This window comes from Limnoraphis robusta CS-951, from assembly GCF_000972705.2.
Genome location: NZ_LATL02000355.1, coordinates 1 through 57,671, shown reverse-complemented (window position 1 = coordinate 57,671; position 57,671 = coordinate 1). Strand labels below are relative to the sequence as shown.

General features: G+C 41.8%; 41 protein-coding genes (1 of these 41 running past the window's edge). 8 read left to right on the top strand and 33 right to left on the bottom strand.

Going from position 1 to position 57,671, the window contains the following annotated elements; all coding sequences use genetic code 11:
• Nucleotides 1-361: the beginning of an RAMP superfamily CRISPR-associated protein gene (locus tag WN50_RS30075; protein ID WP_046278784.1), read on the bottom strand. Its footprint begins 1,226 nt before the window's first position; only the first 361 of its 1,587 coding nucleotides appear in the window; its start codon is at nt 359-361; the stop codon falls past the left edge of the window.
• Between the two features lie 666 nt (nt 362-1,027).
• On the opposite strand from WN50_RS30075, the gene WN50_RS30065 reads away from it, so the two are divergent.
• The 3 genes from WN50_RS30065 to WN50_RS30055 all read left to right on the top strand — a co-directional run bounded on the left by WN50_RS30065 (nt 1,028) and on the right by WN50_RS30055 (nt 15,323).
• Nucleotides 1,028-4,234, top strand: coding sequence for a helicase-related protein (locus WN50_RS30065; protein WP_046278785.1), 3,207 nt, complete (start codon nt 1,028-1,030; stop codon nt 4,232-4,234).
• 234 nt (nt 4,235-4,468) lie between these two features.
• Nucleotides 4,469-9,313, top strand: a complete 4,845-nt coding sequence (locus WN50_RS38005) for a hypothetical protein (RefSeq protein ID WP_425354858.1) — start codon at nt 4,469-4,471, stop codon at nt 9,311-9,313.
• Between the two features lie 298 nt (nt 9,314-9,611).
• On the top strand, nt 9,612-15,323 hold the full coding sequence (locus tag WN50_RS30055) for a DEAD/DEAH box helicase (RefSeq protein ID WP_046278786.1): 5,712 nt from the start codon (nt 9,612-9,614) through the stop codon (nt 15,321-15,323).
• Nucleotides 15,324-15,535: 212 nt separating this feature from the next.
• Here the strand turns inward: WN50_RS30055 and WN50_RS30050 are convergent, their stop codons facing one another.
• From WN50_RS30050 to WN50_RS30020, 8 genes are all read right to left on the bottom strand, one after another.
• On the bottom strand, nt 15,536-15,997 hold the full coding sequence (locus tag WN50_RS30050) for a hypothetical protein (protein ID WP_046278787.1): 462 nt from the start codon (nt 15,995-15,997) through the stop codon (nt 15,536-15,538).
• 232 nt (nt 15,998-16,229) lie between these two features.
• The gene (locus tag WN50_RS30045) at nt 16,230-17,129 is read right to left on the bottom strand and encodes a TniQ family protein (RefSeq protein ID WP_046278788.1); all 900 of its coding nucleotides are present in this window, start codon (nt 17,127-17,129) and stop codon (nt 16,230-16,232) included.
• Between the two features lie 4 nt (nt 17,130-17,133).
• Nucleotides 17,134-18,843: an ATP-binding protein gene (locus WN50_RS30040; protein ID WP_046278789.1), complete on the bottom strand. Its 1,710-nt coding sequence runs from the start codon at nt 18,841-18,843 to the stop codon at nt 17,134-17,136.
• A complete protein-coding gene (locus tag WN50_RS35590; RefSeq protein WP_200906387.1) occupies nt 18,833-20,197 on the bottom strand; it encodes a Mu transposase C-terminal domain-containing protein in 1,365 nt (454 codons plus the stop codon). The genes WN50_RS30040 and WN50_RS35590 overlap by 11 nt, the downstream gene beginning before the upstream one ends.
• Nucleotides 20,198-20,256: 59 nt before the next feature.
• Nucleotides 20,257-21,063: a hypothetical protein gene (locus tag WN50_RS35585; protein ID WP_200906386.1), complete on the bottom strand. Its 807-nt coding sequence runs from the start codon at nt 21,061-21,063 to the stop codon at nt 20,257-20,259.
• Nucleotides 21,053-21,895 carry a heteromeric transposase endonuclease subunit TnsA gene (locus WN50_RS30030; RefSeq protein ID WP_046278790.1) on the bottom strand — a complete coding sequence of 281 codons (843 nt, stop codon included), beginning with the start codon at nt 21,893-21,895 and terminating at the stop codon, nt 21,053-21,055. Before WN50_RS30030 ends, WN50_RS35585 begins: the two co-directional genes overlap by 11 nt.
• 226 nt (nt 21,896-22,121) lie before the next feature.
• Nucleotides 22,122-24,329: a CRISPR-associated helicase Cas3' gene (gene cas3, locus WN50_RS30025; protein WP_072075665.1), complete on the bottom strand. Its 2,208-nt coding sequence runs from the start codon at nt 24,327-24,329 to the stop codon at nt 22,122-22,124.
• 11 nt (nt 24,330-24,340) lie between these two features.
• On the bottom strand, nt 24,341-24,802 hold the full coding sequence (locus WN50_RS30020) for a DEAD/DEAH box helicase family protein (RefSeq protein ID WP_082172610.1): 462 nt from the start codon (nt 24,800-24,802) through the stop codon (nt 24,341-24,343).
• 30 nt (nt 24,803-24,832) lie between these two features.
• Here WN50_RS30020 and WN50_RS30015 point away from each other — a divergent pair, with 30 nt between their 5' ends.
• Complete coding sequence (locus WN50_RS30015; RefSeq protein WP_235441189.1) at nt 24,833-25,462, top strand: Uma2 family endonuclease; 630 nt, start codon at nt 24,833-24,835, stop codon at nt 25,460-25,462.
• 121 nt (nt 25,463-25,583) lie between these two features.
• Here the strand turns inward: WN50_RS30015 and WN50_RS30010 are convergent, their stop codons facing one another.
• The 11 genes from WN50_RS30010 to WN50_RS29960 all read right to left on the bottom strand — a co-directional run bounded on the left by WN50_RS30010 (nt 25,584) and on the right by WN50_RS29960 (nt 36,284).
• Nucleotides 25,584-26,582, bottom strand: coding sequence for a DUF6293 family protein (locus WN50_RS30010; protein WP_046278791.1), 999 nt, complete (start codon nt 26,580-26,582; stop codon nt 25,584-25,586).
• Nucleotides 26,583-26,609: 27 nt separating this feature from the next.
• Nucleotides 26,610-27,377 (bottom strand): CRISPR system precrRNA processing endoribonuclease RAMP protein Cas6, encoded by a 768-nt coding sequence (gene cas6, locus WN50_RS30005; protein ID WP_046278792.1) that lies wholly within the window; start codon nt 27,375-27,377, stop codon nt 26,610-26,612.
• A gap of 5 nt (nt 27,378-27,382) precedes the next feature.
• Complete coding sequence (gene csm5, locus WN50_RS30000; RefSeq protein ID WP_046278793.1) at nt 27,383-28,780, bottom strand: type III-A CRISPR-associated RAMP protein Csm5; 1,398 nt, start codon at nt 28,778-28,780, stop codon at nt 27,383-27,385.
• 5 nt (nt 28,781-28,785) lie between these two features.
• Entirely contained in the window at nt 28,786-29,910 is a 1,125-nt protein-coding gene (gene csm4, locus WN50_RS29995) for a type III-A CRISPR-associated RAMP protein Csm4 (protein ID WP_235441188.1), read from the bottom strand.
• The gene (gene csm3, locus WN50_RS29990) at nt 29,894-30,934 is read right to left on the bottom strand and encodes a type III-A CRISPR-associated RAMP protein Csm3 (protein ID WP_046278794.1); all 1,041 of its coding nucleotides are present in this window, start codon (nt 30,932-30,934) and stop codon (nt 29,894-29,896) included. The genes csm4 and csm3 overlap by 17 nt, the downstream gene beginning before the upstream one ends.
• Before the next feature lie 2 nt (nt 30,935-30,936).
• On the bottom strand, nt 30,937-31,776 hold the full coding sequence (csm2, locus tag WN50_RS36745) for a type III-A CRISPR-associated protein Csm2 (protein ID WP_235441187.1): 840 nt from the start codon (nt 31,774-31,776) through the stop codon (nt 30,937-30,939).
• Between the two features lie 125 nt (nt 31,777-31,901).
• Nucleotides 31,902-32,384 (bottom strand): Uma2 family endonuclease, encoded by a 483-nt coding sequence (locus WN50_RS29980; RefSeq protein ID WP_342586795.1) that lies wholly within the window; start codon nt 32,382-32,384, stop codon nt 31,902-31,904.
• Between the two features lie 49 nt (nt 32,385-32,433).
• Nucleotides 32,434-32,988 carry a Uma2 family endonuclease gene (locus tag WN50_RS29975; RefSeq protein ID WP_046278797.1) on the bottom strand — a complete coding sequence of 185 codons (555 nt, stop codon included), beginning with the start codon at nt 32,986-32,988 and terminating at the stop codon, nt 32,434-32,436.
• Between the two features lie 10 nt (nt 32,989-32,998).
• Complete coding sequence (cas10, locus tag WN50_RS29970; protein ID WP_046278798.1) at nt 32,999-35,281, bottom strand: type III-A CRISPR-associated protein Cas10/Csm1; 2,283 nt, start codon at nt 35,279-35,281, stop codon at nt 32,999-33,001.
• 52 nt (nt 35,282-35,333) lie between these two features.
• A complete protein-coding gene (locus WN50_RS29965; protein WP_046278799.1) occupies nt 35,334-35,915 on the bottom strand; it encodes a hypothetical protein in 582 nt (193 codons plus the stop codon).
• 63 nt (nt 35,916-35,978) lie between these two features.
• Nucleotides 35,979-36,284 carry a CRISPR-associated protein Csx3 gene (locus WN50_RS29960; protein WP_046278800.1) on the bottom strand — a complete coding sequence of 102 codons (306 nt, stop codon included), beginning with the start codon at nt 36,282-36,284 and terminating at the stop codon, nt 35,979-35,981.
• A gap of 151 nt (nt 36,285-36,435) precedes the next feature.
• Here WN50_RS29960 and WN50_RS29955 point away from each other — a divergent pair, with 151 nt between their 5' ends.
• The gene (locus WN50_RS29955) at nt 36,436-37,788 is read left to right on the top strand and encodes a TIGR03985 family CRISPR-associated protein (RefSeq protein ID WP_046278801.1); all 1,353 of its coding nucleotides are present in this window, start codon (nt 36,436-36,438) and stop codon (nt 37,786-37,788) included.
• Nucleotides 37,788-38,354, top strand: coding sequence for an HD domain-containing protein (locus WN50_RS29950; RefSeq protein ID WP_046278802.1), 567 nt, complete (start codon nt 37,788-37,790; stop codon nt 38,352-38,354). Before WN50_RS29955 ends, WN50_RS29950 begins: the two co-directional genes overlap by 1 nt.
• 71 nt (nt 38,355-38,425) lie before the next feature.
• Here the strand turns inward: WN50_RS29950 and amt are convergent, their stop codons facing one another.
• From amt to WN50_RS31240, 4 genes are all read right to left on the bottom strand, one after another.
• A complete protein-coding gene (amt, locus tag WN50_RS29945) occupies nt 38,426-41,071 on the bottom strand; it encodes an ammonium transporter (protein WP_046278803.1) in 2,646 nt (881 codons plus the stop codon).
• 222 nt (nt 41,072-41,293) lie between these two features.
• A complete protein-coding gene (locus WN50_RS31245; protein ID WP_160315461.1) occupies nt 41,294-43,336 on the bottom strand; it encodes an ATP-binding protein in 2,043 nt (680 codons plus the stop codon).
• 41 nt (nt 43,337-43,377) lie between these two features.
• Nucleotides 43,378-44,706 (bottom strand): hybrid sensor histidine kinase/response regulator, encoded by a 1,329-nt coding sequence (locus tag WN50_RS29935; protein WP_046278804.1) that lies wholly within the window; start codon nt 44,704-44,706, stop codon nt 43,378-43,380.
• Nucleotides 44,707-45,031: 325 nt separating this feature from the next.
• Complete coding sequence (locus WN50_RS31240) at nt 45,032-47,941, bottom strand: ATP-binding protein (protein WP_053221627.1); 2,910 nt, start codon at nt 47,939-47,941, stop codon at nt 45,032-45,034.
• A gap of 760 nt (nt 47,942-48,701) precedes the next feature.
• Here WN50_RS31240 and WN50_RS34985 point away from each other — a divergent pair.
• Nucleotides 48,702-48,842: a hypothetical protein gene (locus tag WN50_RS34985; protein ID WP_160315460.1), complete on the top strand. Its 141-nt coding sequence runs from the start codon at nt 48,702-48,704 to the stop codon at nt 48,840-48,842.
• A 68-nt stretch (nt 48,843-48,910) separates the two neighbouring features.
• On the opposite strand, the gene hypB is transcribed toward WN50_RS34985, so the two are convergent.
• From hypB to hypF, 9 genes are all read right to left on the bottom strand, one after another.
• Entirely contained in the window at nt 48,911-49,819 is a 909-nt protein-coding gene (gene hypB, locus WN50_RS29920) for a hydrogenase nickel incorporation protein HypB (protein WP_046278805.1), read from the bottom strand.
• Nucleotides 49,810-50,154, bottom strand: a complete 345-nt coding sequence (hypA, locus tag WN50_RS29915) for a hydrogenase maturation nickel metallochaperone HypA (protein ID WP_046278806.1) — start codon at nt 50,152-50,154, stop codon at nt 49,810-49,812. Before hypA ends, hypB begins: the two co-directional genes overlap by 10 nt.
• Nucleotides 50,155-50,186: 32 nt before the next feature.
• Entirely contained in the window at nt 50,187-51,293 is a 1,107-nt protein-coding gene (gene hypE, locus WN50_RS29910; protein ID WP_046278807.1) for a hydrogenase expression/formation protein HypE, read from the bottom strand.
• A gap of 5 nt (nt 51,294-51,298) precedes the next feature.
• Complete coding sequence (locus WN50_RS29905) at nt 51,299-51,955, bottom strand: Uma2 family endonuclease (protein WP_046278808.1); 657 nt, start codon at nt 51,953-51,955, stop codon at nt 51,299-51,301.
• Between the two features lie 88 nt (nt 51,956-52,043).
• On the bottom strand, nt 52,044-52,259 hold the full coding sequence (locus WN50_RS29900) for a 2-hydroxymuconate tautomerase (protein ID WP_046278809.1): 216 nt from the start codon (nt 52,257-52,259) through the stop codon (nt 52,044-52,046).
• Between the two features lie 44 nt (nt 52,260-52,303).
• Complete coding sequence (hypD, locus tag WN50_RS29895; RefSeq protein ID WP_046278810.1) at nt 52,304-53,461, bottom strand: hydrogenase formation protein HypD; 1,158 nt, start codon at nt 53,459-53,461, stop codon at nt 52,304-52,306.
• A 35-nt stretch (nt 53,462-53,496) separates the two neighbouring features.
• On the bottom strand, nt 53,497-53,985 hold the full coding sequence (locus WN50_RS29890) for a hypothetical protein (RefSeq protein WP_046278811.1): 489 nt from the start codon (nt 53,983-53,985) through the stop codon (nt 53,497-53,499).
• A 38-nt stretch (nt 53,986-54,023) separates the two neighbouring features.
• Entirely contained in the window at nt 54,024-54,269 is a 246-nt protein-coding gene (locus WN50_RS29885; protein ID WP_046278812.1) for a HypC/HybG/HupF family hydrogenase formation chaperone, read from the bottom strand.
• An 18-nt stretch (nt 54,270-54,287) separates the two neighbouring features.
• Entirely contained in the window at nt 54,288-56,654 is a 2,367-nt protein-coding gene (gene hypF / locus WN50_RS29880) for a carbamoyltransferase HypF (RefSeq protein ID WP_046278813.1), read from the bottom strand.
• A 138-nt stretch (nt 56,655-56,792) separates the two neighbouring features.
• Between hypF and WN50_RS29875 the strand changes: the two genes are divergently transcribed.
• Nucleotides 56,793-57,632, top strand: a complete 840-nt coding sequence (locus WN50_RS29875; RefSeq protein WP_046278814.1) for an Rpn family recombination-promoting nuclease/putative transposase — start codon at nt 56,793-56,795, stop codon at nt 57,630-57,632.
• Nucleotides 57,633-57,671 lie beyond the last annotated feature (39 nt).

Genomic DNA, 57,671 nt, shown 5'->3' with positions numbered 1-57,671 from the left:
ATTGTTGTTCCGAGGCTTCGAGGTTGGGTAAATTGGTTTTAATCCACTTCAAAAATGCACCCCGTATACTCGAACCTGGAATATAGGGAACGCCGCCAACTTGTGCGGGTAAAATTCCCCCTTCTGAAAATATATAACCCCCGACTTGAATCGGACTGAGAACTTCTAATTTATCAACTCGAACGGTGTATTGCTTCCCGTTGCGTGGCTCTACGGTTCCATTCCAAGCGTTAATAATTTCTTTATTACTGTTTGGTTTTTGAACAATATCTTCTGTTTTGGGAGTCCAACCTTTTTCTTCTTCGGGCTTGTCACAATTAACGGTGTACCATTTTGGCATATCTTCAGGTAAAGGCAACATAATAGTCTTAGGATTGGGTGTGATTTAGATTCGATTCGATTAATTTCGTGAAAATTTTCCTTAATTTATAGTGTACACCAGCCAAAGTTTAAACGCCATCACAAACCATAAATCAAAAGTTATTTTACTTGAAAAATTCGATAATTTTACGTTGGGTTGTCTGTTAGTGTCGGGTGTCAGGTGTTCAAGATTATCGATGATATATTGAGATGAGCCGCAGCTTAATCTAATAAAAGGAGGCAATCGTTACTACATCAAAAAAAACTGATATGTTTGGATATTTTTTTAACAACAAAAGTTCTATAAAAATCGCCTATTTAAGTCAGAAATAGGAGAAAATAGAGATGTTAGGTGTTGGGTGTCAGGTATTAGATGTTAGGTGTTGGGTGTTATGTTCGATCAAACCCGAAAGGTGTCAGGTGTCAGGTGTTAGACGTTGGGTGTTATGTTCGATGAAACCTGAAACCCGAAAGGTGTTGGGTGTCAGGTGTCAGGTGTCAGGTGTTAGACGTTGGGTGTTATGTTCGATGAAACCTGAAACCCGAAACCCGAAACCCGAAACCTGAAACCCGAAACCCGAAACCTGAAACCTGAAACCTGAAACCCGAAACCCGAAACCCGAAACCCAAAACCCGAAACCTTCAAGATCCATCCGAGGACTGCGCCGTGACTGAACTATTACCGGGAACAGAAGTGATCGCCCGTGGTTTGAAATGGGAAGTTGTGACTTCTCAACCGCTAGGACAACAAACCCTTTATCGCCTGCGCTGTTTGGAAGGGGTCATACGCGGAGAGGAACTTGATATTTTGGTTCCCTTTGAAACTATTCGGGCGCTGCGGCGAGAACTCAACCCCGCCAAAGCCTCTCCCCTGGCAAATTGGCTGGTTTATCATCAAGCCTTTCTCCTCGAACAAGCTTTGGGTCAACGGGCTTTGCAGGCGGTGCAACCGGGGCGACTGCGACTCGAACCCTATCAACTGGTTCCGGTTTTACGCGCCCTTCGCATGAGTCGGGTGCGACTGCTGTTGGCTGATGGGGTGGGTTTGGGAAAAACCATTCAGGCGGGACTGGTGTTAACGGAGTTGATGGCGCGGCGGATGGCGCACCGGATTTTAATCGTATCTCCCGCCGGCCCCCTGCTGGAACAGTGGAAGCTGGAAATGTCCGAACGGTTTAGCTTGCGGTTTGACGTGGTGAACCGTTCCCACTTGCAGGAAATACGTCGCAGTAACGAACTGGGGGCGAACCCCTTTGATTATATCCCCCTCGGTTTGGTTTCCATTGACTTCCTCAAACAGGAACGCATTCTCGACCTTTTGGAACGGGCCAGCTATGATGTGATTATCCTCGATGAAGCCCATCACTGCATGGACTTGGGAAACATTGGCGATCGCGAAGACTCTCAACGCCGTCGGCTGGCGGAAGTTTTGGCTCGACGCTGCGATACGTTTTTGATGTTAACCGCCACCCCCCACGATGGGAACGATCGCTCTTTTGCGTCTTTGTGCGAACTGCTTGACCCCTCTTTGGTGGATGGACGGGGAAGCTTGCGGGGCGATCGCTACAAACGCCACGTGATCCGACGCCTGAAACGCCACATTGTCGATCCCGTCACTAAAGAACTCCAGTTCAAAGAACGGATCGTCAAACCGCAGCCGGTCGCCGCCGATCCGCAACACTATCCCCAGTTTGAAGCCTTGCAGAGGGGACTCCTCGAACTTCTCGCCCCCCAACTGAAACGCGCCTTTCGAGCCAAACGCTACAGCGATGTTTTGGCGTTTATCGCCCTACTCAAGCGCAGCGTTTCCAGCGTCGAAGCCTGTAAAGCGACGTTGGGGGTTGTTGCCGATCGCTTTCAACAGATTCTCACCCAAAGTTCAGAAAGTCAAGAAAGTCGCCGCCAGCGTTTAAAAACCCTCAAAGATTATCAGCGAAAACTCGAACGTTTTGGCACGGTTAGCGTTGAAGAAGAAGAAGAACAAGCGTTGCTCGAAGCCGAAGAAATTGCCCAACAACTCGCCGAATTGCAGCGAGAAATACGCTCAACTTCTCCGACGGTGAGCCGCATTTCCAACCTAGTCGAATCTTTGGATGAATTGGTCAGTTTAGCCGAAGCTGCCCTTTCTCAAGATCCAAAACTCGACCAATTAATTCGAGAAATTCAAACCATTCGCACCCAAGAACCCGATGCCAATATTCTCATTTACACCGAATATATCGACTCCCAAAAAGCCGCCATTAAAGCCTTAGAAAAGGCAAAAATCGGCACGGTTATCGCCATGAGTGGCCAGGATAGCAACGAAATTCGCAGTCAAATGACCTCCCGTTTTTGCCGCGAAGCCAATTTGGTTTTAATCAGTACCGATACCGCCGCCGAAGGGTTAAACCTACAACAAAAGTGCCACCATTTGATTCATCTGGAACTGCCTTTTAACCCGAACCGTTTGGAACAGCGCAACGGTAGAATTGACCGCTTTGGGCAGAAATTTAACCCCGAAGTTCGCTATCTTTACCTGCAAGGTACCTTTGAAGAACGGATTTTACTGCGGTTAATTGCCAAGTACGAACGGCAGCGATCGCGCCTGACATTTGTACCCAATACTTTGGGCGTGACCACCAGCAGCGATGTCACCACCGAAAAACTGCTCAAAGGCTTAATTGATGAAGATGAAAAACGCTCAACTTCCCAACAATTGCCCCTATTTTCCCTCGTTAACGAAGGGGGAGGAATAGACTTGACCGACATCGATGAAAATCAAGGAAGCGATATCGCCACCCGAGAACTTTTGGAAGAAATTGATAAAAGTTTGAAAGGGTTTGAACAAGCCGCCAAAACTAACGCTTGGTTGGCTGATGTGGGGATGAACGCCGAAAGCCAACTGTTAGCTGATGCGGAAACCCTACGCGCCGAAGGTTCAAAAGCCAGTGGGGTAGATTTGCTAAACTTTGTTTGCGATGCGGTGCAGTTAGACGGCGGAGACGTGAACGCCGAAAAAGACCAATTGTTTGAGATCAAACTTCCCCCCGCTTGGCATTCGGGGACCGAAGATCTGCCGGGATACGATCGCGAAAGCCGCACGGTTCGCCTCACCACCAACCTCGATATCACCCGCGATCGCCAAGATCGCCCCGTCGGTTATTTGGGGCGGGCGCATCCCCTGGTTAGACGGGCAATTGATCGGGTTCGCAACCTGTCCTTTGGCGGAACCGCAGAACAAGATCCGCGAGTCAGTGCGGTTCTCGCCGATGTCGATCAACCCACCCTTTTGCTAACCTACGTCGGGCGAATTTTATCCGATAGCGGACGAGAATTTGAACGGGTTGTCGCCGTTGAGTTTCCCCAAACCGGAAAACCGAAATTTTTGCCCAAAGCCGAACAGTGGTTAAAGTTCGCTGATCGCCAAAATGCCATCAAAACCGCCAAAGTCTGGGAAAACCACTTTCACGCATTGTGGGAAGCGGGACTCGAAGGGGGTAAACGGGCAGTTGAGTCGGGCTTTCAACCCCTGGCGGAAACCTTTGTTGGGGAATTTCAAGCCAACTTGGAAGAAGAACAATCGCGTTTGAAAGAGTGGCTGGATCTGCGACATCAGGAAATTCTCCCCCTGGAGGCGATCGCCAGTCAACAGTTGGGCTTATTTGATGCCGTTCCAGTTTCCGAACCTCCCAGTTGGACAACCCTTGACGACCCCCTGGAAAAACTCGCGGCTTTTAGCGTCGATCCGAGTCAACCGCCAAAACTGCGAAGCGAAGCCGATGGAGTGCTGCGACTTTATCACAAGCGACAACAGGACTTAGAAAACCGACTTCATTTGCATCCGCTCGAAATTGTTCCCATCGGTGTATTAATGCTCGTTCCCCGGTCGAAATAATCTGTTACGCATCTAAATTACACGAGCGGCCAATTCCAGACACCCGAAACCCAACACCCAACAACCAACACCCAACACCCGACACCCGACACCCGACACCCAACAACCAACACCCGACACCCGACACCCGACACCCGACACCGATCTTTACAATGCAGTTTAAATTCACAACAGTTTAATCATGGCTTTAGAAATGATCTTTACAATGCAGTTTAAATTCACAACAGTTTAATCATGGCTTTAGAAATTTTAGAACACAATTCCTTTACCGGGCCGGCTTTCCCCGAACCCTTTGTTAAGTTTGAACTCGAAAAACAACTCGCCAAGAAAAAACTCCTCGCCAAAACCACCGGAACCGAAGGCAAAACCCTACAGCAGTCTTGGGAGGTTTACCGCCGCAAACTGCGAGAACTTTCCACAATGGGCGGCGCCGTTCGCGTTTTTAACCACGTTGTTGAACCCCTGATCGAACGCTTGGGATACGCCACCGCAGAAAATGCCGATCAGGTTCAAACCCGCGAAGGTTTGGAGTCGGGGGGTTATTTGCTAAAAACCGCAGACGGTTCATCGAAACTGCGAGTCTGGACGACGGCTTTTGAAGAAGATCTCGACGCACCCGCCAAACGGGGGTTGGCTTACCGTTTTTCCCATCTGCGCGTCGCCCAACGGGTGCTGCTGACTTCCGGCGAACGGGTTGGACTCCTCACCAACGGCGTTGAACTGCGGGTGTTAATTTCCGATCCCGCCCGTCCCGACTCCCAACTGATCGTCCCCATCGACACTCACTGGAAGCGATCGCGATCGGTACCCGACAGTTACCGCCTGGTTTTGGCTTTGAGTTCGCCCGAGGGAATTGTAGCGGTTCCCGAGTTGGTCGAAAAAGCCAGACTGCAACAGGCTCAAGTTACCAAAGATTTGAGGATTCAAGCAAGACGGGCGGTAAGGCTGTTTATTCAAGAAATTTTAGATCGCCATCAGGTGTCGGGTGTCGGGTTTCGGGTGTCGGGTGCTGGGGATGGGGATGAGGTGTCGGGTATTTTAGCAGGGGAAGATGTCAGTGGAATTGAGGGAAGTCAAGACTTATCGGGATCTCAGGGTTTGGAATCAGGCGATGGATCTGGTGGTGGAGTGCTACCAACTGACTCGGAAGTTTCCGCAGACAGAGACTTACGGACTCAGCAGCCAGATCCAAAGGGCGGCGGTATCAATTCCGGCGAATATCGCCGAGGGGAAGGGCAGATATCATCTCAAAGAATACATTCAACATCTATACATCGCCAACGGCTCGCTGATGGAGTTGGAAACTCATCTAATGATAGCCGGGAGACTGGCTTATCTGAACCATCAGGAACTCGAAGCAATGCTGAAATTGACCTCGGAAGTGGGTTCCAAGCTGAATCGTTTGATCAAAACCTTGAAGCAAAAACAACACCCGACACCCGACACCTGAAACCCGATACCCAACACCTACCCCCGGACGCCCTCGCCAAACAACTCTGGCGAGAAGGGTTAATTGTGGTTTATCGGCTGTTGTTTGTTCTCAAGCTGGAAACCAGCGATGACCCCGCCAGGGCTTTTAGTTTTGCTTCTACCAGTCTTTGGCGCAATTCTTTTTCGCCGACAACGGCTTTGGCGAAGTATGTCCGTCGGGTTCTCGATGAGGGGATGGAAACGGGCGAATTTCTCGAACAGGGCTTAAAGCTGATGTTTCGGATGTTTGCTGAGGGGTTGGAATGTACCGAACTCCATGTTAAACCCTTGGGCGGGGCGCTGTTTGGGCCGAATACCACGCCGATTTTATCATCCTTGAGTTGGGGTGAACGGGCGGTTGCTCATTTGTTGGATCAGTTGCTTTGGACGGCCAAACGGCGGGGGGCGATCGCCAGAGAACGGGTTCACTACGGATCGCTGGATGTGGAAGACTTGGGACGGGTTTATGAGGCGCTGCTAGAACTTGAACCGGGTATCGCCACAGAACCCATGTGTCGGCTGCAACGCGACAAATTACAAGTGGTGGTTCCTCTCGCCCAGGGGGAAAAATACCGCCCGGTTGTGCAGTCGGAAACCGACGGCGACATTGACATCGAAGACGATAACGAAGAAGAAACCCCCAAACGCAGTAAAAAAACCAAGGTTCAATGGATCGAGGAAATTAAGCCCGGACAGTTTTATTTGCGGGTCGGGTTGGGGCGCAAGTCGAGCGGTTCCTATTATACCCCCCATTCTTTCGTGCGGTTTTTGGTGCGGGAAACTTTGGGCGCGAAAGTCGATGAATGCAGCCCCAAAGACGACCCCAACCCCCCCGCTATTCTCAAGCTAAAGGTTCTCGATCCGGCGATGGGTAGCGGACATTTTTTGGTTGAAGCCTGTCGGTTTCTCGGCGATCGACTGTACGAGGCTTGTCGGCTGTGCGATGAGAAAATATTAGCCGCAGAACAAGCTTCTGAACCGGTCGATCCGGCGACACCCAACTCCGACCCCAACGCGATCGCGGATGTTTACCGTCAGCGCATTCTCGCCCTTCCCGACCCGGAAAAGAAACTCCTCAACTATCTTCCCAGTTCCGCCCCGGAAGGTCAAGAGTCAGGCTATTCTCAACAAGAAGCCCAAGCGCTTTGTCGCCGCATGGTGGCGGTTCACTGTCTCTATGGTGTCGATAAAAACCCCCTGGCGGTGGAGTTGGCGAAGTTGTCGCTGTGGTTGGAGTCTCACGCGGAGGGTTTACCGCTAACGTTTTTGGATCACCGTCTGCTGTTGGGGGATTCTCTGACGGGGCCATTTTTTCACCATTTACTCACCTATCCGGGTACCCAACAGGAGATCGATCCGTTGCTGTTTCGGGGGATTCGAGAACGGTTTACCGAGGCGATGGCGCAGGCTTTAACTCATGTTAAATCCCTAGAAGCTACGGTGGGATTTAATTTATCCGAGTTGAAGGCAAAAGAGGCGGCAAAAGATAAGTTAGATCGGGCGTTGGCTCCGTTTAAAATTATAGCGGCCGCTTGGTCGGGCGGGGTTATGTTGGGAAATTGCGATGATATTGCTTACGCCAATTTGGTTAAATTTTTTGCGGAAAATGGCGAGTTACCCGAAGATTTCAGCGCCCTTGAAACTTCCGATCCGGTATCGTTGCGACAGGCGATCGCGAAGGGTTTGGGTGTTGGGGATGAGGTGTCGGGTGTCGGGTGTCGGGTGTCGGGTGTTGGGGATGAGGTTTCGGGTGTCGGGTTTCCGGTTTCGGGTGATTTATCGGCTTTTTTAACCGATACTTCTATTCCTGCTTTTTCCTACGATTTAATGTTTGCTGAGGTGTTTTATCCGACCGGAAATTTAAACGAGGTTTACGGTTTTGATGTTGTTTTAGGTAATCCACCTTGGGATGCTGTTCGACCCAAAGCTAAAGAATTTTTTGCATCTTATGATTTTGGGATTTTAGATGCACCAACTAAACCAGAAAGAATTGCGATTGAAGAACGGATAAAAGCAGATGCAAAGATTTCCAAACTTCACGAAGATTATGAGGCAGAATTTAAAGAACAGCATCAAATTCACGATATTTTATATCAATATCAAGTCGTCCGTGTTAACGGTTCAAAAACGGGAGGCGATCCAGATGCAGCCAAGTTATTTGCAGAGCGAAATACACAACTTTTACATCAATCTGGTATAACAGGTGTCGTCATTCCATCAGGATTTCACGCTAATGAAGGAGCGACGGGAATTAGACGGCTTTACTTTGAAAATATGGCTTGTCAGTGCTGTTATTCTTTTGAAAACCGCAGAAAGTTATTTGAAATTCATGCAAGTTTCAAATTTGCAACTGTTATTGCTCAAAAAGGAAAGCAAACCACAGAATTTCCCTGTGCTTTTTATCTCCATGATGATGAATGGCTGTTTGAGGAAAAAGAACAGCGTCCACCTTTAAACTACACCCTTGATTTTATTCAAAAAACCGGGGGTGATTATCTCAGTTTGTTAGAATTGCAGTCTGAAAAAGATTTAGAAGTTGCTAAAGTTTGTTTTGCCAATGGTGAACCCTTTGGAACGGTTTGCGATCGCTTAAAGATTAAATTAGGTCGTGAACTTCATATGACTGATGATGCTTGGCGGTTTACAAACACTGATGAGATTTTACCCAACGGTGAAGATCCTAGAGATCCGGATATTGCCAAACAATTGTTAGAGCGAGGTTATCTCGTTCTACATGAAGGAAAAACATTTTGGCTTTATAATGATAGATGGGAAAGTAGACCAAAACATTTGGTTTCACTGGAGTCTATAAAAGATCGTCCTCAATGGTTACAGTCTCAAAAATTTTATAGATTAATTTTTAGAAAAGTAGCAAGCTCTACTAATGAACGAACTTTAATTTCTTGTTTGCTACCTTCTTTGTGGTTATCAAGTGATAGCACATTTGCCGAACAGTCTTCAGACCAAAGAAACATAAATTTAGCACTAAATTTATCGGCTATTTGTTCCAGTTTTACTACGGATTTTTGTGTGCGTCAGCTTGTAACTTCTAATGTTAATCTTTTCATCCTCAACCGTATTCCGATACCCGACACCCGACACCCAACACCCGACACCTTCCTCGCCCATTCTGCCCTTCGTTTAACTTGTAATCATTCGGGTTATGAACCATTGTGGCGTGAACAGTTGGGGGATGTATGGCGAGAAAATAATAGTTTAGAAGGCGAAAACTCAACGGTTAAATTTCCGGTATTAGCCAGTGATGATGAACGTTGGAAAGTTCGGGCTGCTATTGACGCCGTTATCGCCCAAGCGTACCACCTCAACCGAGAACAATATTGTCATGTTCTTTCGACATTTAGCCACAAAAGTTATCCGAAAGCACGCCAATTGTGTTTGGAAATGTTCGATGAATTAGAAAGTATTGGACTGGAAGCGTTTACGCAAAAATATGACCCCTATCACGATATTCCGTTAAATGAAAACCTCCCCAAACCCGTGATTAGTTTACCCATTCCCGAAACCAATTCGGCGACAACAGATGACGGTTTTCAACTGACTTCCCCACCCGTTAAAGAGAAGTCAACCAAACGAAGGCGAAAGAAATAGTAAGCTGTTGTGGATTTAAACTGCAGGTGTTGGGTTTCGGGTGTCGGGTGTTGGGTGTCGGGTGTTGGGCGTTGGGTGTTGGGTAATTTAGATGTGTAACAGCTTATTGGTTTGTAAATTGTTGTTTCGGTTTATCCAATATGAAAGATAAAAAGCAATGCAACCCAGGATTAATCCCCCTAAATCCCCCTTCAAAAGGGGGACTTTCAACCGTGTTATTCTTTATTCCCCCCTTTCAAAGCGGTAGGGGATTCAACTATTTAATTTTTTCATCTCATAGAGTTTAAGAGGTCAAATTATGCTGGTTCTAAAACTTCAGGAAATTCTCGATAAAGGTGAAGATGCGATTGTTGCAGCGAGTACATTTTTGGCTCAAAAAATGGCAACTCTTGACTGTGCAGACGTGGATGAAGTTGCAACGGAAACGCTGAATTTATTGTTTGCTAAAATTCCCCAAAATTGGCAATTTGTTGAGTTTGCAGAGATTATTAATATAGATACTCTCAGCGCTCAATTTTCTCAGCAGTTGGTTCAGTTTGTACAGCAGCGAGTTGAACAAAACTCCGTTTCTCCCAACACCCAAAACCCAACACCCGACACCCAACACCCGACACCCGAAACCCAACACCCGACACCCGAAACCCCCCTTCATCCGATTAAAATTTTAGATCATGTTATTGCTGAATATCGGGATTATTTATTGACGGAATTTCGGGCGAAAGATCCGGATTTAAAACAGTCCCTAGAGGATGCAATTGATCGACCTTTATTTTTATCCCAAGAACCATTTTATCAGGTTCATCGTCCGTTTAAACCCGGCGAACCTTGGCGAAATTTACCGATTGATCTCCGACTCGCCGAGGTGATGGAAAAGCGTTCTAACAGCCAGTTAGCCTATTTGCATCAGTCGGATGCGATCGCCCATTTGTTGGGAGAAAATGCTTCGCCGTTGGTGGTGACAACCGGAACCGGAAGCGGAAAAACTGAGACGTTTTTACTTCCCGTTATTCAGAATGCGATCGAAGATAGTGTCGCTTTTAAAAAATCGGGATTAACTGCAATTTTAGTTTATCCGATGAACGCCCTCTCAAACGATCAACTGTTGCGAATTAACACTTATTTACAGGATTCCGGTTGGGCGGGTGCGGTTTCCGTGGCAAAATATGATCGGGGAACTACCCAAGAAGAACGGTATCAACTGCGAGAAAATCCCCCTCAAATTTTGTTGACGAACTACATGATGTTAGAGTATTTGTTGGTTCGTCCGGCGGATCGAGAACGGATATTTGCCAATCATCGCTGTCGGTTTTTGGTGTTGGATGAAGTTCACAGCTATCGGGGAAGCTTGGGGAGCAATATCGCGCTGTTGGTGCGGCGTTTGCAAGCCCATTTAAAACGAGCCACACAGGATTATTATCTGGAAAATCGGCAGGGACTCGATAACTTTCGGGCGCGTCGCTATCCAGTATTAATTCCGGTGGGAACTTCGGCAACCATTAAAAGTGTAGCGGAAAAAAATGGCAATTCAGATGAAGAAACCCTCACGTCTCTCCAACAGCGAGACAGGGCGGTACAGGAATTTTTTGCGAAAATATCCGGCGCTCCTTCCGAAAATATTCGGGTGATCGGGGAAGAATTAGAAGAAATTGTCACCCCTTCCGAGGCGGTTTATTCATCCCAACCCGTCGCGAGCGCCGATCTCGACATCCAAAACTCCGAAGCCGTCACCCGTGCCATTTGTCAGCTATCGGAACAACCCTTAACAACTCCCCTCGATGAAGCGGTTCAACGGACTCGATTGCTGTGGGATTTAAACCGTTGGTTAATTCGTTCTCCGATGTCTCTGACTCAAATTGTAGAGAAAGTCAAAACCGAAGTCAAACCCCGCCAAAACTGTTCCCCCGAGTCGCTGCAAAAAGAGATCGAAACCGCCCTACTCGCCGGTGCCGCCTTACCGGAAGGAACACCGGGAGCGTTGAGAATACGGGCGCATCGCTTCATTCGGGGCGGATGGCATTTTTATCGCTGTATCAACCCCAACTGCGGGAAACTCTACCCGATGGGAGAAGAACGCTGTCGCTGCGGCTATTCTACGGCGCCGCTGTACCTGTGTCGCAACTGCGGGGCGCACTATCTGCGGTTTGTGGGAAAATCCCCCGTCGATCCGGGAGCCGAACCCCTGCGCCCCAGTGGAGAGCCTTCAGAAGAACACGAGTGGATGCTGTACGAAGCGAGTCGGTTTGAGAGCTTGATCGGGGTTGAAGAGGAAGAAGATAGCCCCTCCGTTGAAGAAAATAGCCCCCCCAAAACCCGCAAGCGTAAATCCTCAAAAACCGGAAAACAAACCGAACAAATGCGTCGGCGTCCGGTTTGTTCGGGTTCCTTCGATCCCAAAAGCTTGGCGTTCAGTTTTGAAGAAAACCTCTATCCGGTGAAAATTACCCTGGCCCCCGCCCGGACTCGCTGTTTGTGTTGCGGGGGAACGGCGGGAAGTCGCAACGTTGTTACTCCGGTGGCGTTGGGAACCTCGGCGGCGGTGAAAGTGTTGAGCGAAGGGTTGATGGAGTCGTTGGCGGCGGTTCGCTCCACACAGCCCGGACAGGCGGGGAAAGAGAGGCTGTTGGTGTTTAGCGATAGCCGTCAGGATGCGGCCCATCAAGCCCGTTTTATTCATTTTGCCAGCCGTTATGACCGGATGAGACGGCGACTGATCGAGTTGCTCAAAGAGGAGGGAACGTTAAAATTACAGAGGGCCGTGGAGTTGTTGAGCGATCGCGCCCTGCAAGTTCGGGATAATCCCAATCTACCGGAACATAACCAGCGCCGCATTTCCTCCGAAGACCGCCAAAAAATTCAAGCCTGGGAAGAAGCGCCGTTATTGGATGAAATTGCGATCAATGCCGGCTACCGAGGAACGCTGATTAATTTGGGGTTGGTGAGGGTTGCCTACCACGAATTGGAGGATTATGTTCGAGAACAGGGGGCAAGTTTGGCGCAAAGTTTGGGCGTCGAATTAAACCAGCTTTATTATCTCTGCACCTGCATTTTGAATGAAATCCGAATTCGGGGCTGCGTTTCCCGCGAACTGCTGCGCTATCATCCCGACAGTGTTCGCATTCCCGAATATTTAAAAAAGGCAAATTGGGAGCGGCGAGTTCGATCGCCTCAAGGGTTTGCGCTGTCGGCGACGGGCGAACCAGTAGGGTATATTGATGCGGCAGAAATTCCCTATGGGATCAAACATTTGAACTGTTGGCGAAAACCAAAATCCGGCGGTCGGGGGCCGAGTTTGGAGCGGATTTTAAAATATTTGGTCGAACGGTTTAACGGCTCGCCAAAGGTGGAAATGAGCCACATGATCGAATTGTTGGAATTTTTGCGGGCCGGCGCCTATTTGGTCGCGGCAGATGTTTATGGTTATCGGGAAAGCCGACAACTGTTGCAGGTGAATGCCGATGAAATTTTATTCGAGCTTTTAACCTCTTCCCAACGGTTACGCTGTCAGGTTTGTGGAACTCCCGCCGCCGGATTTTCGGTAAATTTTCCCTGCTGTCAGTGTCACGGTTCTTTGGTCGAGTGGAGCGATGCCGAGGTCAATCAAAACCGCACGGTTAAACGGATTCAGGCTAGTGATATTATTTCGCTCAATGCCAGGGAACATACCGCCCAAGTTCCCAACGATGAACGGGTGATTATTGAGGAATTGTTTAAGGGGGATTTGAGCCAGTCTACGGTGAATTTGTTGGCTTGTTCGCCCACTTTGGAAATGGGTATTGATGTGGGGGGGTTGGATGCGGTTATCTTGCGAAACGTTCCCCCCCGCCCGGATAACTACGCTCAACGGGGAGGACGGGCCGGACGCCGGACCCGGGTGGGATTGGTGATCAGTTACGCTCGCAGCACCCCCCACGACCAGTATTTTTATGACAAACCCGCAGAGATGATTTCTGGGGAAGTTCCCGCCCCGGCGTTGGCTTTGGGAAATCGGGATGTGATTTTTCGCCATCTGCACGCGATCGCATTTGGGGCGGCTGAACCCGGACTGGCGGGAAAAATGCTCGATTATGTTTCTCCCCAGGGCGAAATTAAACAGGAAGACGTTGATGCTTTAATTGCCGGGGTGAGGGTGCAGTTCGAGGCGGCGATCGCTTTGGCGAAGGAAGCTTGGCAGGATGGGATCTTAGCAAAAGCGGAGTTGGACGAGTCTCAGTTGCGGGCGTCGTTAGAGAAATTGCCCGACCGCATTCAAGATGTGATTAATCGTACCGCCCGACAGGTGATCGAACTGCGACAGGCACTTGATGTTTATCATCAAAATCTTCAGGGAAGGGGGGCGGCGATCCATTCTGAGAAATTAATTGCTCAGATTTTGGGACTCCCGGGCGATCGCAATCAAAAGGCGACGGAAGCCGACGATCGTTCGGGGGGATATCCGTTGCGACGGTTTGCCGAGTTTGGTATTCTTCCCGGATACGAATTTCCGACTCAACCTGCGGCGTTGCGGTTGCTGGAAGACAAACACGAAGCCGACCCCATTACTACGGCTCGTCGGGTAGGGATTAATCAGTTTCGCCCCGACGCTCAAGTTTATGCTCGCACCCGTCGCTGGAAAGTGATTGGACTGGATCGGTCTTCTCCCTGGAATCCCCAACCCGATCAACCGGGTTGGCTGTACGGAGTGTGTCGGACTTGTGGGTTGCGCCACGCTGCCGATGAACCTTTTTGTCCCCGATGCCGTTGCGATCGACCAAAACAAAGCCTACCGGCGGCGGAGTTTGCCGGATTTTTGGCACGGGCTGATGAAAGTCCGATCCTTGATGAAGAAGAACGTTATGCGGCCCGCAATTTAATTCAGGTTTATCCCCAATGGAACGGACAGGTGATCGGTCGTTGGCGGGTTGGAGACGGCTGGATGTTGCGCCTGAGTCGAGAGGAAGAAGTGCGATGGTTGAATGAAGGGTTTCCCCCTTCGGAGAAAGAACTGGAAGCCGAAATTTCTCCACTGCACAGCCAAGCTAAGGGGTATTTGCTTTGTGGTTCTTGCGGAAAGTTGCTCAATATTCCCGAAACTAAAGCAACTCGTTCGGGAGGACGTCGGAGAACTCGCAGCGCCTCCGAGGGAGAACGAGATATTTATGGTCACGCCCAACAGTGTCCCCAACGGGGAACTCCGCCCCGCCCGATCGCGTTGGTGACAGCCGAAAAAGCCGAGGTTTTGCGGTTGATCGTTTCGGTGCCTCGCGAGACGAGCGATGAGAAGCTGCTAGCTTGGGGTTTATCGTTGGGATATGCTTTGAAGGCGGGGATGCAGCACTGTTATATGTTGGATGATTCGGAGGTTGTTTTTGAGTTTGAAGGGTCGTGGACGGTTGAGGAGGATGGCCGGCGCTACCGTGTGGCAACTCTGACGTTTATTGACCCGAGTTTGGGGGGAAGCGGTTATCTGCGCCGAATTGCCACAGAATGGCATCGAGTCGCCGCCCGCGCCCTGGAACATTTGGATCATCCCGATTGTCAAACGGCTTGTTATCGCTGTTTAAAAACTTATCAAAATCAGCGTTACCACGATTTATTAAACTGGACTCTAATTGCGCCGGTTTTGGAAGCTTTACAGAAGAATATTCCCGAAGAACAGCCCCTTAAATTGGGCGATTTGGATGCTGTTAAGCCCTGGTTGGATGCTTACGCGGAGGGGGTGAATTCTCCTTTAGAATTAAAGTTTCTTCGATTATTTGAGCGGTACGGGTTTTTTCCTCAAAAGCAGGTTCCAGTCGCCCCCAATATGGGGGAACAGCCGATTTCAATCGCCGATTTTGCGGTATCCGAGAAGAAGTTGGCGATTTATATCGATGGTGCGGCGTTTCACCGGGGAGCGGCTTTGAGACGCGATCGCCATATTCGAGACAGTTTGCGGCGCAGTTCTTCTCCTTGGCAAGTTGTAGAGCTAAAAGCGGCCGATCTTAAGCGAGGAGAGGAGTTGGTTGAATCATTAAAGACCCTGATTCAATAGCCGGATTAATTTTAGGAGAAACTGTTGCTAAATCGAAAAGGGGATGGGAAATCTTTGGGTGTCCGGTGTCCGGTGTCGGGCGTTCAATGAAACTTTAAGCCCGTCCCTTTTTGCAGCTTTACTTTTCCAAGTTCATCTAATTTAGATGCTTAATAATTTTCCGAAATCAAAAGTTTTTATAACGACTCCCTGCTGCTTTTTTTCAGATAAAACTATTGCTGACTTAACTGCTTTTTGATACTTACATACAACTCCTTCGTTGTTCTTGACCAAAGATTACCAAAATCGCCTCCCATCAGCTTCCAACAAATCAAAGGTTGAAAAGGAGCATTCACATCGTTCCATTCGGGTTGATTTCTTTTGGCGATCGCATCATTAAAAAATGATACCATCTCGTCAATTTGCTGACTCGTAATCGGTTGACCATTCGCCAAGGCTTCCGATAAAACCCAGGTCTTGCGGCCACCGTTATCGTAGTAAAGTTTTAGCCCTTCTTGAGCTTCTTGGGACACCTCAGACGGTGCGATCACTTCATACTCAGGTGCGCTGGACTCTGACCGTGATACCATTGCTTGGACTGTCAACTCCATGTCAACCAATTCGATGTAAATCTTGGAACAGGCAGCTTGAAACTGAGAATATGGGTTTTCTAACGTTTCGGTAGTCGAGTCCATAGCCGTATTTAGAGGTACTTTTGACATTTTACCATTGTTGTGAATGGCAAGAAACAGTGGGGACACTCTCCTTGTATCCATTGAGCAGGAATTGAAAAGGGGGTTCCACAGTTGGTACACTTCGATAATAAACGCAGTTGATGGCGATCGCTTCCCACTTTGTCCACAAAGCTATTCAGATACACCTTACTTACAAGCTTCAATGTAATCTATACACCTTTCAAACCCATCATCAAGAGTATTTCTCAATCTCTATCATTGCTAAAACCAACCAATGAGCAACCCGATCAACTTCCTGTAACCAATCACATCCCAACAAACATCCAAGTACATACTCGCCCAAATTGTCCATCATCTCAGGATGAATTGTCCTTAGCAGTCCTTCACCATAACAATTTAACATTGCCTCAGCTAACTTTTCCTCCTCCAACCATCCTCTGTTAGTGAGTCTTTGCTGATACCAATCTCTCAACTGTTTTAACCCTTTAAAATTTCCTTGGTCTTTCATCTTTTCCTCAATGACCTGACCAAACGCCCATAATCCTTGCAAAATATCTTCACTATAACTCGTCCCATCCCCCACACAATTTTTCTCATCTGCTGCAACAAACTCCTTCCCCATTTCCTTAGCTAATACGTTACTATTTTGCAATCCCAACCGATGGCTCAAACAAACCTTCACTCCCGAAACTTGATGAGATCGATGCCAGTACGTCTCCCCATACTGTTGTAAATCATCTTCTAGACATTGGGGACAAAATTGTAAGTAATCGGAATAATAAAGCGTTAATTTAGGGATTCTGGCGACTTGGGCAACGGATTTACTTTCCTTGCCCTCCATCAATTGTTGTAATCGCCTTACTTCACGGTTCGTCAAAAAAGCTCGATAGTAAGGGAAAAGCGTATATTTTTCCAAGATCTGATTGGTTGTTAAACTAGACCCAAACGGGAACTGATTAACCAAAGTTGCCAAATTATTGGGTAATCCTAAATAATACTGCTTCGTTCCTGCTGTTTGGAACAAATCAAGCTGTGTCTGTCTAAAATTCCGATTTCCAATTCGGACATGATAGCGACAGATCACGCTATAAAAAAGTTCATCTGGATAGGGCATTGGGAAAAAATGCAGCATGAACTCACTTGACTATACAGAAATCTTGTTCGGGATTATCCTTAACAATATTGGCTGCAACCAAACCTGGATAAACGGGGATTTCATTTTGTTTGGCATCTTCAAGAATTTTTCTCATATCTTTTTCCTTATAATTCGGGTTGAGTTTACCTTTTGACTTAACTATTCTAGAGACATTATCTTTAAATTGCTCACCTTTTAATTCGATTTTATAAGCTTGACGTACAAGCTCATTAATATTCATTTCCTGTGGATTTTCATTGACGACACGCTCCGCCAACATCTTCGCTTGAGTCGGTTCCACCTCCAAGTCTAGCAATTGGGCAATCACTTCTTTTAGAAGGGGCGACATTGCACCTGAACGTTTTTGATTACGTTTAATGCGTCGCATTTCAGCCAAATCGTCAAAATTAACGTCATTCAAGCATTTTCCTCTGTAGTCAGAAATATCAACAGGAGCAATATCTCTGTACTTCTTCATCTGGTTAATATTTCCTGAGCGGATTGCATCTAGCATCGGTTTGACTAAGTATAACCCTTCTGCCGCCACTTGATGAATTAAATCAACTGTAATAACTTCATCTCCACCCGAAGAAATCGCTCGCCATTGCACCATTTTGTAGAGTTTAATCAGAATATCAATGATTCCCTGTGTTTCCTCATATAGTGCATCGCCGATTTCTTCGGTGTAGGGAATCTCTGTTTTTGTCCACTGATATTCCCACATTCCTTCCACAAAAAATTGCCAATTTTCGTCATTTTCCATCCGTTTCCAGCGAACTGCACCTTCGCCTGTTCCTCGCCTTGCATTCCGGAAATTACCTGTTAAAATTGGTTCGGCTTCATTCGTTCCCACTCTAATGACGGGAATTCCAATAATATTGTCCATTTTTACTAAAAAATTGAGAAGATCATCCCGTCCCCTCCTTGAATTTGCCAGATTTTGCATCTCATCAATGACCAATAAACCCAAATGATGGGTATGGGCTATCTGTGCCACTTGAGCTAACATATAATCCTCAGAATTGCCCCGAGAACCGAATTTTTTGAAGTAATTTGTGCCAAGAAGTCTATCTATACCGAGAAAAATATCCGTACATAAGCCTTTGAGCGAACCTGCGTGGGGACAATCTACTTTGAGCCAAACAACTTGAGTAACACTATATTGAGAATGAATAATGACTTGAGGATATAAATCAAGAATATTTGCTAAATTGGTTGACTTTCCCAATCCAGACTCTCCAATAATCGTTAAACCGGAGGCAGTAGTGGGAGCAGTTGTTACGGTAACATAATTTTCTAAATTGTGACCGTCTTTAGCTTGAATTGACCCATAAATTTCCCGCGAACGTCGAACATATTCGGGTTGCAAGGGATTTCTAGAGATATAACCACTCATTAATAAAACATTGATGGTTTGATGTAAATCAACGGTTTTAGAAAGGGGATCAAAATACCTTGATAATCGCTCAATACAGTGAAAACGGTCTTGCGCTTCTAATTTTCTTTCCTCGGAATCGTAAATGGGGTATTTTGCCGCTAAATCTATAAATTCCTCCTGAGATAAAATCGGTGGTAGCGTTTCAATCATCGGATTGTTATTGTATTCCACCTGTTTAAACCGACGATATTTAGCGATAGAGGCTCGCGTGCCATTCGGAATATCTATCCACTCGTAATAACTATATTTGTTAGTAAAGTCTTTATTTTCCACCTTGGCGTTCCTTGCGTTTTCGGGCGAGTAAATCTAAATGGCTTGGTTGAAATGATTTGGGAGAATTAGACGGGTTAGATTCTGGCGTGGTATCGCTCGTTTCTTTAGAGGGTGATGGCTTCTCCTCTTTGGCAAGTTCAAAAGCCTCTACTTCTCTCCGTTGTGCCTTTTCCTGCGCTCTGTGTTCTCGAATTCCGGAGGTTTTCTGTAAGTTACTCTGGCTTTTATCTTGGTGTTTCTCCGTTTGTTGTTCAGCACGGCGGGTAATACTCTCTATTTTTGCCATTAAATCAACTTCATTTTGTAGTTGTTGTCCTTCCCGTTTCTTTCTTTGTAATTCTTCGTAAGCCAACAAATACTCTACATCATAGATTGTTCTATTAGCATATCGTTCATCGGGGTCTTGTAAATAGCATTTTTCAAAGTCTCGACCATCGGGAGAAGGTAAATAAATAATATCCATTCGTCTGGGATCATAAGAGATTTGTAGTGATTTTTCTGAGGGTGATAACATTTGACTTCTGGCTTTTTCAAACCACATCTCCTTAATCGCTTTTTCGCAGGTGTAGTGCATGGATTTAAAGCGAATACCCCTTTCCGTAATTATAGCTTTTCCTGTGGGCATTAAATTCAATTTAATAAGATCTTCATTAATCGTTCTCAACCGACCCGAACGATTGATAATTCCCCACTTCCATAACTCTATAGGAATGGGAGCAACATCGTCGGCAATCATGTCCTTATCGCGATTATAAGTTTTTAACTCATGGCTATTATGATAAAGGATAATTTCAAGAATTACCTCTGTAAATTGATCGAGATCTAGACGACTATCTAAACGGTAGTCTCTTGCTCCTCTCTGCCTAAAATCTTTATCGATAAAGCCGGGTAAAAAGGGTTTAACTCGATCATGAATAACTCGAAAATGTCTTTCAACTAAACCTTTCCAGTCGGCTCTATAAGGGGCTGCATTTTCAATGCGAATCTGTAAGTTAGGAATCATAGTTTCAACAGTCATTCCAGCTAATTCTCCTCGATCTCCTAAAATACATTCTGGAATGTGATGACAAGGCCATTGTTCTTCAGTAATTGTAATGCCGAATTCTTGACAAAAAGCCACTTTATCAGTGACGGAATTAGCTAAAGCCATCATCGCACCCAACCAGGACGGGCCTTCTAATCCAATATAAACCCCTACTATCATGCGACTAAATACATCAATAATTACATAAATGACGGGTCGTCCAATAATCCAGTCACGCTGATATTTAGACACTAAATAAACATCGGCAACGGTGGCATCAATCTGATAGCGAAATCCGGGACCAGTAGTTTCGGCTTGAGATGTTCCCAAGATTGCCCGATTTTCTAAGGCATAGCGTTTAGCTCCTCGTCGGGTGGTAATTGTCTTCTCTAAATTGCTGTTTTCAGTTTCATACCAGTAGCGAAATTGAGTGAAAGTTGGATTGTCTCTGGCGGAATTAAAATGGATGATTTAACATTGTTTTCGTCATATTGATATTCTTCCGCATAATAGTCTTTAATCATCAACTTGTATGCTGTCTTTAGAGAACTTTGCTGTTTATTAAAATAAAATTTATTGAGGGCGATTCTAAAAATTTTTCGGTCTTGCTCGGTAATATTAATTCCTTCCCCAATTTCTGGATGATGTTTATATTTTTTGGGTCTTCCCCTTTTTTTCTCCCCCGATGATCTTCGTTTTCCTTTTCCCCCCGAATTGGCATAATTTGGTAATAAAGCGTTTTTGACTTTGCCTCCCTGCCAAAATCTCCGCAAATGTTTATAAACCACTTTCTCAGCCAGTTGATCACCCCCATGATGAAGTTGATATTGGGCGATCGCCTGTTTGATGAGCTTGCCCCGATGATGCCGATAATATATATCGGGTTCTTGGACTACTAATGATGAAATAATTTCCCACGCATTGTCTCGAAGTTCTTTCTCCCTTGCAGATAAACTGTCTTCTTGAATCGCTCTTGCCCAAGGATCGACCTCCAGTTTGGATGCTTCTTGATGTCTTAAGGCTTCTTTCAAATCGTTGATGGAACGACTATGGGGAAATCCTTTGGTTGCATAAATATCAACAACGAAGGCAATTATATAGCCTTCATCAATCCAAACAACCCGCTCAATTAGCGAGTCGAGCGTGTGTTCAGATGACCATTGTATAATATCGTTGACAAAAATTTCATTCTTCATAGCGATCTTCCAGAATTTTTAGAATAGCAGTGGTGGATAAATTGCTTGATATTGTTGAATTAAACAGATCTACGATAATCTCTTTTCTGGCAACCAAATGTTTGAACAAATACAGTGCAATTCCCGGATCTAAATTCATTTCCCGATCTAAATCGGTGGTTATCTTTGTAATCGGAGTATTTTCTGCTGCCGCGCGACTCAGTTGGTCTTTTAATATATTTGCGATGCGACGGAGTTCTACAAGATCCGCATTGCCAGTTGGTTCTAAATGATAATTCGGGTGAATCCATTCCACATTACTTGCGAAAATTCTCGATATGCCTTTTTCGGTGATTATTCCCCAGTCAATATTTAAAGCCTCATAGTATCGCCTTTCAAGCTCCAATTTTGCTACTGTCTGTTTTTTCTCTAAATCCTTTGTGGATTTAACGGTTCTCGCTACTTGAACGGGTTTTCCATCCCGTTCAATGGTTATCATGAAGTCTGTGGTTAGAATGTAGGGAATGTGATGTTGGGAATCTTCTGGATACTTAAAATTCATTTCATCGGCAATCTTCAATGCCAAATCCAGATTCGCCAGTGGGTATTGCTCTCTAATATCGATTACAATGTCAGACCACTCGAATAAAAAAAATGTTCGCTTCTCCTGATCTGAGAGTAAGTGATGTATTCGACCTGTTTTCCACCCGGGAATTCTGTGGGAACGACCCTCAGAAGGAAAGTCTTGAACCTTGATCCAGGGGACATAGTTTTTTCCTTCCCCTTGACCACGACCAACATCCAGATATCGTTCATACTTGGCTTGGGTCCATTCTCGCTTACTTCTAGCCATGATAAACGGCTGGTTACACTTTTACTATCCAAGATTATCACAGCGCACGCCAATTTACCGACTTTGTTATCAATTTACCGACTTTATTATTAATTTACCAACTTTATTATTAATTTACCAACTTTATTATCTTATTACAGTTTTTTGAAATTTTGGCTGTATCCTTGCGGTTGAATTGATGACTCTATTCTACATCCCTATGGAAACAGGGTCTTCCAAGCCTGATTTACTGCACCGATCGCTGATCACACAAGCGCAGCGCCCGGACAACAAGGGTGTATAGTTGTTGATATTCCGTCTCATCGCTACTAAATATATCCAACTTTAGTTCATTGAGGTCATAACAAGTTTGACTGAGGTTCGTGGGGTTGAGGGGTAGGGTATTCGGGAGAAACCGCCCCAACTGACGCCAACTTTCTGCGATCGCATTTTTGGCTTGAGGATGAAGTTCAATTCTGTTTTTTCGAGTTAAATTAGACGTTTTCCAACCCTGTGTCCAAGCCGAATGATGACGCCCCGTAGCCATTAAAATCACCCAGAAAATATTCTTCATTTGTTCCTCATCCGCCTCAAAATAATCCTCTAAAATCGGAATTAAACATCCCTCTAAAATCTCCTGAGATAAATAGGCACTTTCTATCGCATGGGGAGGTCGTTTTTGATATTTTTCATAACTTTTTAAAGCAGCTTTTTGTTCAGGAATTCTCGGATCATAATCCGTATGGGCGATTAAAAACTGTTTATGATTTTTACCTTTAAACTGCTGATAAGCGAGAGTTTGCCAACCTCTCATCACGTCTTGCCATTTTTGCTGAAGTTTTCCTAAATCATGGGTTAAAATTGCTAATAAAACTAAGATTTCAAATAAAGCCTCACTGTGTTCTGTAGAAGCATTTGGAAAAATCCGACTTTGAATAAACTTTCCACCAGGTTTTAAAAGTTCATTTCTAACACTCGAAAATTCAACCTCTGTTAATGTTCCATTCTTCAATATTTCGGTTTTAAACGGTTTTCGCCAACAAGTCCACATACAACCCAAATGACCCACATAAGTATCCATTTTATATCGATATTCACTTTTCAAAACTTGTCGCTTTTTTTGAGATTGATTCAATTCACTATCTGAGGGTTCTAACTCCAAGCATTCAATATATTTCCCGATCACCAAACCAATATTGCGATCATAATAAGCATATTTATAATTGAGTAAAATTCTGGCGCTCGTTCTCAAAACCGAAATTGAACCAATGGGAGAATGTGAATCTTGAGTGTAGGTTTCTTCTTTCCCTTTTTGGGGAGGTTCTACCCGATGAAACGCACAACCCCAAAGACGATAGGCTTCTTCTTGAGTTTCTTTAAACACTTTGCACAACGTTCCAATGGGAATTGAAAAGGCTTCTAACTGACTCACATCAACGGTATTTTCTTCAGCATCTTCACCTGCAAAAATAGGCTGTTCTTTCGATAAAAATACACTGCGACTATCAATAAAACGAATCAGTTCGGATGCAACAGAATGATCACCTCTAAAAATAGCGGCTTCCCAACTGCGTTCAAATTCATCTTTTTGATTTTGTCGCCGTTCAGCTTGTTGAATATTTTCGGCTGTGTGAATTTGATTAATCCAATCTTCTTCGATTCTAAAATTTATGTTTTTATCTTGTTGTTCAGAGTAAGTGTGATTGATTAAAACTTCCCAGGTTTGTTCGCAGAGTTCATCAGGATAAGGTGGATATTTCCATTTTTTCCGTTCAGTAGAATTTTCGACAGCTTCAGCATCCCATTCATCTTCATCGAGTTGAGTTTGAATGGTTTGATAAATATAAACTTCCCCTTGTTCACCCGCAAATCTAGCACATCTTCCCACCCGTTGCAACAGTGAATTCATCGGAGAAAGTTGACTGTGCATGACTTCACAGGTAATATTAATTCCCGCTTCAATCACTTGAGTTGAGATTAAAATATGACAATAACTATCATCCTCCCAATTTTGAGAAAAAACATCTTGAAGCTGTCGTTCTTTCGATGCGCGATCGCTTGCTAAAAAACGAGAATGCAATAGTGTAATTTGAAATTGATTATTTTCGTTGAAATCTTCTAAATCCTTAAACAGTCCCTGGGCTTGAGATACCGTATTACAAATAATAATTACCCGTTTACGGTTATGTTTTTTAATATCATTGCAAATCACATCCGCCGTTAAGGGTTCAGAAACAGCTTTAAAAGTTCGACGGCGATGATTTTCAATTTGTGCTAAATCTTTATTTTCAACCAGAACAATTTCAGTTTTTGTGGCTTTGATTTCCTGCTGAATTTGAGTCGCTAGTTCATCGGTTAGCGTCGCTGTCATCAACAAAAAAGGAGAAATTCCTTGAACTTCTTGTAGCACCTTTATTGCTGTAGTAAAGGCGCGATCTGCGTCGAGTAAATGCAGTTCATCAAAAACTAAATAGGATGCAAAATAGAACCCGCATTCACATTGGCTGAACCTCTCCCAACTGAAAAGGGAATATTCAGAAAACTACTCAACATTTGGTCAATGGTACAGAATATAATATCCCCTTCAAATCTCGGATCTTCTGGGTTTTCTCCAGTTTGGAGTGTAACGGTTAAAGGACGAGTATCTGGATATTGTTTTGACCAATTATTAACTAACTTTTCCACCCGCAACCGCAAACTGTTCGCTAAGGTTCGTAAAGGAACAACATAAATTAATTTGTTCGGAAAATCGAGGTTAAACGTTTTAGAAAATAGAAAAGGTGCGATGGCGGTTTCTGTTTTCCCCGAACCCGTTGGGGCGCGAAGAATCACATTTTCACCGTTGAGAATTTTAGCAATTGTTTCTTGTTGAAACTGACGGGGACAGAATTCTGTTAAATTTTTAAATTCTTCAGCTATATTAAGCATAATTAGAATAGAGTCAGCGAGAGTTAATAAATGATGATGGAAACGAAACAACGGGCAGATCGAGTGTTACTACATAATATTACCTGGCAACAGTTTGAAAGCTTGTTAGAGTGTTTAGGAGAGCGGCGTTCAAGTCGGATTGCTTATGATGCGGGAACATTGGAAATTCTGACTCCATTACCAGAACACGAATATTTCAAACAATCTATCAGTATTGCAATTGAAGATATTGCTGAAGTTTTAGACTATGACTATGAAAGTTATGGCTCAACAACTTGGCGAAGGGAGGTAGAACTTGCAGGCTTAGAACCTGACAATTGTTTCTATTTTCAAAATGAATCTTTAGTGCGTGGGAAATTACAGTTTGACCTCAATCAAGACCCACCTCCTGACTTAGCACTAGAGATTTATCTTACCAGTAAATCGCTGAATCGCTTCCCCATTTATGCTCGTTTGGGGGTTCCTGAAATTTGGTGTTATGAACGGGGAAAACTGTGGATTTATCAACTAGAATCGGGGCAATATAATGAAGTTGAACAAAGTTCAATATTTCCCATGTTATCTATTCGTCAACTCCCTGAATTAATAGAATCCTATCGGTTACAAGGTCGCCGTGCGCTACGTCGGGCTGTCCGTCAGTGGGTACGAGAGCAAGTTTAAAAGATGCGATTTCCTCTCGTTTGATTGGTTTTCTCCTTGCGATCGCTCCTGGGTAGGGAGGGGTTACTCGTTCACATATTCCATTCCTAAAAAATTGTTTTTTTTCTCTATTAACCAACAACTAATTCAATTTAATTTTCTGCACTGTAAGCCACTTGTCCTGGTTTTCAAGTTTTTCAATAGTCAACCTTTCTCGATCTGCCTTTTCAAGTACATCTTTCATCACTTTTTCATACTCTTGGATTAACTCCCATTGAGAACCGACTTTACAAATTTCATTTTTTACTGAAATTAAACCCTGTTTCCATAAAGATTTTAAGTATTTGTCTTTAAAGTCTTGACTAGAAATATTTTGGCATAAATACCAATAATCGTTATGACTAGACAGTTGTTTATATATATCCTCAGATTGTAGAAATTCTTGTTGACTCAAAATATCTAAAACAGCACGAGTTAAATCGCTCATAGTCAGAGGCATTGGTGGCAAATCAACCCAATAACTATCCTTATTGGTGTATCGCACGCATTTTTCAGCATTTTCATTAGCTGCTTGAACATAGTAAAGACGAGCTACCTCACCTGATAAATTAGCAGCTAGTTCTAACGCAAAGTTAATAACATTATTGCCTCCTGTTAAATTCATCCATATTTCCTTTCCTTGTTCTCCAGTTCCTTTAGCGAGAGAAGCTACCACTTGTGCAACCCGATTGAAAGTTGTTCTAAAATCTCGTCGGTCAACTTCACACCAAAAAATATTACCACTCCTCCTACCCCCACTAATTTTAGACCACTCTTCTTTCAAGAGAGACTCTAAAACTTTTTTCATGGGTTCGTTTTTCTCTTGTTTAGTAGTATTTTCACGTCCTGGATGATTTTTAACATACTTTTCAGCATAAAAATCTTTCTTTATTCCCTCAATAACTTCTGGTGTGGCAAAAAGAACTATAGCTTGAATATCACCAACTTTATCTCCCTGTTCTCTTTGTTCCTCTTCTCCAGAACGACTAAAGAAATACTGACCTTCATCTTCCCAGTTGTTGTAAAGTTCTGCCATATAAGAAATTGGGCCTGTGACTGCTCCCGGTGAAAGACCTAAACCCATCAGATGATAAACTCCCATAAGTACCTCTTAGTCTCTAACTAATTACTATTTACTCCAAACCAATTCTGTCTGCCCCATTCCTAATCGAGTTTTCATTCCCGTGCCTGAAAATTTAGTATAGCAAATTAAAAGGTTTGCTACATTAGCAAGTAAAGGTTCAGTATTTCTTAAGATTTGTAAATTGACATTTCCTATAAAACCATTTACATATCCATGTGGTAGATTAAATAACTGACTTTGAATTTTATGAGATTTGAGAGCGATCGCATCACTTAGGTAACTTAACAACTCATCACCACCCAGATATACAGGTGCAAAATAATTCCATCGCTCTAGCCAACTACGAAACATTAAAAATGGTATAGGTAAAGGTAAATAAGTGCGTTGTTGAGCAAAAGTAGTAGGTGTGAGAAACCTTAACTTAAATTGGTTCATCGGTTCTGGCTCCATTGCTACTAGAGTTTGATAGAGATTTTCATAGCTGCTAACTTCATCTTCGCGGTTGACTATATTAAACTTAGCACCAAATAGTTCAATATATGAATCAATATCAAGGGTATAAATTGCCTTGGCTGATCTTTCTTGCAATCCACAAAGGGATAACTTGTAAAACTCGTCTGAACTAAACGTAAAACACTCTTTAGAAACAGAGCATAAACCTAAGATTCCTGAAAATGTTACGGAGGTAATTTTAGTTTCACCCATCGGCAAGTTCATTCGCCTGTGTAAATCTTTTACCAATTCCAAGCCGTAAGCTTTTGGTAAAGTTGCTGGTTCTGAAAGTGTTAATGTCCAAGTAGAACGAATAAGCATAGAAATTAAATAATTGTAAGATTAACCCATCCTAAAGGTTGTTTAATTGGATTTCTTTTATTTGGTATTGATACAGTACGCCGAGATTTAGGAGATTCAAAACTACTGGTTAGCCGACCAGAAGCGTTACGAATTTTTGCTCTAGTTGCTTCTTGAAAAAGTAAGTCTATTGTTGTCCCTGTCATTCCACTTCCCCATCCTAGTCTAAGATTGTAAGGACAAGAATTGGCATAAAACTGACGAACAGAACTGAAATTCAGGTTCGGGCTATCTGTAATACTATTCCAGTATTTTTGTTCGTGTTCCCATTGAGCCTGTACGAATTCTTGACATATTTCTAAAATTCCCTGTACTGTTTTGAGTTGAGAAGGTAGCTGCATTCCTTGTTCATGCTGAAACTGATCAAGCATTGCTGTATCAATACAGATATATATCTCAGCTTTTAAATTCCAAATCATTTCCAAGTAGTTAAGAGCTTTTTGTGTAGCAATTCGCTGACCGTTATTTTCGTGAAAACTAGAGGTTAATACTTCCGCCACCACAGGTAAGTTTTCCTCAACTTCATCGTCAATTAACAGGGGTACAGAATCACTTACTTTGATAGCTCTCATAAAGTCAGTGTTTGCCGTATTGGGTGTTCCAAAAGATTGTTTGTGAGATTGTAGTTTCAGTTTAAAATTGGAAAATAAATAACTATTCAAAGATAGTTGAGCTTCTGTTAAATTTTCATCATCCATATATTTTTTCTTCTTCCCTATTTGAAGAGAAGACATATCAGTTGCTAATTTTTGTTCTATCTCACTCCGTTGTGAAGGTACTTCGTGTTTCAATAAGTAATAAGCTATAGCAGTCCTAATTGCTCCTTTGATTGATGAACCTGGAATATAAATTTCGCCAAATCCATTCCGAATCATCGGTGCTATATCCCTAGTTATTAAACGATTTACCCACTTATCGCTAATAGCTGTATCAGGAATTATATTCTCATTATCTAGCCATTTTTTTCCTAAAGCTTGAGCATAGAGTTTTTTAAGTTCAGATAAAATTTTACCTATTTGCTTGAACTGATCGGCTGGTCGAGTTTCAATTACACGGATGTAATCTTGAGATAGTTGCTCGAACTGTTTTAAGAATTCTGACCTGGCTTCTTGCAGTTTTCTAGCTTTCTGGAGAGCTTTAGGTTTTTGTAAATTTCCAGGATTGTGTAAAGCTTCAACTAAAGCTGTTTGATCGGGAAAATAGATATTACCATTCTCTTGAATATACTCAAAAAGATTCAAGGTACCTGTTTCTCCTACACCGATATGCAGAAGAGGACTTGTTAGCTGAATACGTTTGTATTCATAGTTATTTTTTTTGTAATTATCCAGTTTATCAAGAGGATATTTATCAAATTCGTTCATGGTAGTTACTCCGGTTGATTAATAGGTAAACTAACACAAATACCACTGCGATAAATGGAATGATTACTTCTAAAATCATTGGGCGTAATATCAGCTACTTCTCCTAGAGGAGGAATAGGAAAAACCGAACTTTCTGCAAACATCCACAGAGACTTTCGGCGCAGTTGGCGACCTGAGAATGGAGAAGAAATCCAACCACTTCGCCTCAAAAGTTCATACCTAGCTGCATCTCCAAGCAATCCATTAGAAAAACCTCGGTTAGGATCTTGCCAGTATAAACTAATTAAACAGTAATGCGGATTCTCTAAATTAAGTGGGTTCAAAATTTCTTGCCATATATCATCTAAACCAGACCAATCTGGCTTAAATCGTCCCGCACCGCTAGATCGCTCTCCGCCAATTCCCTCTTCTCCCAAAAGGTCTAAAGCTATTGTAAGATTTTCTCGAATAGTCTCATCAAAACCTCCTGGAAAGTTAACTAAGAAGTATAATCCTGTGTGGTATTGGGCTTCTGGTTCCCAATTAAATTTAACAAAACCAGTGTGATAAAGACTCGTTGCTCTGGTAATTCGATCTATTGCCACTTTGGGAACTAAAGCAATCTTAAAATTTTCACTATATTCAAAAGTTCCCGCTTTATACAGTTCTGTTCTTTTATCAATTTCATCTTTAGTCCTTGCTTCAGCTATTTCTGTCAATTCATCAAGGTCATTAGTTATGCCTTCCTCAGTTTGATACCAGCGATGCCAGACTTCTAAAGGCAAATATTTAAGTGATTCGTAAACCTTTTTAATGTTCCAGTCATCGTCTTGGGGATATCCCTTGGGAAATACTAGAGGACGTGGCAGGTAATCAGTATATTCATCGTCCTGGTAACGATAAATAAATGTGGAACTGATGCGAAAAGCTGATTGAGGATTTTGTTCATACTTATTAAGTATTTGACCGACTTCATTCTTACCAAATAATTTCGCATAAGCACTCATCCAAGCACTAAAAAGGGTGTCAGAACGTACCCTTTCGCTTGTAGATTCTAAGCCAATTCCTAACTCACCAAAGTGGGCAAGGTTTCGACCAAAGTTCAATCTAACTAATTGCCAACACATAATCTTATTATCGGCTGCTTCCAAGTAATTGTTGCTGGAATTGTTGAGCGTTGTTTTCAAACAACTTTAAAAAGTCTCTCGTATTGTTTGGATTCGCTAATTCTTTGATAAAATCTTTACCACCTCCACGAATCTTGGCATAATCGTGATAGCAAAGTTTGAATTCTTGAAATTCAACTTTGCCGTAACCCCGCGAACCACTACCACCCAACGCATCGTCTTCTAAGATAGCAAGAGCGATTGCTAAATTCTCTAAATCTTTTATTACTATCTGCTGCTCCTCAACTGAGAGACCATTACTTGCTGAAGTTGGATTCTTAGCTTCTTCTTTTGGTTCAATGCTATAAACGATTTCCATCTCAAATTTTGCACCCTTGGGTACTCGCTCGAATTGTCTGGGAGTTGCTGCTGATGTAATTCTGTCTAGTCCGTTCTCCCACTTCCGTTCAGTCATAAATAAACCAGTATTAATCTTTTTAAGTTCTTGCTCTGATTTTTCTTGTAAGTGGGAATCACGAACAATCAAGCGAGCAGGTGCATTTCTACCCTTGACTTTGACATATTCTTCACCTTTCTCATCCTCTCGACCTTGGTAATCATTTATCTTTAAGATTTTCTTAGTTTCTGAGTTAGATGGAGTTATTCCATCAGCATCAGCCTCCGTCCGTTTCACCCAAGTGTCTTTACCTGTTGACCCAAACAAGCGACTAAGTTCACAAGTAGCAGCACCTTCATAGAAAATCAATAATCCTTTAGCTTGTGTATAACCATTAAGCAAATCGTCACTTTCATAACGCCAAGTATCATTGGACTCTCGGTTAACGGGTTTATTCAAAAATCGCTCTAAAATAGATCGCAATTTACCTTTGAGAGAAGACCCAGGAATATAGGGGTGTTCGGTAATAGGGTCACGAATAACCAGTTTATCAATTCCCCCAATATCTAGTTTTCCTTCTCCACCCCCAATGAGAAGTCCTGTTTTTACCTCAATTGTACTTTTAATGTACAGTTTACCCAGCAAGCGTTTCTGTAAAATTGTCCCTGACATAACTACTCTCCTCCTGCGTATTTGTGATAGGCAATAATAGATTCAACCATTTGGAAAAAGCGCTCAAAATCTTCTGAATCTTGAACTTTATCTATAGCAGCATCCATAACCTCTTTTAAAGGTTTAACAGCATTCTGTCTGGCAGACGCATAAGCAATTTTTTGCTTGAGTAGCACCAACTCAGCATCAATTTTTGGACAATCAGAAATCAAGATTGCTGCATCTTCTCCTTTATCCTTTTCTCCTTTATCCTTGATCTCTAAATTAAGTTTAATTTTTATATTGTTTACAGCATCCAAAAACTTACGAATTTGATTAGTTTTTAAACCACCTTCTTTCAAGAATTGCCCAAAGGCTTCCATGTCTTTGACTAAATTGCGAATCGGATAAGATTTTAGTGTTCTTTGTTTTTCCGGATCTGTGATAGTTATTACTATTTTTCTGGTTAGATTAGCCATTGTATCAATTAAGATAGTTAAAGTATCGAAATCTTTTGGATCTAGCACTTTTCCAATAGCTGCATCTAAAACTTTATTAAGATTTTTGACTGCTTCATGCTCACTAGCATAGGATTGGAGCTTTCTTAACAAAGATGGTAGCTTTGGTTGAATTTTTGACCATTGTTTCTCCCTCTTGAGGTAGTTAGTTTCTTTTAGTAAGTCACTAACATAAGTTGTTTTTAATCCATGTTCCCACAAAAGTTGTCCTAAATTTTGTGCGTCTCTAAAATCTTCAAACTCTTTGAGAGTTCCAGGTTGTCCTGTGCGATCGCACAAGTTTTGGATCTTAGTGACAAGTTTATTAGTATTAACACGAAGTTTTTCGAGTTTGATTTCAGTCATAGTTTTATTTGTCGGTGAGTGCTTATCTCAATGGCGATCGCTTTCAATTAAGCTTGTAAAACTTGTTCAACAGTTAACGCTAATTCTGGAAAGATATGAGAAACAATTATATCATCTCCTCTAAATTATACCTGTTCATAAAATCCCTCCTCTAAGGTAAGAATAGTTACTTTTTGTTCGGTCGGATCAACAATCCAATATTCGGGAATTCCCACCACGCTATATTCGGAACGTTTATAGCGATAATCTCTTGTTTTCGATTCTGGACTAACGATTTCTACTGCTAATAATGCGGCGGTTTCAATTACGGCTGATACCTCAAGCTTTTCTAAAATTTGATCGCGAGTCATCACGCATAAATCAGGAATCCTAGAACGATTTAAAGCTGTTCGTATCCCGACTGTTTGCAAAGCTACCCAGGGTAAACTAAGCCGACTAATTTCAGCAACAAATATATTATTCAAAAAATAAATAATCAGAGCATGGCGACCTGTTGCTGGGTTCATTAAAATTAATTCTCCGTCTTCTAATTCATAACAGTTATCTGTACCATCATCATAGGTGAGATATTCTTCAAAGGTAAGTTTTGTTTGGGTTGTTTGAATCATGGTTTTGTTTGCAGTTTAGTTATTTGATTGTCATCACGATCGCTTTCAGTCAAGCTTGTAAAACTTGTTCAACAGTTAACGCTAATTCTGGAAATATCTGAGAAACAATTCTATCATTTCCTCTATATTCTATCTGTTCATACAATCCCTGTACTAAATTTAATATTACTACTTTTTGTTCGGTCGGATCGACAATCCAATATTCAGGAATTTCCGCCACGCTATATTCAGAACGTTTATAGCGATAATCCCTAGTTCGGGATTCTGGACTGACAATTTCTACCGCTATTATTGCTGATTCCATAACAGCAGATACATCCAAATCAGTGATTTCTTCTCGGTCGATGACACAAATATCTGGAATTCGAGAACGATTTAAAGATGTTCTTACTCCAATTCCTGATAACGTTATCCAAGGTTGACTAAGCTGATTAATTTGTCCTTCAAAGATATTGGTCAAAAAGTGAATAATAAACCCATGACGAAATGTTGCTGGATTCACGATAATTAATTCTCCGTCTTCCAATTCATAACGGTTATCAGTACCATCGTCATAGTTAAGATACTCCTCAAAGGTAAGTTTCTGTTTGGTTGTTGTATTCATGGTTTTAACCTTAATTTTGTTGACGGTTTAATAACTCTATCCAAGTAGCGATCGCTTGAAAATAGGGAGCATTATAGGGACTCTTTAAGGATTTGCGAAAGCCCTCATCATCCAGCACTTTTTTCGGCAGTCTTGCTAAAGTATAAGCCACTTTTGGTAAGTGCAAATAATATCGAATATCTTGAATTTGACCGGAATATTGTTCATTGTTGCGTTTATCCTCAATTTCCTTAATCATTTGTTTTTGAAGTTGTGCAGTTGCGAGTAAGTTTCTCACAAAACTCCGCGAGTAGCTTTCATCTATATTATAAAGCTTTTTCACAAACGGTAAGATTCCTAATAAATGAGGTTTACTCTCGCTGTTGAGATAATCTCTAACCTTTTGATCAACCACATCTAAATTTTCAATTCCTAACCATTCATGCCATTTAAACACCTCCCCAAATAATCCTAAACTATCTCGACCATTTCCTTTTGCTTTATCCTCAGCTTCTCCTGATTCATTAGCCGCTTGATACAATGGAAATTTATAGTCAGCAAGGCTAATTCCTCCCGATAAAGTGATATCTGGATTGTAACCTGTATAGGCTCGAAATGCTTGATAAACATCGAAGCCAAAGTCTACAACTTCATTCCAAGTCCCACTTACAAATAAGTCATCTCCTCCTGCATAAATAAAGAGTAAATTTGGGCGATCGCCTTCATCTAAATTTTTTGCTCTTTTGGGTAAATTGGCACAGCGTTCCTTAGCCAAGCTATTCAGATAAACTTTAAAGAAATAGGTCATTAGGCGAGAAAGTCCCGCAATTCTTGGTAAATTTTGAACTGTCTTTTCCTCAAGACCTTGAGCAAATATTTTACCTAAGTTGTCTACGTCCATACGAAGATAACCAACTCGCTTAATTCCTTTGGCTTTTTCTGCAAACTCACCTGCACGCATAGTTTGGTCAAGTTCTTCTTCTTTTAAACTCTTTTGTGCATAATCACCTAAAAACCAAGGTGAAACTTTGCAGAAGTGGCGAAACTGATAATGTTCAATTGTCCAATCATTAACTAATAAAGTTGTATCTGGATTATTAATGATTGTTTTCCATTGATTGAAAATATGATAATAAACTGTTTCCGTGTTAAATTCAAAGGTAATAGGTTCAGGATATTCCCCTTTAATTTTCTCCTCTTTAGACCGAATTATTGCTTCAACTTTTAACAGCTTACCTCCCAACTTAAACATTTCTCGGCAAATGGGACAAGCATCAACAGTATCAGGCTCTTGAGGATTCAAAGGTTCTAAATCGGTTGTATCATCTCGATGACATACACGACATTTTTGCTCGTAACTTGTCTTACAACCAAGTAAATCACCAATCCGATCAATAAACTTTCTTGACTTTTGCTGATTAATTTCTTTGATGGCTTTATTCCAACTTTCAGCAAATTCACTGGTCGCCACTTGTTCAACCGGGAAAAAATGGCAAGCTAGAGCTAAAAATATTTTTCCTTGAAATTTTTTATAAAGCCATTCATTAAACTTATTCCTAACTTCTTTAATTGTATTTTCAGTTTTTTCTGCTGGAGCTAATATATATAAATTTCCTCCTCCAGCATATATAACACTCGTTCGAGGTAACTTTAATTTATCTAAAAGCTGCTGTACAATTTCCTCAGAAACTAATTCTAAATAGAAACTTCTAGCTCTAAGAGACTTTAGCGCACCATCAGAAGAAATCGTGTAAATAAATTTCTGAATTCCTGACAAATCACCCGCAACTAAGCAAATGTTTTCGGATTCAAGATTGGGAGCGATTGACGCGGTAGCGTCACTGGCGGAGCCAATCGCACAAGCAACCGCAGCCGTTGATCGCGCCATGTCAATTAACGCAATATCTGACTCACCAAAGCTCAAACATGACCCATATTTTTCGACAAATAAAGTCAGCAGAGACAAGTTATTCCAGTCTTCCGGTTGTAGGTTTTCTAAAGCTGTTTTTAGATCTTCTTTATAGTGAGCTAGATTGGGTTTTTCTTCTACTGGATAGGGAATAGAAGGGTCAGAATCTTTGATTTCACCGACCGGACAATAATATTCTTTAGTTTGACCTTGTGCAAGTTTGACAAAATCGAACAATAAACGCAAACAGCCGGGTTCATTATCTGTCCATGAAAGAATTATTTTCGCTCTTGTAACTACTGAATCTTCTTGGACAGTCGGAAACTGATCGGTTAAACCTACCCATTTAGCTAAAACTAATACAGCCTCTTGCATCACTTGTAAAGCAATATCTTGAGATTTCATTACCGATTTTCCTAAAACAATAAACGATTAAAACGAGAGCGAGTCTCTATCTCTAAACCTCTTGACTCAACCTGACTAATACCTCTGCTAACTTCTGAACCATTGGACGGGTAGAAACATCTTCCCCCCGTTTTAAGCCGTGAATACTTCCTTTTAAAATAGGGATTTCGGTTTCTAATTTATCCTCAACTCCCTCTAAATCACTCTGTAAAATTGCAATCGTTTTTAGCTTCAACTCACTGCAAAATTGCTCCCATTCTGGTACAAGATTGACATCTCTCGACAGAATAACGGCGTGAGTGGCGTATTGCATTATTAATCGATTTTTATCATCAATCCTTCCACCGACATCAATTAAGTTGAAGGATAATGATGTATTCTGCACGTCATTTGCTACTTTTTGAGCAAATTTCCAAGTAAATTTAGATTTGTAATTTTTCTTGAGCTTTTCTGCTAAAACTGGATCTCGTCTAACGGTTTCTGCATACCATGAACCTTCTCCATCAGGACAGGCTGTAATAAAGAATGGATAAGGGGCTTGACCTTTTCGGTGTAATCCCTGAATCACCTGTTTTAACCCCTCTCGCAAACAAGATTTTCCCGAATGAGATGGCCCGCACAAAACAACTTTCATTGATTTGTTCTTAATACTATTCGAGAGTGTAGTACCCTATATTACTTTTTGTCAACTCTTTTCTTAATCGACACAATCTCCCAATTTATAGTTAGGATTATGAGTAATGGAAATGACGTATTTTCCCATCTTGGGGTCGAACACCCCAACTGCACCGAATAAATGACTAACTTTGTGGGCCAACACAAAAGCGACAGGCATACTACAAGGGCCATTTACCCTCAGTAACTCCCCGCCAATGAGTTCCCCAGTCTTAGACATTTCCTCCAAACGCGCAGCCGCATCCCGCACAATTTGGTCATTTTGCGCCGGATCAGCGAACCCGACTTGTAAAACCCCATCAACCATCTGAATGTTGTACGTTGTCATCTAATCTCTCCTGTGACTGTTGTGACTGTTTTTATCTTACCCCCCGTTGGAAGACGGTCTTTCCAAAATCTGAGAAAATCCGAACTCGAAATCGGAAGTTCGGTCTTCCGGTACGTGATAAGCTCAAATTACATCAAGTTGGAATTGTTGAATGTTGCAGTTTGAAGCCAGCCCCCAACCCGAACTTTTACAGTGGTTAGCCAGAGGTTCTCTCAAACAAAACTTATTAAGAGCCATTCGTTTGTGGGTGTGGCTGCACAGTTTGTATGGCAACAAACAGCACCGTTTGCTACTCGATGAACCCTTTACCTTTGCCGACTGGCGTAATGCCTTTTTTAGTGCAACTCATCCCAGAGGTGAAACCGTACCTCCCTTACATGATCCTAACTGTGCTTGTGCGAAAACCGTTGCAGAATGGATATTAGATCCTGACTGGAAAGTACAGGAATTCCAATGGCGAAAAACCCTGCAACAACATGATGAAATTTCGAGCAATGAGTTAGATGAATTGTTGCAGCAGCGACTCTTTGGGGTGACTCGCCGTTCCCTGCAAACCGATTTGCATATTTTAGCAGAATTGGGATGGCTAAAACGACAGGATACCAAGTATTATCGAGTGCAAGAATTTCCAACTTTACCTGGGAGTGAAACCTCTAATTTCTATCAACCCCAAGCGCTTCCGGTTCTCAACCCCGACCTAGAATTAATTGCTCAAAATCTCTCTCAACCCCTCAACGGTGTGCATCGATTTTTTATGGAAGTCGTGTATATTGTTTCTCCAGAAAAACAGGAACGAGTTGAAGATTGGCAGGAACAGCTAAAACTCCTTTGGCAAGAGAATCCTGTGCCACCCGTGCGATTAATTTATGACAGTTCGCGGGTCAAAAAAACGGTTCGCTGTATTGTGTATCCGGTGTGTATTTATTATGCCCAACGAGCGGTTTATTTATGTGCTTTTGGACAAACACCAAATGGCAAAGGTCAATGGTACAATTACCGTTTGGATAAAATTATCGAGATTGAGGATTTATCTTGGAATGATTTAGATTTGCCTCATTTTTTGTGGGAATCTTATCAGAAAGGGAATCTACCAACTCCAGATGATATTCAAATGGAAATGGATGGAGTGGCTTGGGGTTTTGATTTTTACTTAGAACGTCGAGTGATGCTGTTGCGGTTCGACCGCCAGTTTAGTGATTATTATATTGAGGGAACATTTCGCCATCAAACCTTTCAACCGATTTCCTATCAAGACGCGGAAAAATTAATTATTGAACAAGCCGGAACGGAGAAGCAACAATTACTCAAAATTCTTCATTCTCGTTCAAAAACCGATGCTTATTATCGAGTAAATTATCGGGAGGGAGATACAAATGTTGAATTGCGTTTGCGGTCTTGGCGGCCGAGAGTTGAAGTTATTTTTCCCTTGAAACTTCGTCAAAAAATCGCTCAAGAAGTCAGACAAGAAGCTCAACTGTATTCTGAAAATTGGAGTCAAGAATGATGAAATCAGCAAAATTAACCGAACGTTTTGAACAGGCTTTGGTTTACGCTCATCGCTTACATATCAATCAAACTCGCAAAGTCGGAAATATTCCTTATATTGCTCATTTATTGAGTGTTACGGCTTTGGTTTTAGAAGCGGGAGGAAATGAAGATGAGGCGATTTCGGCTTTGCTTCACGATAGTATTGAAGATCAGGGCGGTGCAAAAACTCGCGAAGAAATTCGTCAACAGTTTGGGGAGTCTGTTGTCAATATTGTTGATGGATGTACGGAGTCAGAAACGGTTCCCAAACCCCCTTGGAAAGAACGAAAGTTACGCTATTTAGCACAAATTGAAACGGCGAGTTCTTCGGTGCAGTTGGTGTCATTGGCGGATAAGTTACATAATGGACGTTCGCTATTAGTTGAGTGTGATAAATTGGGGGATGAAATTTGGAAAATTTTTCCTGTTGGAAAAGCAGAAACGCTGTGGTTTTATGACTCCTTGCTGCAAATTTATAAAAAGACTCCCTATCTTCAATTGGTGCAGGAGTTTCGCCAAGTTGTTAACAGTTTGCGGTTCTGATCAGCAATGACCAAACTCCAGTTGGGTATAGAATGACTGCAACCTTTGAAAACTAGAAAGTCAAGTGAATGTTAATTTCTGGGATGGTATTTAGAAGATTCAAGTTTCCGGGCAATGGAGAGAATTAAACGGGGAATTCTAATAATAAATTCAGTGCCTTGATGGGGTTCTGAAGAACACCAAATTTTTCCTTTGTGTTTTTCTACAACAATTTTATAACTAATTGATAACCCTAAACCTGTACCTTTACCAACGGGTTTTGTCGTAAAGAAAGGATCGAAGAGTTTGGATTTTACTTCTTCTGTGATTCCTGGCCCGTTGTCAGCGATGCGAATTTCAACCCATTGAGGATCAACTAATAGCGTTTTAATTCTGATTTGATACTGTTTAGATTTCATGCCTTTTGAAAGTTGCTGAAGATTATATTCTTCGAGGGCATCAATTGCATTACTGATAATATTCATAAACACTTGATTGAGTTGACTCGGGTAACATTCTATCAGGGGAAGTTTTCCAAAGTCTTTGATAACTTCAATTTCCAGATGGTCAGCGTTGGGTTTAAGACGATTTTGTAAAATTAACAGGGTACTTTCTATTCCCTCATGGAGATCAACTGCTTTAATATCGGCTTCATCTAAACGCGAAAAATTTCTCAGGCTACGCACAATATCACGAATTCGTTCAGCACCAACACGCATGGAGTCTAAGAGTTGTAGATAATCAGATTTAAGAAATTCAACATCAATTTCATCCGCATAGTCAGCTATTTCTGGTTTGGGTTGAGGATAATGCTGTTGGTAAAGTTCGAGAAGTTGCAGTATATCTCGAGTATAATCTAAAGCGGGTTGAATATTACCATAAATAAAACTAACAGGGTTATTAATTTCGTGGGCAACACCTGCCACCATCTGCCCCAAACTTGACATTTTTTCGGCTTGAATTAGGTGTGTTTGTGCTTGTTGGAGTTCTGTTAATGCCTCTTCAAGTTGTTGATTTTTTTGCTTGAGTCTGCTTTTTGATTGGCGTAATGCAGCTTCTGCCTCTTTGCGTTTACTAATATCTTGAAAAGTTGCGGTATAAAAAGAAAGCTGACCAGATTTGGCTTGTGTAACCGTTGCTTCGAGAGCAAATTGTGAACCATCTACTCGACATCCAATTAACTCATAATGTCCTGTCTTTAATAATTCTTTTAATAGCATTTCTTGAGCATAAATTTCATCATCCTGCCATTCCCAAAGTTGATGAATTGACATCCCGATCAACTCTTCCATTGAATAGCCAAACATGATCGCGGCTGACGGGTTAGCGGTGGTAATTTCTAAGTTGGAACCGCTAAAAGTAACGATCCCATTCATTGCCGTTTTGACAATAGCTTCGGTGCGGGTTACGGCCTCTTCTAAAGCATCCATCACCGCATTGTAACGTTCAGCAATTAAACCGACTTCGGTAAACGGTTCGACAGGTGCGCGTAAACTTAAATCATAGGTTTGAGCTTGTTTTTCCATGACTTGAAATAAGTCATAGATCTCTGTTTTTGCGCGATGCTCTGAAATATTGAGACCGATTTTTTCTTCGGATAAAGAAACCCGTAGGGGGAAAACCCGATTCACCGAAAATAGCAGCAAATAAGCCATACCAAATCCCCATCCAAACCCCACAAAAATCCCTAATAACTGCACACCGAGTTGGGCGTATCGTTCCAAGCCTGTCCCCAATAATTCGGGCTGACCAAACAACCCCACGGCCAACGTTCCCCAAACTCCGCCTCCGCCATGTACCGCTACCGCTCCGACAGCATCATCAATTCGCCAATGTTCTAGGAGAATATCCGTTAACATCATCACCGCCGCCCCAGTGGCACCGATGATCACAGCGATGGGAGTTGTGACGGCATGACAGGAAGCCGTAATTGCCACCAGTCCGGCGAGAGTCCCGTTAATCAGGGTTTCGACTTCAGGGGCTTTGCGTTTGCCCCAACTGAGTGCGCCCGCCGAAATCATTCCTCCGGCCCCGGCTAGGGTGGTATTGACCATAATATGGGGAACTTGGTGATTGAAAGCGAGGGTGCTACCGCCGTTAAAGCCGAGCCACCCAAACCACAACAGCATGGCGCCCAAAACGGAAAATTGCAGGTTGGAACTGTGAATTTTTTGGGGAGGTTTTGTTTTCGGAAAGCGACCGGAACGAGGCCCCATGACGAGTAAGGCGGCTAAGGAGACCCAGGCGCCGATGCTATGAACGACGGTTGAACCTGCAAAATCCACAAAGCCGAGATAGCCTAAACGACCTGCCAAGATGCCGTCCTGCGCTCCATTCCAGACTAAATGACCAAAAATCGGGTAAATTAAACCGGAAACGAGGATGACGAGGATGAGGTATGCACTGAATTTCATGCGTTCGGCGACGGCTCCAGAAACAATGGTTACGGAGGTACCGCAGAACATGACTTGAAAAAGGAAAAAAGCGGCGAGGTTTGCTGTGTTTAGGTTGACCCAAAAATGGCTCGTTCCAAACCAACCTAGATGAGAGGAACCAAACATTAATCCGTAACCGATGCCCCAAAATAAAATAGCAGAAACCGCAAAATCTGCGAAGTTTTTTGCAGCAACGTTAATACTGTTTTTAGAACGGGTGAGGCCGCATTCTAAACACATAAATCCAGCTTGCATCAGGAAGACTAAGCAGGAACATAGCAGTAACCAGAGTGTATCAATCATTACTAAGTGTTTGAAGTCATGGGGGTTTCCGTCCTGGATGCTCGTTAGGGGTTTTCTAGCAAAGGCTACAATGATCCGTAGTGTTTCGGATTTGTATAGATTCGCTGTCCTAAGCTTGGCATGAGGAATTATTCTCCGTCAAGTCTCATTTTTTTTAAAAAAAACTACACATTTATTATTCTTTAGTTGAGTGAACGTTGACGGAGAACAGGGGATTGATTTTTAAAGAGACTGAACTGGAATTTCAATGATAAATTCTGTTCCTTTTCCGGGCTGAGAATGACATTCTAGTTTTCCGCTATGTTTTTTCACAATAATTTGATAACTGATCGCCAGTCCGAGTCCGGTGCCTTTACCAACGGGTTTGGTGGTGAAAAATGGATCAAAAATTTTAGTCTGAATCGCCTCACTGATGCCGGAGCCGTTATCGCTAATGTGAATGGCAACCCAATTATTATTTTTAACTTTTGTGTGGATTTTAATCAGGTAAGGGGAGTGAGTTTGAGTCGGTAGATTACCATCAGGATGATCGGATAAAGCATCAATTGCATTGTTCAGAATGTTCATAAAAACTTGGTTTATCTGACTCGGATAGCAATAGACTAATGGTAAGTTTTCATAGGTTTTAATCAGTTGAATTTCAGGATGTTCAGATGTCTTTTTCAAGCGGTTTTTGAGGATCATTAATGTACTGTCAATTCCGCTATGAATATCTACAAGTTTGAGTTCGGATTCGTCGAGGCGCGAAAAAGTTCGTAGTGACTGTACAATTTCTCGAATTCGATTGCTTCCAACTTGCATGGAGTTTAATAATTTATTTAAATCTTTTTTAAGAAAATCAAGTTCAATCTCTTCTATTTTTTGAAGGATTTCTATAGAAGTTTTTGATTCATCTTTTTTATAGAGTTCGATTAATTCCAGCAAGTCTTCTGTGTATTGTCTCAGATAAACTAAATTGCCATGAATAAAGTTTACGGGATTATTAATTTCATGGGCGACTCCGGCAACCATTTGACCTAAACTCGACATTTTTTCAGTTTGGATGAGTTGAGTTTGTGTCTGTTGTAATTTTTGTAGAGATTGTTCTAAAGCTATTGCTTTTTCACGTTCTCCAGCTTCTGATGCTTGCAGTTGCTCATTCATCTGAGTGAGGAGAGAAAAAGACTCTTTTAATGCTTTTGCCATTCGGTTAAAAGTTTCAGCTAAAATGCCTAATTCATCTCGACTTCTAACCTTGACTTGTTGATGCCATTTTCCCTGACTCACTTGAGATGCAGCTTGGGTTAAATCACTAATCGGTTGAATGAGACGATGAGCCAGTAATGCCGTTAAAATTCCCATTCCCACAGTCACAACAATCGCAATGGTAATCGCAAGTTGCCAAAAAGATCGAACTTGAGAAAATACTTCTGTTTGCTCCTGAAGTACAATTGCTCCCCATTGGTTTTTCAGTCTTATGTTGTAAGATAGCCACTGAATTCCCTGATCATCTGTGAAGTAAAAAAAACCTTGATGATTGTTTAAAAGCTGTTTTACGGGAGGATAGGTACTCAGATCAGTCAGCTTTTCTCCTGATACCAATTTTTCATTAGGATGAGCCAATAATTGCCCCTTTTGATCGACTAAAATTGCAAATCCGGTTTCTCCGACTCGTGTTGCACCGACGGCTTCAGTCAGTTCATTCAGGAGGATACCCAGACGGATAACACCGATTATTTTTCCCGGAGGAGAAGGGGAAGCGTTTTCAGAAAAAGTTGGGGAATTTTGTTCTCGAAGGGGTGCGGAAAAAATGACTGCCGGTTCTCCAGTTCGACGGGAAATAATACTTTCTCGAATAATGGGATTTCCCGCAATTACCCCGTGAAACCATTGGCGATCGCTGTAGTTAATCGATGGAATTTTTTCATTTTCACTAAGAGCAATAAAGTTTCCCTCTAAGTTCGCAATTCCAGCGCTCCACAGGTAATCTTTATAACTATTGTGTATGACCATTAAGAGCGATCTGAGTTGCTGGGTGTTCGGTTGGATTAAACTAATATTTTGACTGAGATTTTGTAAGGCTAAGATGTTCATTTTATCCCATTGATAAACCCGTGTTGCTAGAGATTTGGCTTGGGAAGCTAAATCTTCTTCTGCTTGTTTACGAAGGATTTCAGAGGCTCGATAGCTGGTGAGTCCAATAGCGGTTAGCATCGCCGGAATCACGACTAGCAAAACGAACAGTGGAATTTTAAATTTTAGGCTATTCAACCAATATCTAGTCATTAAAACCCCCATTTCACAATGATTTACTGTTTAAATTTAGCTTAATCTTGAGTTGAATCAATAGGAATTTTAATGATAAATTCAGTCCCCTTTCTGGGTTGAGAATGGCATTCTATTGTACCGCCATGTTTTTCCACAACAATTTGATAACTGATGGATAATCCCAGTCCGGTGCCTTTTCCAACGGGTTTGGTCGTGAAAAAAGGATCAAATAACTGTGAACAAACCTCCTCTGACATTCCCACGCCATTATCAGTAATACGAATCAATACTTGGGTTTGATCCGGTGTTAATTCGGTGGAGATGGTAATTAGATTAGGATGAGCCATAATTTCTTTGTAGGTTTTGCCCTGATTGGATTCTTCTACCGCATCGATAGCATTAGCAATGAGATTCATAAAAACTTGATTCAGTTGTCCTGGAAAACCTTCAATTTGTGGAAGGATTCCATATTGTTTTTTAATCTTAATTTCGGGATGATCAGCATTGGGCTGGAGTCTGTGTTTTAAGATTAATAAGGTGCTGTCAATACCATCGTGAATATTAAATAAAACCTTTGTTGCTCCATCAATTCGGGAAACAATGCGGATGGAAGTGCTAATCTCTCGAATTAAGATGGCTCCCTGTTTAATAGATGCGATCATTTCAGGTAAATCAGCCATCAAAAAATTAATGTCGATTTCTTCAGCATGATATTCAATTTCGGGGACAGGATTTGGATAAAATTTTTGGTACAGTTCTAGGTGAGTGAGTAAATCTTGGAGAAATTCATCAACCTGATTGACATTACCGATGACGAAGCCGAGAGGGTTATTGATTTCATGGGTAATTCCGGCGAGCATTTGACCCATTGAGGACAGCTTATCGGCTTGAATTAATTTAACTTGTACTTGTTGAAGTTGATCATCTTTTTCAAGAATTAGGTGTTTGAGTTTTTGATTGAGTTGATCCAGTAAAAGGTTTTTCTCTAGGAGAGATTGAGTTAAATTTTTGATTTGAATATGAACTCCAATTCTAGCTAGAACTTCTTCCTGTTGAAAGGGTTTTGTCAAATAGTCAACAGCCCCCATCTTCAATCCCTTGATTTTACTAGAGATATCCGAGAGAGCTGTCATAAAAATAATTGGAATCCTTTCAGTTGAAGGATGATCTTTGAGTTGCTGACAGGTTTTAAATCCATCCATTCGCGGCATTTGAATGTCTAATAAAATTAGATCAGGAGGATCATCAAGAGCTTGTTTAAAAGCTGTTTCACCATTCAGGGCGACTGCCACTTCATATCCGGCTTCTATTAAGCTTTCTGACAACACTTTAAGATGAATCGGGCTATCATCTACAATTAAAATAAGATTCGTATTGCGAGTATTCATGGAAATTTCCCTCTTTTCTGCGGTATTATAGAGGCTTGAGATTGAAATGACTTTTGGGTTGATTGGATAACGAGTCGGCTTGAATGAGAGTATAAATTTTTATGACAGAGGAAGCATCAGTCAAACTGAGATGTTCGGAAGCAGAAGAGGGTATCAACTTTAGACAATCCCTAGCGAACACCTGTCCTGCAAGCTTGATATTGGGTTTCATAGATAGACCTGATTGTTTTGAATGAAATTCATAAATCTCTGTTTAACTTTAATTTAATTAAAAAGTTCAGAAAAATGCGTGATAGAAATCACATCAATAATCAGAGGAAAATGATCAGAGCAGGGTTTGAATGGGAATGATGATTCTAAATTGTGTGCCTTTTCCTAAGATTGAATCACATTCAATTTGTCCTTTGTGTTTTTCAATCACAATCTGGTAACTAATCGAAAGCCCTAATCCGGTTCCTTTCCCAATGGGTTTAGTTGTAAAGAAAGGATCGAACAAACGAGAGCGAACTTCTTCACTCATCCCCGAGCCGTTATCTGCGATCAAAATCTGTACCCAATTGTCAGCAATTCGTTCGGTTTTAATGCGAATACAGCCGGGATTACACGGGTTTTCTGGGAGAGATTTAGAATAATGAACGTCTTCTATTGCATCAATTGCATTACTGAGAATATTCATAAACACTTGATTGAGTTGTCCAGAATAACAATTGATCCGAGGAAGTTGACCATATTCTTTAATGACCTCAATACCGGGATATCCGGGTTTAGATTTGAGGCGATTATGTAAAATCATTAAAGTGCTATCAATTCCTTCATGTAGATTAACTTCTTTAATTTCGGCTTCATCTAAACGGGAGAAGATTCGCAGTGATTTGACAATCTCTCGGATTCGCTCGGTTCCAACTTGCATAGACTGGAGGAGTTTTTTAATATCTTCTTGAATAAAATCTAGTTCTATGGTTTCAATTTCTGCTTCAATTTCAGGAGGCGGATCAGGATAATACTTTTGATAGAGTTGAACTAAATTGAGCAGGTCTTCAATATAATTTTCCGCATGGAGAAGATTTCCATGAATAAAGTTAACCGGATTATTAATTTCATGGGCAATTCCCGCCACCATTTGACCTAAGCTCGACATTTTTTCACTCTGAATCATCCGAGTTTGGGTGCGTTGAAGTTCTTTAAAAGCTTGCTGAAGCTGTTGTTTTTGTTCTCTTAATTGAGCTTCTGATTGTCGTAGGGCTGTCTCGGCTTGTTTGCGTTCTGTAATATCGGTAGCAATTCCAGTCACTCGATCTATTTCTCCTTGGTCATTGGCGATAGGAAAACCCCGATCATAAATCCAGCGAATTTCACCATTCGGTTTAACAATTCGATATTCTTGTTCATATTCAGCAGAAGCGATTTGAGTCAAAGCAAAAATAATTCGTTCGCGATCTTCTGGATGAATGGACTCAATAAAACATTGCGGTTGCTGATAAATTTGGCGACAAGAACGCCCCCAAACTCTTTCATAAGCCGGAGAAACATAGTACATCTTTTCTCCATGAGCATCGCTAATCCAAAATACACTATCAATACTTTCGGCAAGCTGACGAAACATCCTTTCACTTTCTTTTAATGCGAGTTCAGCTTGTTGGTGATTTCTCGCCTCAATCGCTAAAGAAATAATATTGGCAATTGAACGCACAAAAATTTCATCTTCGGGTGTCCAGTTTTGGATGGTTTGGCACTGCTCAATACAAAGAATACCGACTATTTCTCCAGTAATCCAAATCGCCGTATCGAGCAGGGAAACAATCCCTAAAGGATTGAAATAATCCTTTGAAAATTCCTCAGTTCTGGGATCAGTACGAGCATCAGGAGCCGCCAGAATATCTTGGGAACTAATGGCTTGAAAATAAGCAGGATAATCGCTGACTCTAATTTTGACTTCTGCACTATGTTGATCGATTTTTTGCTGGTACAAATTTAGACATTGTAAATAAGTTTTTGAGTCATCATACAACCAAATGCCCACCCGTTCAACACCTAACATCTTTGCTATCGCTTCAGTAATCGCTCGAAACGCTGTTAGCAAATCTCCTTTATTAACCGCTCGATGTTGAGCCAGTTCCATTAAAACGGTATTGTGATTTCGGAGTTGTTCGGCTCGTTTTTGCAGTTTCGTTTCAGCTTGTTTGCGATCGCGAATTTCCAAGAGAAGTTGTTCTTGAGTGTAATTTAACTCCCGCAAAGTGAGATTTTTTTCTTGAAGTTGTTTTTCCAATTCATCGGCTTTAATAATCGCTCTACCCGCCAACGGACGCAAGAGTAATATCATCCCACTCGCACCCGCAAGACTCAAAATAATCGTCACAATTCCAATTGTAATAAGCTGACGATTTACGGGAGCATACAATTCATTCCGCTCGATTTTGATTGCCAACCACCAATTGATTTTAGATAGGGGTTCAAAGGCAATCACTTGAGAGTGAATCCAGGACTTAGCTGGAACTAAAGTTAGTCTAGATTGTTGAGACATTCGGTTTTTTTCAAGAGCCTTGATCAGAGGTTCAGAAAGCATTTTGGGTTGATTGATTGATGGGAAAAATAACTTTATCTCTTCATCCTGAAAAGCTCCCAAAAAGATTTCTCCCGTTTGACTTAAGCCTGTATAATCTGTTATAATTTCTTCTAAGCGATCCATTTCAAATAGCACTAAGTCTGTACCAATTTGTTGTTTTTTAGAGTTAAGAATGGGTGTAGTCACAATCAGATAGGAGTGATCGTTGAGGCGAATCGGATGACTGATTTGAGTATTTTTAGAGTCTTGAAATGACAATTTATGAAGTGGATTCGGGATAGATAAACCAACTTGAGCCATCAATTGATTATTTTGAGCGAGGCGAGTAATTCCAGCTAAATCTTCAGTTTCCTTGAGAGCATCGGTGAGAATACGGGTAAGGTTAGCAGCAGCAGAATTGCCAGCATTTGGATTGAGGTTATAGCTTTCTAATTCTCTTTTTGCTTGGGTGCGGCTAGCAATTTGTGCAGTGATATCTTTGGCTCTAGATAGAAATTCCTCAACGGCTAATGTTCGAGTTCGTAAAGCGGACTGTAAGTTACGTTCTTCGCCTTTTTTCAGTTGTTGATAGAGTGGAAAAATACTTAAAATTGCCACCAGTATACTAATGGCAAATATTCCCACAGCAGAATAAAAGATCAACAATCGTTGTAATTGTTTAGAATTCATGGGTGATCTTTGTTAAGAAGTTAGGCAGGTTTAATGAGTTTGGGGCGTAGTTGACGACGGCTGAATGAAAAAGTGATCAAAGTTCTCAAGATGAAAGAACAGATGTCCCATATCAATACCCTCTTTTAGTTGTATTTACTATACCTAAGTTACTCCATATGACAGAGGAGTTGATAGGACTAGAGTTGAATTGTAGCTTTTTAATCAAATTTTCAGTTAGGGCTTGTGAGAAGCAAATTTACAAAACTTTGTTGCGTTTGATTAAGATGCCCGTTTGTTTGATGGAATCTGTTTTAGCCAATCCTAGCCTCTGTCAGCCGTTTTGTAGCTTAAATCCCTCCAGGAGTCCCCAGCAGGTCAAACTCAAATTTACTAAACTTTTACATAGATATTACATAAACCCCTTTTTTTCCGGTTGACTACTCAGATAGAATGAAGGGGTGGAACAAACAAAAGCATTCATCTGATAAGTTACCTGAGAGGCTAACGAGCAAATTGCTGAATCGTAATTGGCTTGATGACTTTGACTAGAGGTTTTAATGTGCTAGTCTCAAATCAAAGCAACAAAAGTTCATTAATAAGACTTTTATGTTCTCAAGGTAAAGGAATCAGATTGAAGTTCTAATTCATCTCTAAAACGGGAACTTAAATTAACACTCATCCCTCGCCTAAGTCAACACTTTATATCCCTATTTCAACCTTGAACACCCCAACCCGTAGCAGAGAAATTTATACCACTTGAGAGAAACAAGGAATAATTATGCGCTTACCCATTGAGAAAGTTTCAAATCCAATCATCACTTCATCCAACTTCAAAGAGGATAACTATAATATCCCTCCTTTGTGGATACAACAGGCGGGATTAGAGTGGTTTTATCAAATGGTTCGTAACTTACTTTAAAATTGAGGATTTTGATCTGCTTTTCTAAATAGGTTGGGTTTGACAGAAGTTGAACCCAACCTCTAAGTTTAGAGTTGCTGAGATTGAGATTTTAACCAGTCATACCAAGCATTTAACCCTTCTCCTGTTGAGGCGGAAACTTGGAAAATTTGCATTTTAGGGTTCACTTGACGAGCGTAGTCTAAACAGCGTTGCACATCAAATTGAACATAGGGAAGTAAATCAATTTTCGTTAAAATCATCACTTGACTCGCCCGGAACATATGGGGATATTTAATCGGTTTATCTTCCCCTTCTGTAACTGAAAGAATCGCTACTTTTGCCTTTTCTCCTAAATCAAATAATGCGGGACAGACTAAATTTCCGACGTTTTCAATCATTACAATCGAGTTGAGAGGCGGGTTCAACTCTTCACAGCCTCTTTCTATCATTGCGGCTTCTAAATGACACCCGGTTCCCGTGTTAATTTGAACAACATTACAGCCAGTCGCCCGAATTTTTTCTGCATCATTAATCGTTTCTTGATCGCCTTCAATCACGCTAAAAGTTAACTTTGATTTTAAATCATTAATCGTGCGGGTTAATAGCGTTGTTTTGCCTGAACCGGGAGAACTCACGAGGTTTAAAGCTAAAATATTTCGCCCTTTAAACCAGCCGCGATTTTGAGCCGCAATCAAGTTATTTTTCCCTAAAATTGCTTCTTCTAAAGCGATAGTATTGCCGTGCATTTTAGCATGAATTTCAGACACTTTCGCTTCAGTTTTAGGAGGTTCTGAGGCGTGAGCATGAGTATGAGTAACAACCGTTCCATCGGCTAAAGTATGGGTATGAGTATGTTCTTCTGGGGCTGAAGTTTGCTGTTCGTGAGTATGAGAATGGGGATGGTGATGATGAGTTTTCATCTCAATTTTCTCTCCCGTTTGAGGGTTTGTCATTGTTGTTTCGCTATCATCAGAACAGCCACAAGTTACACACATAATTCTTCAACCTCCATTTCTTTAATTTTGAGTTCTTCGCCTTGAATAATATCGAGTTCAACGCTATTACAATTGTGACAAATTCCAAAAGGTTGAGTGAGAGGAACTTCTGTTCCACATTGCCGACATTTTCCTAAACCTGCCACTTCTATAATTTCTAACGTTGCCCCTTCTAAAATCGTTCCTTGAGTACAAACATCAAAACAAAATTGAATCGCATCGGGCATAATTGCCGAGAGTTTCCCTATTTCTAACGTCACTCGTTTAACGGGTGCGCCTCTGGCGTGTTCACTGACAATTGCCACAATATTTTGAGTAATTCCGAGTTCGTGCATGATTTAAAATCCTTGTTAAAGTTTGAGTTAAATTAACAAATTCTGGGCAATTGATCCCCGACTAACATATCCACAATACGTTCGGTTCCAAACGCCGTTTGTAGCAAAACAACCCCTGGTGGAGAAGCAATCACTTCCCCAATTATTCGGGAATATTCGCCCGCAGGATGAGATTTCATCGCCTCTAAAACCGTTTCGGCGTATTCTTTCGGAACCCCTAAAACTAACTTCCCTTCATTGGCTAAATAGAGCGGTTCAAGCCCTAAAATTTCACAGACTCCCTGCACTTCTTCTCTAATCGGTAATTGCGGTTCAAACAGGCGAATTCCCACTTCTGAACTCATGGCAAATTCATTCAAAACCGTTGCCACCCCGCCCCGAGTTGCATCGCGTAAAGCCCGAACGTTTGGGCAAACTTCTATTATTTTATCGATTAAATGATTCAACGGTTGACAGTCACTTTCGATGGCTGTATCTAAGGCTAATTCACCTCTAGCGATTAAAATTGCAGTGCCATGATCACCGAGATAACCATTGACTAAAATCACATCTCCGGGTTGTAAATTTTGAGCAGAAATGTTAATTTTTGAAGGAATTACCCCGACACCTGCTGTATTAATAAACAGTTTATCTGCACAGCCCCGATTAACAACTTTTGTATCTCCGGTAACGATTTTTACGCCTGCTTTGTCTGCGGCTATTTTCATGCTTTGAACAATTTGCCGCAACGTGTCTATCGCTAGCCCTTCTTCAAGGATAAAACCACAAGAAAGATAAAGAGGTTTGGCACCACTTACGGCTAAATCATTCACGGTGCCATTAACAGCAAGTTCCCCGATGTTACTACCCGGAAAAAATATCGGATCAACAACATAAGAATCGGTTGTAAAAGCTAACCGATCTCCAAGTGCTGCTAATTCAGCTAAGTTCAAACTGGCTTGATCTTCGAGTTGAGAGAGAATCGGATTATCAAAGGTTTTGACAAAAATATCATCAATTAAATCCCGCATCGCTTTTCCGCCACTTCCATGAGCGAGTGTCACGGTTTTATCTCGAATTTTTGCAGGGCGACGACGCACTTTTTCTAGTTTTTGAAAGAGGGGATGTTCGGCTGAGTTTTGACTCAAAGAATGTGTCATGTATTTTAACCTTTGTTTGTTAATAACCGGCTTTCCAATTCTTCTAAAGCTTGGCTGATTCCTATCTGTTTTGCTTTGGTTATGGTTTCTGGAATGAGTTCAACAATGGGTAAATCGGGAAAGATTAAACTGGTTTGGGATTCGATATATTTTCCCCCTTGAAATAGATTAATCGTTAAAACATCTTGGGCATAAATCCAAACTTCGGGAACTTTTAAAGCTTCATAAGCACTAATTTCTGTAAATGAAGTTACATCGGTTTCAATAGCCAAGTCTGGAGGCGGATCGATATCCAAATCTAACCGATTTTTTCCGATAACAGCCCGATAGTTTTTGATATAAAAACAGTCATCCGGTTCAACTCCAACCGCCATTGTTTTTCGCTTTAATGTTGTTGAACGGAGAGACTCCCAAGGCTGTTTTTGAACCCTTAAAATAACTTTCACCAAGTCAGAAATTACAACAGTTGAGCGTTCATGTTCGGGGAGAGGAGATATAATTTCTAAGGTTCCTTGATGGTAAGCGATGCGAACATCTCGCCGTTCTCCAAATTCCTCTAATAACCCTTCAAACTCCTGCCAGTTTACATCATAAATTTTGATTTTACTACCCGGATTCAGTTCGATTTTACTAAGCGGTTTAGTAACCAAAGGCTGAGTCATGGTGTCGCTCATCATCTAATAAAAATTAGTCGGGGAGTAATAGTTTAAAGAGTCATTTTAACGGTTCAATCCTATTACTCCCAACAAATTAAGCGGATTTTTCAGCGTGACGTCCGGGGTGTTTGTCGGAGTGTAATTCACCACCAACCGCCCAATTATCCCGGCTAAATTCATCAATATGAATCGTTACCCATTCTCGTTGGGTTCCCAAAGTTTCGACTAAAGCATCGGTTACGGCTTTGGCAAGTTCCCGTTTCTTCTCAATAGAATGACCTTCTCCAATTTGAATTGTGACAAATGGCATACAGTTTTCCTCCTCATTTGTTGCTATAAAAAAGATAGAAAGCTTTAGACTTTTGCTTTTGAACGTTGGGGTTTGTTGGCTTTTGCAACGGTTGAAAGGCGACCATATTTGTAATAAGCTGCACAAGCCCCTTCTGAAGAAACCATGCAAGTTCCGATTGGTGTTTCTGGCGTGCAAGCTGTTCCGAATACTTTACATTGCCAGGGTTTTAAGACTCCTTTGAGAATTTCTCCACATTGACAAGCCGCCGCATCGGGAACTTTCACATCAGAAATATTAAACTTAACCTCCGCATCAAATTGGGCATAATTTGAATTAATTTTCAGTCCTGACTGGGCAATTTCTCCCAGTCCTCGCCATTCAAATTCTTCTCGCACTTCAAACACTTTTTTAATGGCTTCTAACGCCATCGGATTTCCATCGGGTTGCACGAGACGTTTATATTGATTTTCGACCTCACAACGTCGGTCTACTAACTGTTGCAGCAACATCCAAATTGACTGCACAATATCTAAGGGTTCAAAGCCGGAAACAACGACGGGTTTATCATATTTTTCGGCAATAATTTGATAGGGATTTGAACCTATTACCATACTAACATGACCGGGGCCAATAAAACCATCGAGTTCTAAATCGGGGTTATCTAATAAGGCTTCTAACGCCGGAACTACAATCACATGATTGCAAAAAATACTGAAATTTTTTATGTTTTCGGCTTCAGCTTGTAGAATCGTAAAAGCGGTACTCGGTGCGGTGGTTTCAAAGCCTAACCCAAAGAAAATGACTTCTTTATCAGGGTTTTGTTTGGCAATCGGCAAGGCGTCTAAGGGTGAATAAACCATGCGAATATCGGCACCTTCCGCTTTCGCTTGTAGCAAACTTTTTTGGGAACCCGGCACCCGCATCGCATCGCCAAACGTCGTAAAAATAACGTTAGGAATGTCGGCTAATTTAATCGCAGCATCGAGTCTTCCTCGCGGCATTACGCACACGGGACAACCGGGGCCATGAATCAGTTCAATACTATCAGGAAGAAGTTCTTCGATGCCATATTTAAAGATAGAATGAGTATGACCCCCGCAAACTTCCATGATTTTTAACGGGTGTTCGGATGTCCGTTCAAGTATTAACGTTAAACGGTTAATTTCCCCCATTAAGGCTTGTAATTTTTGGGGATCTCTAAATTCATCAACATATTTCATCGTTGTGTTCTCCTCATTTTTATTTATCTCTAAAATTATTCTTCGTCTTCTTCAGAGGGTCTGGTTAATACTTCAAAAACCGTCGTCGCACTAGATTGTCTTTGGGTATCGATTTCTTTAACTTGTTCTGTGATTTGTTTGGCTTGTTCAATTTCACCTAAACGGGCGAGAATATAACCTGTTGCTGCATAAGCATTTAGGTAGAGTCTAATTTTAGGCTGTTCTTGATCTTGAATTAAGCGCGGTTTTTGGTCTTCCCAACTGTCGGGTAATTGTTCCTCTATTTTGATTTTATTCAGAACCATTTCAGCAATTTTTAGAGCCATTGCAGGCTTGTTTTTGTAGAAAAAATAACGATACACCCCAATTAATACATCATAATTTTCTCCTGATTTTTCTAAGGCTTGATAGATGTACTGTTCTGATTGTGTCGTATCTTCCCACTGTTCGACCGCTTGCATTAACAAATCTTTAACTTCGGTGGGAATATCAGACCAAGAAAGGCTTTCAGGGGCAGTTTGCATCCTTATTTTCTCCTAAATGGGGAGGGCAGCTTTATTATCTACTGAAGGGCGGCTAATTGTTGTAAAATTTCTAACGTTTCCGCCGCTTCTTTTTCATCAATTCGGTTCATGGCAAAACCCACATGAACTAACACCCAATCTCCGACACAAGACTCTATCGAATGAGTTTCATCAACGATACAAGCAATATTAACCTGTCGTTTGACACCTGCAATATTAACCATTGCTAACTTGTTGGTGATGTCGGTAATTTCAGTAATTTGACCAGGAATTCCTAAACACATTTTTTTTCGAGTAATTTATTATTCTTCTAGTTTAGCAGCCGCAATTACGGCTTGTCCGAGAGAGAGTCCCCCGTCATTCGCCGGAACTTGGCTAGGGGTTAATACTTCGAGATTTTTTGCAGTTAAATGTTTGCAAACTTGGGTTAATAAAACTTGATTTTGAAACACACCTCCTGTTAAAATAACTTGATGAAAATCACTTTCAGAATTTAACCGCTCAACCATCATCGATATCGCTTCAGCTAACCCGAAATGAAACTTCGCCGCCATCATCCCTACTGGAAGATTTTGTCGCAAGTCTGCTAACAAAGCTTCCCACATCGGACGAGGTTCGATAGACAATAACGAGCATTCTAATTTTCTCACAAGAAATGGATAAGGCTCAATTTCTTCAGAGTAATTTAACAGATAGTCTTCCGCGATCGCTTCTAGTGTAATCGCAGCTTGTCCTTCATAACTGCAACTTTCGCGACAAATTCCTATCGCCCCCGCCACCGCATCAAACAACCGTCCACAGGAAGAAGCGAGAGGAGAATTAATCTGTTTTGTAATCAATTGATCCAGTAATTTTAACGGTTGTTGGACTAAAAATTCACCTAATCTTAAACCCATAACTTGCGAGGTCAAATCTTCCCCAAATGCCGCTTTTAAATGGGCGTAAGTATTGCGCCAGGGTTGATAAATCGCCTGTTCACCGCCAATCATTTCTACAGGTTTAAACGTTCCTAAACGCTTAAAACAGCGATAATCTGCCAACAAAAATTCACCGCCCCAAATTGTCTCATCATCGCCATATCCTAACCCATCTAAGGCAATCCCCAAAACAGGTTTGGTATCAATAGACAACCCATTTTCTGCCATACAAGCAGCAATATGGGCGTGATGATGTTGGATGGAATCAATCGGAATATTATTGCTTTCTGCAAGTTCTTTGCCGAGTTTCGTTGATAAATATTCGGGATGTAAATCAACGGCAATTGCACTCGGTTGATGTTCCAATAAACCTAAATAAAGATTCAACGTTTTCTGATAGGCTTCCGCAGCTAAAGCGTTTTCTAGATCGCCAATATGTTGAGATAAAATCGCCTGCCCTTCTCGCAACAAACAGAAGGTATTTTTAAGTTCACTTCCCATTGCCAAAATAGCCGGTTTATCTTTGAATTCGGGATGTAAATCTATCGGGGCTGGGGCGTATCCTCTCGCCCGACGTAGAATTTGTAAACGGTTATTAGAAATTCTGACAACGGAATCATCAACCCGGTTGACAATTTCCCGATTATGTAAGATAAAATAATCAGCAACATTAGAAAGTTTGCTTCTCACTTCTGCATTATCAATACATTGCGGATCATCAGAAAAATTAGCACTGGTGAGAACAATTGGAATCTCTAATCTTCTCAATGCTAAATGATGTAAGGGCGTGTAGGGTAACATAAACCCTAAATAATTTTGATGAGGTGCTACAGAAGCAGCAATTCCATCTTTTAGGCTTTTTTTACGGCGCAATAATACAATCGGTGCGGCTGAACTTTCTAATAATTCTCGTTCTTCTGGTGTGACAAAACAATATTTTTCAATAATATTAATATCTCGCGCCATCAACGCCAAAGGTTTATCGGGGCGACGTTTACGAAGACGCAATTTTTGAACAATTTCTTCGTTTGTTGCATCACAAGCCAGATGAAATCCTCCTAACCCTTTGATCGCCACAATTTGCCCTCGTTGAAGCAGCGTACAAACGGCATCAACTTCATCTAACATCGAGAACATATGAGCCGTTACGGGCTTACCATCTCCCCGTTCTAATGTTACTTTAGGGCCGCAAAAATGACAAGCGATAGGTTGGGCGTGAAACCGTCTATTGAGTGGATCTTCATAGTCTTGTTGACAGTCTCCACAAAATTTAAACCCCGCCATACTGGTATTTTCTCGGTCATAGGGCAATTTTTTAATAAGACTTAACCGGGGGCCGCAGTGCGTACAATTTGTAAAAGGATAGCGATAAAATCGACTTAATGGGTCGAAAATATCCTGTTTACACGCCGGACAAGTTGCCGCATCGGGAGCAATTTTTGTTCTAATTTTGTTGCTTTTACTGGAAACTATGGTAAAATTATAAAAAGACTGTTTACCTGTGTAGGGAGAGCGAGAAATCGACTCAATTTTTGCTAAAGGAGGCGGTTCAGTTTGCAAACGATGAATCAATGTATCGATAGAATTGCGATCGCCCACCACCCGAATTAACACCCCTTCACCGTCATTGCTGACTTCTCCACACAAGCCACAGTCTAGGGCAAGACGATAAACAGTCGGACGAAACCCCACCCCTTGAACGATACCGCAAACGCGAATTTCTTCGGCTATGTAACCCGTTATCGTAGTCATTTTTCATTCATATAGACCCTATGCCTTTATTGTGAATCTTTATTAGGCGATCGGGGGAATTTCTTTGGTCTTTCTTCAGGCTTTTTTGGCGATCGCTGTGTTATTCTTTGTTACAAAATTTTCTCAAAAATAAATTGAGTGAAAACAGATACTCTCTTTTATCGACTCTTTGAAGCCTTTCCGGGTATTTTTTTTGAACTGATTAACCATTCACCCGAAGAAGCCGAAAATTATCAATTTGCTTCCGTTGAAGTCAAACAACTCTCTTTTAGAATTGATGGTGTTTTTATCCCAAATCTTAATGCAATTAACCCGCCGATATACTTTGCAGAGGTTCAGTTTCAAGCCGATTCTCGCTTTTATTCCCGGTTTTTTGCAGAAATTTTTCTTTATCTTAATAAAACCGATCTCATTAACGACTGGCGAGGCGTGGTTCTTTATCCCAGTCGCAATATTGACCCCGGAGAAACCCCCCGTTATCAAGAGTTACTTCATTCGGGGCGAGTCAGTCGAATTTATCTCGATGAGTTAGGAGAAATAGCGGAAAACTCTGTCGGTATCGCCACCGTTCAACTGATTGTAGCACAACAAGAACAAGCCATTTCCCTCGCTCAGAGTTTAATACAACGGGTGAGGGCAGAAACTTTTCAGCAACAATCTCAAGCGGATATTTTACAATTGATAGAAGCCATCTTAGTCTACAAGTTACCTCAACTTAGCCGGGAGGAAATCGAAGCGATGTTTAGTTTAAATGATTTGAAACAAACCCGAGTTTATCAAGAAGCGTTAGAAGAAGGGCGACAAGAAGGACGACAAGAAGGACGACAAGAAGGGCGTCAACAAGCCAAATTAGAATTGGTTCCTTTTCTAATTAGTTTGGGAATTAGTTTGGAAGAAATAGCCATCAGATTAGGACTAGAATTAGAACAAGTTCAACAAGCAGCCCAATCCTCAACCGAAAATCAAAGCGATGCTTAGTTTTGCCAAATGTTACGGATGATTTATCCCCCTAAATCC

Coding starts and splice junctions, on each gene's coding strand:
- cas6 (WP_046278792.1), bottom strand. CDS start 27,377: ATGCTTATTCGTTCTACTTGGACATTAACACTTTCAGAACCAGCAACT.
- WN50_RS38005 (WP_425354858.1), top strand. CDS start 4,469: ATGGCTTTAGAAATTTTAGAACACAATTCCTTTACCGGGCCGGCTTTC.
- WN50_RS30015 (WP_235441189.1), top strand. CDS start 24,833: ATGATGATGGAAACGAAACAACGGGCAGATCGAGTGTTACTACATAAT.
- WN50_RS35585 (WP_200906386.1), bottom strand. CDS start 21,063: ATGAAGAATGAAATTTTTGTCAACGATATTATACAATGGTCATCTGAA.
- WN50_RS29960 (WP_046278800.1), bottom strand. CDS start 36,284: ATGACAACGTACAACATTCAGATGGTTGATGGGGTTTTACAAGTCGGG.
- csm5 (WP_046278793.1), bottom strand. CDS start 28,780: ATGAACGAATTTGATAAATATCCTCTTGATAAACTGGATAATTACAAA.
- WN50_RS30055 (WP_046278786.1), top strand. CDS start 9,612: ATGCTGGTTCTAAAACTTCAGGAAATTCTCGATAAAGGTGAAGATGCG.
- WN50_RS29965 (WP_046278799.1), bottom strand. CDS start 35,915: ATGAAAGTTGTTTTGTGCGGGCCATCTCATTCGGGAAAATCTTGTTTG.
- WN50_RS29950 (WP_046278802.1), top strand. CDS start 37,788: ATGAAATCAGCAAAATTAACCGAACGTTTTGAACAGGCTTTGGTTTAC.
- WN50_RS29905 (WP_046278808.1), bottom strand. CDS start 51,955: ATGACTCAGCCTTTGGTTACTAAACCGCTTAGTAAAATCGAACTGAAT.
- WN50_RS30010 (WP_046278791.1), bottom strand. CDS start 26,582: ATGGGAGTTTATCATCTGATGGGTTTAGGTCTTTCACCGGGAGCAGTC.
- WN50_RS34985 (WP_160315460.1), top strand. CDS start 48,702: ATGCGCTTACCCATTGAGAAAGTTTCAAATCCAATCATCACTTCATCC.
- csm2 (WP_235441187.1), bottom strand. CDS start 31,776: ATGACTGAAATCAAACTCGAAAAACTTCGTGTTAATACTAATAAACTT.
- WN50_RS29890 (WP_046278811.1), bottom strand. CDS start 53,985: ATGCAAACTGCCCCTGAAAGCCTTTCTTGGTCTGATATTCCCACCGAA.
- WN50_RS30020 (WP_082172610.1), bottom strand. CDS start 24,802: ATGCTTAATATAGCTGAAGAATTTAAAAATTTAACAGAATTCTGTCCC.
- hypE (WP_046278807.1), bottom strand. CDS start 51,293: ATGACACATTCTTTGAGTCAAAACTCAGCCGAACATCCCCTCTTTCAA.
- hypA (WP_046278806.1), bottom strand. CDS start 50,154: ATGCACGAACTCGGAATTACTCAAAATATTGTGGCAATTGTCAGTGAA.
- WN50_RS31245 (WP_160315461.1), bottom strand. CDS start 43,336: ATGACTAGATATTGGTTGAATAGCCTAAAATTTAAAATTCCACTGTTC.
- csm3 (WP_046278794.1), bottom strand. CDS start 30,934: ATGTCAGGGACAATTTTACAGAAACGCTTGCTGGGTAAACTGTACATT.
- hypB (WP_046278805.1), bottom strand. CDS start 49,819: ATGTGTGTAACTTGTGGCTGTTCTGATGATAGCGAAACAACAATGACA.
- WN50_RS29980 (WP_342586795.1), bottom strand. CDS start 32,384: ATGATTCAAACAACCCAAACAAAACTTACCTTTGAAGAATATCTCACC.
- WN50_RS29900 (WP_046278809.1), bottom strand. CDS start 52,259: ATGCCATTTGTCACAATTCAAATTGGAGAAGGTCATTCTATTGAGAAG.
- WN50_RS31240 (WP_053221627.1), bottom strand. CDS start 47,941: ATGAATTCTAAACAATTACAACGATTGTTGATCTTTTATTCTGCTGTG.
- hypD (WP_046278810.1), bottom strand. CDS start 53,461: ATGAAATATGTTGATGAATTTAGAGATCCCCAAAAATTACAAGCCTTA.
- WN50_RS30030 (WP_046278790.1), bottom strand. CDS start 21,895: ATGGCTAGAAGTAAGCGAGAATGGACCCAAGCCAAGTATGAACGATAT.
- hypF (WP_046278813.1), bottom strand. CDS start 56,654: ATGACTACGATAACGGGTTACATAGCCGAAGAAATTCGCGTTTGCGGT.
- WN50_RS29885 (WP_046278812.1), bottom strand. CDS start 54,269: ATGTGTTTAGGAATTCCTGGTCAAATTACTGAAATTACCGACATCACC.
- amt (WP_046278803.1), bottom strand. CDS start 41,071: ATGATTGATACACTCTGGTTACTGCTATGTTCCTGCTTAGTCTTCCTG.
- WN50_RS30045 (WP_046278788.1), bottom strand. CDS start 17,129: ATGCTGCATTTTTTCCCAATGCCCTATCCAGATGAACTTTTTTATAGC.
- WN50_RS29935 (WP_046278804.1), bottom strand. CDS start 44,706: ATGAATACTCGCAATACGAATCTTATTTTAATTGTAGATGATAGCCCG.
- cas10 (WP_046278798.1), bottom strand. CDS start 35,281: ATGAAATCTCAAGATATTGCTTTACAAGTGATGCAAGAGGCTGTATTA.
- WN50_RS29975 (WP_046278797.1), bottom strand. CDS start 32,988: ATGAATACAACAACCAAACAGAAACTTACCTTTGAGGAGTATCTTAAC.
- WN50_RS30050 (WP_046278787.1), bottom strand. CDS start 15,997: ATGGACTCGACTACCGAAACGTTAGAAAACCCATATTCTCAGTTTCAA.
- WN50_RS29955 (WP_046278801.1), top strand. CDS start 36,436: ATGTTGCAGTTTGAAGCCAGCCCCCAACCCGAACTTTTACAGTGGTTA.